The organism is Nonomuraea sp. NPDC005730, assembly GCF_040630865.1.
In the GTDB taxonomy this organism is placed as follows: Bacteria; Actinomycetota; Actinomycetes; order Streptosporangiales; family Streptosporangiaceae; genus Nonomuraea.
On record NZ_JBEXYK010000073.1, the window covers coordinates 1 to 48,575 of the forward strand.

The 48,575-nt window shown below is 70.1% G+C and carries 37 protein-coding genes and 2 pseudogenes; 23 read left to right on the forward strand and 16 right to left on the reverse strand.

Features of this window, described 5'->3' with window-relative positions; genetic code table 11:
• Positions 1 to 103: 103 nt before the first annotated feature.
• Together ABZ444_RS44765 and ABZ444_RS44770 are read left to right on the forward strand one after the other, a co-directional pair.
• A pseudogene (locus ABZ444_RS44765) lies at positions 104 to 376 on the forward strand (hypothetical protein); the annotation flags it as partial.
• 153 nt (positions 377 to 529) lie between these two features.
• Positions 530 to 1,822 carry a prolyl oligopeptidase family serine peptidase gene (locus ABZ444_RS44770; protein ID WP_358010357.1) on the forward strand — a complete coding sequence of 431 codons (1,293 nt, stop codon included), beginning with the start codon at positions 530 to 532 and terminating at the stop codon, positions 1,820 to 1,822.
• Positions 1,823 to 2,616: 794 nt separating this feature from the next.
• On the opposite strand, the gene ABZ444_RS44775 is transcribed toward ABZ444_RS44770, so the two are convergent.
• Complete coding sequence (locus tag ABZ444_RS44775) at positions 2,617 to 5,667, reverse strand: S8 family serine peptidase (RefSeq protein ID WP_358010314.1); 3,051 nt, start codon at positions 5,665 to 5,667, stop codon at positions 2,617 to 2,619.
• A gap of 224 nt (positions 5,668 to 5,891) precedes the next feature.
• Here ABZ444_RS44775 and ABZ444_RS44780 point away from each other — a divergent pair, with 224 nt between their 5' ends.
• Together ABZ444_RS44780 and ABZ444_RS44785 are read left to right on the forward strand one after the other, a co-directional pair.
• Complete coding sequence (locus tag ABZ444_RS44780; protein WP_358010315.1) at positions 5,892 to 6,431, forward strand: sigma-70 family RNA polymerase sigma factor; 540 nt, start codon at positions 5,892 to 5,894, stop codon at positions 6,429 to 6,431.
• Complete coding sequence (locus ABZ444_RS44785) at positions 6,428 to 7,303, forward strand: hypothetical protein (RefSeq protein ID WP_358010317.1); 876 nt, start codon at positions 6,428 to 6,430, stop codon at positions 7,301 to 7,303. The genes ABZ444_RS44780 and ABZ444_RS44785 overlap by 4 nt, the downstream gene beginning before the upstream one ends.
• 221 nt (positions 7,304 to 7,524) lie before the next feature.
• Here ABZ444_RS44785 and ABZ444_RS44790 read toward each other — a convergent pair whose 3' ends face one another.
• The gene (locus ABZ444_RS44790) at positions 7,525 to 8,757 is read right to left on the reverse strand and encodes a hypothetical protein (RefSeq protein WP_358010318.1); all 1,233 of its coding nucleotides are present in this window, start codon (positions 8,755 to 8,757) and stop codon (positions 7,525 to 7,527) included.
• Positions 8,758 to 9,103: 346 nt separating this feature from the next.
• Here ABZ444_RS44790 and ABZ444_RS44795 point away from each other — a divergent pair, with 346 nt between their 5' ends.
• Positions 9,104 to 10,510 carry a VCBS repeat-containing protein gene (locus ABZ444_RS44795; RefSeq protein WP_358010320.1) on the forward strand — a complete coding sequence of 469 codons (1,407 nt, stop codon included), beginning with the start codon at positions 9,104 to 9,106 and terminating at the stop codon, positions 10,508 to 10,510.
• A 347-nt stretch (positions 10,511 to 10,857) separates the two neighbouring features.
• Here ABZ444_RS44795 and ABZ444_RS44800 read toward each other — a convergent pair whose 3' ends face one another.
• A complete protein-coding gene (locus ABZ444_RS44800) occupies positions 10,858 to 11,181 on the reverse strand; it encodes a hypothetical protein (RefSeq protein ID WP_358010321.1) in 324 nt (107 codons plus the stop codon).
• A gap of 601 nt (positions 11,182 to 11,782) precedes the next feature.
• Between ABZ444_RS44800 and ABZ444_RS44805 the strand changes: the two genes are divergently transcribed.
• Complete coding sequence (locus ABZ444_RS44805) at positions 11,783 to 16,360, forward strand: CHAT domain-containing protein (protein ID WP_358010322.1); 4,578 nt, start codon at positions 11,783 to 11,785, stop codon at positions 16,358 to 16,360.
• Positions 16,361 to 16,395: 35 nt separating this feature from the next.
• Positions 16,396 to 17,055, forward strand: a complete 660-nt coding sequence (locus ABZ444_RS44810) for a hypothetical protein (protein ID WP_358010323.1) — start codon at positions 16,396 to 16,398, stop codon at positions 17,053 to 17,055.
• Between the two features lie 164 nt (positions 17,056 to 17,219).
• On the opposite strand, the gene ABZ444_RS44815 is transcribed toward ABZ444_RS44810, so the two are convergent.
• Positions 17,220 to 18,335: an ROK family transcriptional regulator gene (locus tag ABZ444_RS44815; RefSeq protein WP_358010324.1), complete on the reverse strand. Its 1,116-nt coding sequence runs from the start codon at positions 18,333 to 18,335 to the stop codon at positions 17,220 to 17,222.
• 97 nt (positions 18,336 to 18,432) lie between these two features.
• On the opposite strand from ABZ444_RS44815, the gene ABZ444_RS44820 reads away from it, so the two are divergent.
• From ABZ444_RS44820 to ABZ444_RS44840, 5 genes are all read left to right on the forward strand, one after another.
• Entirely contained in the window at positions 18,433 to 19,686 is a 1,254-nt protein-coding gene (locus tag ABZ444_RS44820) for a sugar ABC transporter substrate-binding protein (RefSeq protein ID WP_358010325.1), read from the forward strand.
• Positions 19,683 to 20,519 (forward strand): sugar ABC transporter permease, encoded by an 837-nt coding sequence (locus tag ABZ444_RS44825; RefSeq protein WP_358010326.1) that lies wholly within the window; start codon positions 19,683 to 19,685, stop codon positions 20,517 to 20,519. Before ABZ444_RS44820 ends, ABZ444_RS44825 begins: the two co-directional genes overlap by 4 nt.
• Positions 20,509 to 21,330, forward strand: a complete 822-nt coding sequence (locus ABZ444_RS44830) for a carbohydrate ABC transporter permease (RefSeq protein WP_358010327.1) — start codon at positions 20,509 to 20,511, stop codon at positions 21,328 to 21,330. Before ABZ444_RS44825 ends, ABZ444_RS44830 begins: the two co-directional genes overlap by 11 nt.
• A gap of 10 nt (positions 21,331 to 21,340) precedes the next feature.
• Complete coding sequence (locus ABZ444_RS44835; RefSeq protein WP_358010328.1) at positions 21,341 to 22,684, forward strand: alpha-L-fucosidase; 1,344 nt, start codon at positions 21,341 to 21,343, stop codon at positions 22,682 to 22,684.
• A 519-nt stretch (positions 22,685 to 23,203) separates the two neighbouring features.
• Positions 23,204 to 23,341 carry a hypothetical protein gene (locus ABZ444_RS44840; protein ID WP_358010330.1) on the forward strand — a complete coding sequence of 46 codons (138 nt, stop codon included), beginning with the start codon at positions 23,204 to 23,206 and terminating at the stop codon, positions 23,339 to 23,341.
• Positions 23,342 to 23,787: 446 nt separating this feature from the next.
• Here the strand turns inward: ABZ444_RS44840 and ABZ444_RS44845 are convergent, their stop codons facing one another.
• Positions 23,788 to 24,237, reverse strand: a complete 450-nt coding sequence (locus tag ABZ444_RS44845) for an RICIN domain-containing protein (RefSeq protein WP_358010331.1) — start codon at positions 24,235 to 24,237, stop codon at positions 23,788 to 23,790.
• A 144-nt stretch (positions 24,238 to 24,381) separates the two neighbouring features.
• On the reverse strand, positions 24,382 to 25,371 hold the full coding sequence (locus ABZ444_RS44850; RefSeq protein ID WP_358010333.1) for a hypothetical protein: 990 nt from the start codon (positions 25,369 to 25,371) through the stop codon (positions 24,382 to 24,384).
• 433 nt (positions 25,372 to 25,804) lie between these two features.
• Between ABZ444_RS44850 and ABZ444_RS44855 the strand changes: the two genes are divergently transcribed.
• On the forward strand, positions 25,805 to 27,022 hold the full coding sequence (locus tag ABZ444_RS44855) for an exonuclease domain-containing protein (protein WP_358010334.1): 1,218 nt from the start codon (positions 25,805 to 25,807) through the stop codon (positions 27,020 to 27,022).
• 265 nt (positions 27,023 to 27,287) lie between these two features.
• Positions 27,288 to 27,665 (forward strand): hypothetical protein, encoded by a 378-nt coding sequence (locus ABZ444_RS44860; RefSeq protein WP_358010335.1) that lies wholly within the window; start codon positions 27,288 to 27,290, stop codon positions 27,663 to 27,665.
• Positions 27,666 to 27,699: 34 nt separating this feature from the next.
• Here ABZ444_RS44860 and ABZ444_RS44865 read toward each other — a convergent pair whose 3' ends face one another.
• Positions 27,700 to 28,029 (reverse strand): hypothetical protein, encoded by a 330-nt coding sequence (locus ABZ444_RS44865; protein WP_358010336.1) that lies wholly within the window; start codon positions 28,027 to 28,029, stop codon positions 27,700 to 27,702.
• A gap of 359 nt (positions 28,030 to 28,388) precedes the next feature.
• Between ABZ444_RS44865 and ABZ444_RS44870 the strand changes: the two genes are divergently transcribed.
• The gene (locus ABZ444_RS44870) at positions 28,389 to 28,826 is read left to right on the forward strand and encodes a hypothetical protein (RefSeq protein WP_358010337.1); all 438 of its coding nucleotides are present in this window, start codon (positions 28,389 to 28,391) and stop codon (positions 28,824 to 28,826) included.
• A 414-nt stretch (positions 28,827 to 29,240) separates the two neighbouring features.
• Complete coding sequence (locus ABZ444_RS44875) at positions 29,241 to 31,088, forward strand: ABC transporter ATP-binding protein (RefSeq protein ID WP_358010338.1); 1,848 nt, start codon at positions 29,241 to 29,243, stop codon at positions 31,086 to 31,088.
• 470 nt (positions 31,089 to 31,558) lie between these two features.
• On the opposite strand, the gene ABZ444_RS44880 is transcribed toward ABZ444_RS44875, so the two are convergent.
• From ABZ444_RS44880 to ABZ444_RS44900, 5 genes are all read right to left on the reverse strand, one after another.
• Complete coding sequence (locus tag ABZ444_RS44880) at positions 31,559 to 33,340, reverse strand: DUF4132 domain-containing protein (protein WP_358010339.1); 1,782 nt, start codon at positions 33,338 to 33,340, stop codon at positions 31,559 to 31,561.
• A 316-nt stretch (positions 33,341 to 33,656) separates the two neighbouring features.
• On the reverse strand, positions 33,657 to 34,604 hold the full coding sequence (locus ABZ444_RS44885) for a VOC family protein (protein ID WP_358010340.1): 948 nt from the start codon (positions 34,602 to 34,604) through the stop codon (positions 33,657 to 33,659).
• Between the two features lie 191 nt (positions 34,605 to 34,795).
• Positions 34,796 to 35,380 carry a hypothetical protein gene (locus ABZ444_RS44890; protein WP_358010342.1) on the reverse strand — a complete coding sequence of 195 codons (585 nt, stop codon included), beginning with the start codon at positions 35,378 to 35,380 and terminating at the stop codon, positions 34,796 to 34,798.
• A gap of 222 nt (positions 35,381 to 35,602) precedes the next feature.
• On the reverse strand, positions 35,603 to 36,241 hold the full coding sequence (locus tag ABZ444_RS44895) for a dihydrofolate reductase family protein (protein WP_358010343.1): 639 nt from the start codon (positions 36,239 to 36,241) through the stop codon (positions 35,603 to 35,605).
• Positions 36,242 to 36,313: 72 nt separating this feature from the next.
• Positions 36,314 to 39,025, reverse strand: coding sequence for a LuxR C-terminal-related transcriptional regulator (locus ABZ444_RS44900; RefSeq protein WP_358010345.1), 2,712 nt, complete (start codon positions 39,023 to 39,025; stop codon positions 36,314 to 36,316).
• A gap of 87 nt (positions 39,026 to 39,112) precedes the next feature.
• On the opposite strand from ABZ444_RS44900, the gene ABZ444_RS44905 reads away from it, so the two are divergent.
• Complete coding sequence (locus ABZ444_RS44905) at positions 39,113 to 39,592, forward strand: hypothetical protein (RefSeq protein WP_358010346.1); 480 nt, start codon at positions 39,113 to 39,115, stop codon at positions 39,590 to 39,592.
• A 165-nt stretch (positions 39,593 to 39,757) separates the two neighbouring features.
• Here the strand turns inward: ABZ444_RS44905 and ABZ444_RS44910 are convergent.
• The 3 genes and pseudogenes from ABZ444_RS44910 to ABZ444_RS44920 all read right to left on the reverse strand — a co-directional run.
• Positions 39,758 to 40,127: pseudogene (locus ABZ444_RS44910) on the reverse strand (transposase); the annotation flags it as partial.
• Complete coding sequence (locus ABZ444_RS44915; protein ID WP_358010347.1) at positions 40,126 to 40,755, reverse strand: NAD(P)H-binding protein; 630 nt, start codon at positions 40,753 to 40,755, stop codon at positions 40,126 to 40,128. The gene ABZ444_RS44915 and the pseudogene ABZ444_RS44910, both read right to left, overlap by 2 nt.
• Complete coding sequence (locus ABZ444_RS44920) at positions 40,752 to 41,213, reverse strand: DUF6640 family protein (protein ID WP_358010348.1); 462 nt, start codon at positions 41,211 to 41,213, stop codon at positions 40,752 to 40,754. Before ABZ444_RS44920 ends, ABZ444_RS44915 begins: the two co-directional genes overlap by 4 nt.
• 123 nt (positions 41,214 to 41,336) lie before the next feature.
• Between ABZ444_RS44920 and ABZ444_RS44925 the strand changes: the two genes are divergently transcribed.
• The 5 genes from ABZ444_RS44925 (at position 41,337) to ABZ444_RS44945 (ending at position 45,378) form a co-directional block, all read left to right on the forward strand.
• Positions 41,337 to 42,026 carry a helix-turn-helix domain-containing protein gene (locus tag ABZ444_RS44925; RefSeq protein ID WP_358010349.1) on the forward strand — a complete coding sequence of 230 codons (690 nt, stop codon included), beginning with the start codon at positions 41,337 to 41,339 and terminating at the stop codon, positions 42,024 to 42,026.
• A complete protein-coding gene (locus tag ABZ444_RS44930; protein WP_358010351.1) occupies positions 42,026 to 42,187 on the forward strand; it encodes a hypothetical protein in 162 nt (53 codons plus the stop codon). Before ABZ444_RS44925 ends, ABZ444_RS44930 begins: the two co-directional genes overlap by 1 nt.
• 496 nt (positions 42,188 to 42,683) lie before the next feature.
• Positions 42,684 to 43,016: a winged helix-turn-helix domain-containing protein gene (locus ABZ444_RS44935; RefSeq protein ID WP_358010352.1), complete on the forward strand. Its 333-nt coding sequence runs from the start codon at positions 42,684 to 42,686 to the stop codon at positions 43,014 to 43,016.
• Positions 43,013 to 43,261 carry a hypothetical protein gene (locus ABZ444_RS44940; protein WP_352326865.1) on the forward strand — a complete coding sequence of 83 codons (249 nt, stop codon included), beginning with the start codon at positions 43,013 to 43,015 and terminating at the stop codon, positions 43,259 to 43,261. The genes ABZ444_RS44935 and ABZ444_RS44940 overlap by 4 nt, the downstream gene beginning before the upstream one ends.
• 122 nt (positions 43,262 to 43,383) lie before the next feature.
• On the forward strand, positions 43,384 to 45,378 hold the full coding sequence (locus ABZ444_RS44945) for a serine hydrolase domain-containing protein (RefSeq protein WP_358010353.1): 1,995 nt from the start codon (positions 43,384 to 43,386) through the stop codon (positions 45,376 to 45,378).
• Between the two features lie 328 nt (positions 45,379 to 45,706).
• Here the strand turns inward: ABZ444_RS44945 and ABZ444_RS44950 are convergent, their stop codons facing one another.
• The gene (locus tag ABZ444_RS44950) at positions 45,707 to 46,165 is read right to left on the reverse strand and encodes a GNAT family N-acetyltransferase (RefSeq protein WP_358010354.1); all 459 of its coding nucleotides are present in this window, start codon (positions 46,163 to 46,165) and stop codon (positions 45,707 to 45,709) included.
• A gap of 498 nt (positions 46,166 to 46,663) precedes the next feature.
• Between ABZ444_RS44950 and ABZ444_RS44955 the strand changes: the two genes are divergently transcribed.
• Positions 46,664 to 48,223, forward strand: coding sequence for a PHP domain-containing protein (locus ABZ444_RS44955; RefSeq protein ID WP_358010356.1), 1,560 nt, complete (start codon positions 46,664 to 46,666; stop codon positions 48,221 to 48,223).
• The last annotated feature ends 352 nt before the right edge of the window (positions 48,224 to 48,575 follow it).

Genomic DNA, 48,575 nt, shown 5'->3' on the forward strand with positions numbered 1-48,575 from the left:
GCGAACGCGCCGAGCATGCCGATGATCAGGCCGCGCACGAGCCGGTTGCCGCCCACGAATCGCCAGCCCTCGACGACCTGCTTGAGCACCGAGCGACGGGCACCACGCCATCGACTGGTACGTGCCCTCCCCCGACGGCCGCCACGTCGCCTGCGCCGTCTCCGACTCCGGGTCGGAGGACAGCTCCATCCACGTGATCGACGCCGACTCCGGTGCCATCCTGGACACGATCCCGCCCACGACGCGTTTCGCCTTCCTGAGCTGGCTGGAGGACGGCCGGTCGTTCGTCTATCACCGCTACGCGGAGCAGCACCGCTTGGACAGCCGCTCCTTCCTGCATCGGCTGGGCGCCGACCCGGCGCAGGACACGGTGGTGCTGGCCCGCGGCCTCAACCCCCACGTCGAGCTGACCCCGCGGGACCGGCCTCTCCTGGTGGTGCCGCCGCACGGCGAGTGGATGCTGGCGATCATCTCCCACGACGCGCTCAGCCCCTGGCCCTGGACCAGCGAGCAGCTGAGCGACTGCACGATGTACGTGGCGCCGCGGACCGGGCTGGCCGACCCGGCCACCTGCCCGTGGCGGAAGGTCGCGGGCGTAGCCGACGGCGTGACCACCTTCGCCACCAGCCACGACACCCTCTACCTGGTCTCCCACCGGGACGCGCCGCGCTCCCGCGTGCTGGCCGTTCCGCTTGCCGCACCCGATCTGTCCCGAGCCCGGGTGGTCGTGCCCGCGGGTGAGCGTGCGGTGGAGTCGGTGCGGGTGGTGGGCGACCGGCTGCTGGTGCGCGATCTCGACGGTGGCGTCAGCCGGGTACGGCACGTGCCCCTGTCCGGCGGCGAGCCCGCCGACCTCCCGATGCCGGTGGAGGGCGCCATCGTGGAGTGGACCACCCACCCCGAACGGCCCGAAGCCCTGCTCCTGATGGCCAGTTGGACCGACGCGCCACGGCTCTACCGCTACGACGGCCAGTCCCTCCAGGACACCGGGCTGGCGCCCCGCTCACTGGTGGACTTCGGCGACGTGCACGTCCGTACTCTGCACGTGCCCGCGAGGGACGAGACGCCGATCCCGCTCACGGTCATCCACCACAAGGACCTGGAGCTGGACGGCAACAATCCGGCCGTGCTCACCGGCTACGGCTCCCACGGGTTCATCGACCTGCCGGAGTTCCGTCCCGAGATGCTCGCCTGGTACGAGCGTGGCGGCGTCTACGCCGTCGCGCACCTGCGTGGCGGCGGCGCCTACGGCCGCGAGTGGCACGAGGCCGGGCGCGGCGAGCGCAAGGAGGCCACCATCACGGACTTCATCGACTGCGCCGAACATCTCATCGCCCTCGGCTACACCCGCCCGGGACGGCTGGCCGCCGAGGGCGCCAGCAGCGGCGGCATCCCCACCGGCGGCGCGCTGGTGCGCCGCCCCGATCTGTGGGCGGCCATGGCGATCCAGGTGCCGACGGTGAACGCCACGCGCAACGAGTTCACCGAGAGCGGGCCGATCAACGTGCCGGAGTTCGGCAGCGTCACCACCGAGGAGGGCCTGCGTGCCCTGCTGATCATCGACGCCTACCTGCGGGTTCACGACGGCGTGCCGTACCCGGCGGTGCTGCTGACCACCGGACTACGCGACGCGCGGGTGCCGCCGTGGCAGCCGGCGAAGCTGGCCGCCCGCCTTCAGGCGGGCACGACCTCCGGACGGCCGGTACTGCTGCGCGTCGAGGAGCACGGCGGCCACGGCGCCGGCTCGACCCGAGAGCAGGAACATGCCTTGCTCGCTGATGTGCTGGCCTTCCTGTTGCACGCTTTCGAGGCGTCACGCTGAGTACGACTGAGCAGTGGGCCCTTCGTCATGTCGCGTCGCTGTCGTCCGGCGGGCCACTCGATCCGGGCCTGCGGGTGACGCCCCCGAAGTGACCGTATGGTGCCGCCGTGCCGTCGCTGAGTACCGGGTGCCCGCCCCTGACCCGGTCGCGGATCGATGTTCGGTGGCCTGCTTGAACAGGTACTCAGCACGCTCATCGGACAGGCGGGCGGGCCCGGTGAGCGGGCACAAGTGGACGGCCGCGGAGTGCGGGCCGGGCCTGGGCGCCGGTCGGTGAGGAGGACCGGCCCGCGGCTGCGGCCGGAGAGCAGGCGGGGCAGCGACCGAGCGGTGCCGGCCTGCCACAAGATCCAGTCGGTGGCGCCGCCCTTGCGCCGCACGCGGCCGCGTTCGGCCTCGGGCACGATGTCTCCGACGTCCAGACCGGGACCCGTCTCCAACAGGATGATTCTCCTCCTGCCGAAACGCCGAGCGACGTCCACGATGAGCGGGAAGATCTGCGTCCCCCCTCCCCTGGTAGTCGTCGGACGGAGTGGGCCCGAAGCGGCAGTCCGTCGCCGCCAGGTGGATGCGCGAGCTGCGCGGGCCTGGATGTCGCGGGTGGCCTGCTCCGGGGAAGCGCGCACCTCGGCCAGCCGTCTGCCACCGAGCAAGTCATGAACGCCTGCCGGAGAACTGGGCCACCCATTTCGCCGACTACCCTTCCACGGGTCCGGCACTGGCCGGAAGCACACCGCGGGCTGACAACTGACCGCGCGGGAGACCTGCGCCCGCGCGGCCGGAATGCGGATCCGTCACTCGATGGCGTACGCCCGGGTGATGGTCTGTGTCACGCGGTCACCCGCCGCGTCCGTGACCTTGGCGCGCAGTGAGACGAACCCGGGGGCGTCCGGGTTCGCGATCCGGGCCGTCCATCCGGAGCCGGTGCGGGTCAGCCGGACCGGCCGCCAGTTCGCCCCGTCGTCGAAGGACTCCTCAAGCGTGATGGAGGTGGCACGCGGCGCGGAGGCGCCGGGGTTGCGGTGGAGGCTCACCGGGACGACGGTCGTGGACCCGCGCCTGGCGCGGTTGTGGTCGTCCAGGCCCTCGGGGGCGTAGCGGACGGCGGTCAGGGGCAGCGGCCGGGGCTCGGCCGTCCGCTGCGACCGGAACGTCCAGGCCGACTCGACCTTCGTGGACAGCGCCGACGGCCGCTGCGCCGACGCGGTCAGCGTGTAGGCCGCCGGCTCGGCGGGCAGGCGGACGTCCAGCCGGCAACTGTCCGCGTCCTCGGGCTCACAGGTCGTCAGATCGGTCTCGGCCAGTTTCTCCTCGCCGCGGGCCAGGGTGATGCTGCCGGTGATGTCGTAGTCGCCGCCCCTCAGCCCGGCCCGCCCGTCGGCGAGGATGCCGTCGACGTTGAAGTTCAGCCAGTCGCCTTCGCGGCTGCCCGCGGGCCTGCCGAAGGCGGGACCGGTCACGGCGGCGTTCCACAGCTCGGTGACCCCTTCCCAGGACACGCCGGGGATTCGCGGCCCCACCGTCACGTCGGCCGCGCCGGGTCCCCCGGGCGCCCGGTACGTCGCGGTCAACTTCACCAGGTCACGCGTGCGCGCCGCGTACGACAGGTCGTCCGGAATTCCGCCGGTGCGGTAGTCGATCAGGTCGTAGCGGTACGGGCTCGGCGCGGCGTCCTTCTTGTGCCAGGTACTGCCGGCCATGTACCTCAGGCCGGGCTGGCGCACCGGCAGGGCGTAGACGTCGTCGCCGAAGCTGAACCAGCCTTGGCTGAACCAGCCGTTGGCCAGGGTGATCTCCTCGCTACCGTCCTGGACGGCGGTCGGCTCGTCCACCGTGAACCTGATCTTCTTGCCCTGGCGCGCGTCCACCGTCACCTCCTGGTCGGCGCCTGCGATGGTCACGGGCCGATGCGCGGTCGTGGATTGGTCTGAGTTGTACACGTTGACGTAGAGGTTCCACTCGCCCTTGGGCACCCGCACTCTTGCGACGCCCTGGTCGTCGAACGAGAGTGTCCGCTGGGTACCGGTCCCGAGCTGGTAGAGATATCCCATGGCGGCGCTGGGTGTCTGGCCGTCCCTCTCGATGGTCCTGACGGTCAGGATGTGGGTCTCGGCCTCCACGAACGCGCCCGCGAGCGTGCGAACGACGGTGTCGCCCGACCTGGCGGTGACGACGCCGGGATAGTCCCCGGGCGCCTTGCCCTCCGCGCGGATCGTCAGCTCGACCGACGCCTCGCCCTTGGCGGGCACCTCCAGCCGCTTGGACCCCAGCTCCAGCACCTCGCCGTCCGCGGCAAGGTCCAGGGTGAGCGGGGTGTCACCGGAGTTGGCGTACGTGAGCGTCCTGGCCGTCACGCGTTCGCCCGTACCGTTCCAGGGGAAGGAGGCCCAGACGTTGCCGGTCGTCGCGGCCACCTGCTGGGAGACCGCGCGGGCCACGTCCACGCGTCCGGCGCCCTCCTCGTAGAGTCCGGCGCTCCCGTTGGGGGCGGCGCTGCCGATGAGGGCCGCCTTGAGACGCTGTCCGCTCCAGTCGGGATGGCGTTGGGCGAGGATCGCGGCGGCCCCCGCCACGTGGGGCGAGGCCATGGAGGTGCCGGTCATGACGACGTACGGGGCGCCGGCGCCACCATCGGCGTTGGCGGCCCTGATGGCGACGCCGGGGGCGGTGAGGTCCGGCTTGATGGCGTGGTCGTCGAGCCGGGGGCCCTTGCTGGAGAAGTCGGCCACCTTGTCGTCCCGGCCGACGGCGCCGACCGTGAGGGCGGCATCGGCGCTGCCGGGGCTCAGGACCGTGCCGGGCTGGGCATCGTTGCCCGCAGCCACGACGAAGAGCGCCCCGGTTCGCTCCGACAGCGTGTTGACCGCCTGCTCGACCGGGTCGACGTCGAACGTGTCCGGACCGCCGATGCTCACGTTGATGACCTTGGCCTTGACCTCGGCCGCGGCCCACTCCATGCCGGCGACGATGTCGGACTCCTGTATCACCAGGTCGCCGACCTTGCCGATGGCGAGTTTCGCGCCGGGCGCCACACCGCGCTGCTTCTCCCCCGCTCCCGCGATGATCGACGCGACGTGCGTGCCGTGCCCGCTCCTGTCGCGGATGTCATCGTGACCGGTGAAGTCGCGTGCCTGCGTGACGACGTCCTTCAGGTCGGGATGCGTGGAGTCGTAGCCGCTGTCGAGCACGGCGACCGTGACGCCCTCGCCGGTGAAGCCCTGCTTCCACGCCTCGGTGGCGCCGATCTGCTTGACGCTCTGGTCCAGGGTGAAGAAGCGGTGGCCGTCCAGCCAGATCTTCGTCCGGCCGGCGGTCAGGGTCTGGACGCCGTCCGTTATGCCCTTCCAGGTCTCGGTGGCGTTCTTCTTGGGCACCGTCACGGCGGACATGTCGAGGGAGGACAGCCGCCGGTCCTGGCGGGCGCTCCGGAGCGCGGGCACGTCCCCCTTGGCCGACTGCGTGATCAGCGGGATGTCGCTCCGCTTCGCGTCGCCGTACCCCCAGGCCAGGAGCTGCGTGACGTCGAACAGCCGCTCGTCCAGAAGGCCCTCGGCCACCAGCGGATGGGCGTCGGACGGATGGACGTACAGATGGCCGTCGCGGTACTGGCTGCTGTAGTGCACCCGCCTGCCCGCTCCCGGCACCACCCGATGCCCGGCGGCGGTGACGACGACGCGGTCGCCGGTGATCAGCGTCACTGTGCCGGTCGGCCGGTCCGTCGCGCCTTCTCGCCTCGCGGGTCCTGGCGTCGCGGCGGCAGGCGCCGCGACGGCGGGTGCCGGGGCGGTCGTGACGCCGGCCGTAACGGCCAGGATGGCAGCCACCAGGCCCTTGCCTAACCTCATGCGTTTTCCTTCCATCGGCTGCATGACCGATCGCCGCCGACGACGCTCGGGTACGTTCAGCGGCAACGCATGGGCAAATGTCCGGACAAGGCGAGGTGTTACTGGGATTCCCGCGAAAGCTGGGCCCTCCGTGAAAATACGTCTTGTCATGAAACAGAGCTGCTAAGCCGGACATCTGCTGAGGTGTGTTCAAACAACGGAGAGAAGGCGACATCGGGCCTCCGGTGCCGGAGCAGCGCTTCGAGCAGCTCTACCTGGCGCACTATCCCGCCATCGCCGCCTATGTCTCGCGACGTACCGACTCCACGGACGACATGGCCGACGTGATCGCCGAGACGTTCACGACCGCCTGGCGCCGGCTGGACGACATTCCCGCCGGGAACGAGGCCCGGCTGTGGCTGTACGCCGTCGCCCGGCGCGTCCTCGCCAACCACTTCCGCGCCGAGGAGCGCCGATCGGCGCTGGCCGCGCGGCTGCGCGAGGAGCTGTCCACCTGGTCCAGGCCGGTGGCCGACCGGTACGGCGAGGCCACCCGCCAGGCGTTCGGGCGCCTGTCGCCCGACGACCGGGAGCTGCTCTCCCTGGTCGGCTGGGAAGGGCTGGGCAGCGCCGAGATCGCCAAGGTGCTCGGCTGCTCACGCGGAGCGGCGCGCCTGCGCCTGCACCGCGCCCGCAAGCGGCTGGCCAAGGAACTGGCGGCCGCCGACCTCGACCTGACCACCTACGGCCTGCGCGCCGTCGCACTCGCGGAGGGAAAATCATGAAGAACGGCGTGGACCGCGTGGTCGCCCACCTGTCCCCCGGCGCCGGGCCCGGCATGACCGAGGCGGCCCACGAGCTCATGCACGACATCATGGCCGCCGAGCCCGCCGCAGCCGCGGCGGTCGCACCGGCAGGGCGGCGCGCGCGCCGGCCGCTGTTCCTGCGCGCCGCGGTGCCGGGCGTGGCCCTGCTGGCCGCCGCGTTGCTCGCTCTGAGCTGGCTCTTGCCCACCGGACTCGGCCTCGGACCCGGGACGGCCGCGGCCCTGGACATCAAGAAGGAGGACGGGTACTACGTCATCGAGATCAAGGACCTGTACGCCGACGCCGACACGTATCAGGCGCAGCTCCGCGACGCCGGGCTGAACGTGACCCTCAGGGTCATCCCCTCGACGCCCTCGTGGGTGGGCTCCATCTTCCCCACCTCGCCCACCGAGAACCGGTACCTCGACGAGATCAAGACCATCGACCAGCCGGGGGCCTGCGACAAGATGGGCGGCTGCCCCATCGGGGTGAAGATCCCCGAGAACTTCCAGGGGCCCGCCGACATCACGCTCGGCCGCGAGGCCCAGCCCGGCGAGCCGTTCGAGGACGGCACCACGATCGACGGCCTGGGCGAGCCGCTGCACTGCCTGCCCTACATCGGACGGACCGTGGCCGAGGTGCGCGGCATGCTGCAGGAGCGTGGCGTGACCATCCAGAGCTTCGAGGACCTGGACCCTGAGTCTGGTGGAACCAAGCAGTCGGTGCCGGACTCGTGGCTGGTGGAGAGCGGCTCCATGACGGAGCCGGGCAAGGCGATCCTGATCGTGTACGAGGGGTCCGAGCCGCAGGAGCCGGGGGGCCGCCGCGGCGAGAACTGCCCCACCTCCTAGGCACACGAGCCGCCACCCGGGCATGGGAGGGCTGCTGCCCGCACGGGCGCCGGGCAACAGCCCTCTCCCTGATTACCCGAGCAAGCCGACTGACCTGCGCAAGAGCTTCCGACCGGAACGCCGGGCGCTGGTGACGGCCGCGACCGTCACCTGGCCCGACTCCAACCAGCCCAGAAGGGGAGCTCTGCAGAGCGTCGAGCCGGCATCGGTGATGCTGTGGATCACGCGGGATCGGGGCCGAGATCGAGGGCCGGTTCGAGGCCGGGGAAGTCCCGCACGGCGGTGGCGAACTCCTGGAACAACAACCACTGGTCCTTGGTGATGATCCAGTCCTTGGTGATGGTGCCCGTGACCGTGCCCATCGCGCGGACCTGGGCGTCGCCGCCGGTCAGTTCGAAGACCGGACCTCCGCTGTCGCCGTGTCGGGAGCTGTCGATCCGCTGCTTGGCCGAGACCAGGTTGCTGTAGCACTCCTGGTTGCCGTAGATGTCCTTGCCGCAGATCTCGCTGTACTTGTAGTCCACGGTACGGCCGCACGAGGCTCCGGTGGTGGCGCCGGACATGCACAGCGACTGGTTCTTGTAGGTGAATCCCCATCCGGCCACCGGCTTGGTGAAGTCGCTGACGCCGGGGGTGCCGTCCCACATCCTGCCGTTGCCCTTGCCCGTGCTGACGAGGCCGGTGACGCGGATGAGCAGCAGGTCGTGGGCGACGTTCTCCTGCTCGGCGACGCCGATGACCTGGCCGGCGCCGTCGGTGAACACGTCGCCGGGAGCGCCGCAGTGCCCGGCCGTCAGCAGGTAGCGGGTCGAGCCGATGTACACGGGGAAGCCGCCGGTGCAGTTGTAGCCCAGGGCGGGGCTCCCGCCGCAGCCCGCAGCGCCGCCGAAGGTGGCGTTGGCGATCGCCACGCCACCGTACCAGGGCAGGTCGTCGTCACAGCGGGACGTGAGCTGCAGCGGCTCCTGCGCGACCACCTGGACCGGGACCCCCACGTCCGGCAGCGCCTGCCGGACGAGGGCCTTGTCCTTCTCCTCGACGGCGGCGGTGAGGCCGCTGCCGTCGAAGGGCATCTGGACGGCGTGGACGCGGCCGCCCTTCTCGGCGCCCGAAGCGGCCCAGAGCCGGTCGGAGGCCGCGCTCAGTTCACTCTGCGAGTACGCGGCCGGGCGTACCTCCACCGGGGCGATCTTCTCGGCCCGCTGGATCGCGGCCCGGATCGGGCCGGGGACCTTGCCCTTCCACCACAGGATCACCCGGTCCTCGCCGAGTTCGACGCCCGCGTACCCGCCGCCGTCCACCACCTTCCTGATCTGGTCGGCGGCCGCCGTCAGAGTGCTCCGCGGGGTGCCCTGCGGTGGGTTCTGGGTGGTCGCCGCGCGGACGGGAGTGGCGGCGGAGGTCATCGCCAGTGCCGCCATGAGGATGCCCGCGATCTTCGTCTTTAACTGCACGCTGCTCGGTCTCCTTCGGGGTTGCCTTCGGCAGACGAAGCTAGAAGTGTGATCTTGTGACCGGGTTGGATCGGTCTTGCGAAACCTGACAGGTTCGATGAACGGGGCCGCGAGTCCCATCCATGCAGGTCAGGCCCGTATCCGTGGCGTTTCCGGCGGCGACCGTCCCGTGCGGCGGACGGCGTGGCCGACGCCGTGCCGGGACGGGAACAGGTGGTCCTCCCCTTGCGCCGGTCCCGTGTGCCTGCGTGCGACCAGATCCGGGCAGGTCGGCGTCCGATACGCTCGGCGGTCGTCGCCAGTCAGCCCCAACCCGGCCACAAGTCGCAAGCGGAATCCTCGCCCCATGCGCGTGAACAAGATCGCCTGGTCGGCCGCGGTGCTCGCGGCGGCCGTCGGGCTCACCACCACCCCCGCCGCACCTGCCGCGGCGGCGCCTGCCATCACCGTCAAGAGCGACTTCAACGCCGACGGGTACAACGACGTCGCCGTCGGCATGCCCACGTACCCGGGCTATGTCGGCACGAAGAACAGCGGCATGATCGCCGTCCTGTACGGCGGCCCGAACGGACTCAGCGGCGCCAAGCAGCTCCTCCGGCCCACGTCCGGCTGCTCGGGTGAATCGGCCGACGTCTGCCAGGGCTGGGGCAAGGGACTGGCCGCGGGCGACGTCGACGGCGACGGCAGGACCGAGCTGGTCACCGTGGGGGTCAGCGAGCGGCAGGTCTTCTCCTGGACACCGGGCGGCATCACCCGGCAGGGCAGCTCCAACTCGGCGTACTTCCGGGGGCTGACCGTCGGCAACGCCGACAATGACCCGCGAACCGACGTCGTGGGACTGTTCGCCTCCGGCTGGTTCGCCTCCTTCGGTGGCTGGTACAACGGCGGCGCCTTCGAAAAGACGCCGCTCAACGCCCCGAGCGGCCCCTTGCTGCAGTCGACGGCGATCGGCACCGTCAACGGCGACGACATCATGGAAGCGATGGTGGTGCTCGCCCCCACCTACGGGTCGACCAGCCACGAGCTGTGGTACATCGACAGCCTGCGCAACCCGGCCCACACCCCCATGCTCATGGGCAACACGGCGGCCTGCGACAACCCCGACGCGACCAAGCCCGCCTGCACCAAGAAGGACTCCCAGCTCGGCCTCGGCGACGTGAACGGCGACGGCTACCGCGACCTCGTCATGGTGACGCCCAGCACCGGTACGGTGCACGTCTGGTACGGCTCCTACTACGGCGCCGGCATGCTTCAGCCCGGCTTCACGGCCCGCAACCTGTCCTGGCTGACCACGCTCGGGTCCACCGACATCACCGTCACCATCGGCGACACCAACGGCGACGGCCCCGGCGAGATCGCCATCGGCCTGCCCAAGGCGACCATCGGCGGCAAGGCGGCCGCAGGGGCCGTGGCGCTGATCCCCGGGACCACCTCGGGCCCAGACGTCTCCGCTGCCCGAATCCTCACCCAGGACGGCATCGCCGCACCCGACACAGCGCCTTCGGCGGATCCGATCGCCGAGGAGTCCGTGGCCGAGGACCGCATGGGCGAGGCCGTCTCGATCATCGACGTCACCGCCGACGGCAAGGGCGAGCTGGTCATCGGCGTGCCCGGCAAGAACGGCGGCAGAGGCATGCTCGCAGTGCTCGCCGGCACCGCCACCGGGCTCCCGTCCTCTGCGCAGTCCATGCACGCGATCCCCACCGGGGTGAGCGCCGCGGATGCCCGCTTCGGCGCCATCATGCTGAGGTAGCGCCACTGCGGGCGACGCCGATCCGGAGGCGATGAACAGCGGGACAAGCAGCAGTGGTCCGCGCCGTTCAGCATGTCGTGGGCGATGCAGGAGGACAGTGCCGAACCGGCCTCCCAGCCCGAACATGGCGGCGTTGCGCGGCGCGAGAGCACGCACTGCGGCTTCGCGCCACCTGCGGAAGGACATGGACGTCCGCGGCCCTGCTGAAGGGGAGGGCCGCGGGCTCTCGCGCCTGTCTCACCCAGAGCTCGTAGCTGCCGTCTCCGTCGCAGTGGTAGTCGGCCGGCAGAAGCATGCCGGCCGCGCCCATCAGCACCATGATCTTCTTGATGAGTACCGTGGCCCTCCTAGTGGATCTCGGCGTAGTAGCTGGTGATGGGTGACCAGCCGCAGCCCAGGGCGAGCTCTGCTTGGCCGTTGTTGGTGATGTTGGTCTGGGCGTCCCGCCACCGGCTCCACGCGCACTGCACATGCAGTTCGGCGATGCCGGGTCCGGTGCAGAAGACGTGCACCCTGTTGTCGGAGCCGATGTAGGGGGCTGCGCAGGACCCCGAGAGGGAACCGGCTGTGCTCGCCGTGGAGACGGTGGAGGCGGAAGCTGCGGCGGATCCTCCGTACAGGGAGAGTCCGACGCTGCCCACCACGGCGAGCGTGGCGAGAGGTCTGTTCATGATCTGAGCCCTTTTTTCTGCGTGGGGACGGGATGTCCCATCCGCGGTGGGTGGTCCGCCCCTGATGCTGATCCGGCCGTGGTCCGAAGTCTGTCGTGCAAGCCGTCGGCCAATTGCTCGACACTCAACGCATGACGATGCACCGGAGGTGCTTCAGGGGGCGGCGAGTGGAGGATCGGCGGCGGTCATCTCGGGGAGACGTACATCCGACAGAGCTGGGGCGGCGCGCTCTATCGGTCGCCATGGCCCTTCATCCGGGCGCGAACGTTGAACTCCAGGCGAGGTATCCGTTCTTCGGTCAGAACGGCTACCACCACAGGTTCGATGCCCGGTCCATCTCGACCTCTCCGCGATCCACCACCACCGGCCCGCGGCTTGTCGGGCCCGGCACCCCCGGAGAGGGCGTCCACCTCGCCAGGGTGCCGGTCGCGACCGACCTTTCAGACGCGAGCAGCGAGGACCACCGACTCCGATCCGCTTAGCATGGCCTCATAACCGCGGAGCTGATGCCATGTTCTGGAACGGTCGAAAACTCGCTCGTCAAGGACACGAGCTGCGTCGGCGGATCGATGCCTGTCTCGACGGTGCCGATCCTGGCGGGGTGGTCGGCTCACAGGCCGAGCTCGCTGCGGCGGAGTTCCGCGCTGCGGCGCTCAAGGCGCGAGGGCGCGGGCTGCTGGAGGCCGTGCGTACGCTCGCCTGGTTCCACTGGAGCCGCTTCCGGGCGTTGCCGTCAGCCGAGGGAGAGAGCGACCTGTTCGCCGCGATCGCCCTGTTCGACGTGCTGGCCGACCTCGCGCTCGTGATCGCGCCCGAGGAGTTGCATCCCGTGCTCCACGCCGCGAATCCCGTACGCCCCCCTCTCGGGCCCGAGTCCCGCGACACGTACAGCGCCAGGTTACGCGAGGCGCTCGGCGAGCTGGATCGGCCGGAGGCCCGCGACCGGGTCGCCGCACTGCTGCGGCGGGTGGAGTCCGCCCAGCTCGTTCCCGGCGATCCGGAATCCGTGGCGCGGGCCCGGCTGCGGATGGACCAGGCGCTGATCGACTGGGACGACCGGCGTGAGGACCCGGCCGCTCTGGACGCCGTCATCGAGGCCGCCAGAACCGCCGAACGCCTGTCTGCCGGTGAGGATCGGCTGCACGCGCTGGAGGTGCTCAGCGAAACGCTGAACATGCGCTTCGGACACACCGAAGACGTCGCGCACCTTCACGAGACCATCAGCGCGCAGCGCCGGCTCCTCGGCCTGACCGGTGCCGGCGACCCGCGGCACGGCGAACGCACCGCCCGGCTCGCGGAGCGGCTCATCCAGCGGCACAAGGCGACCGGCCAGGCCGACGACCTGGCCGAAGCCATCGAACTGTGCCGCGCCCTTCTGGAGAGGGCCCCCGCTGACGACCCGGGTCGGCTCAGCGCGGCCTTCTCCCTCACCGTCGCACTGCGCCTGAGCCACGTGCGTACGGGGGTGCCCGCCGAGCTCGACGAGGCGATCGAGTCCGGCCGGCTGGCCGCCCGCCTGGCGGGAGAGAGCTCCGGCGCGCTCCCGGGCATCCTCGCGTCGCTGGGTGTGGCGCTCCGGCACCGTTTCCAGGCGACGGGCAGGGCCGAGGACCTGGAGGAGGCGATCGAGGCCGGGCGCCGTTCCGTACGGCTGGGGCAGGGGCCTCCCGCCGACGAGGCGGTGTTCCGCAACAACCTGGGCCTGGCGCTGCAGACCAGGTTCAGCCACGGCGGGGACCTCGCCGACCTCGACGAGGCGATCGAGATGGGCCGCCGGGCGGCCGAGGCGGTGCGCGGCCGTCCCGGCGGCGGCATCTTCTTCGGCAACCTCAGCACCAGCCTCAGGCTGCGCTTCCAGGCCACCTCCCGGGGGGAGGACCTGACCGATGCGATGGAGGCGGCCCATACCGCCGTCGAGCTGACCCCGCCCGGCCACGCCGACCTGCCGGTGGTCATGGCGGGCCTCGAATCCGTCCGGTGGGCGCTACTGGAGAACGACCGGGACGTTCCGGCGACGGGCTCCTACCGGGCGGCCCGCCCGGCCTTCCCCGGCCCCTTCTGGGCGTTGTCCGAGGACGTCCGTCGAGGGGACCTGGATCTGTGGCAGGCGGAGGCGGCCGCACCCGCCCTGCTGACCGTCGCCACGGGGAACGGCGCTGGGGACGGCGCGAAGCTGGAGGAGCTGGCGGTCTCCGCCGGCGAGCGGGCGAGAACCGGCGAATTCAACGCCCCCCTGATCCTGCTGCGGCTGGTGCTGGCGGCGATCGAGGGCGCCCCCGCCGCAGCCGCCGAACGCCTCGCAAAGTCGCGGGCCGTCGTCAGCCACCGGTTCGTCGGCGTCGCGGCGCTGGTGCTCACCTTGGGGGCCGACCCCGAGCTGTACCACCGGGCGCTCGCGGCGGGCGAGTGGGCTCTGTCCTGGGCGCGTGCAGCGGACGACGAGTCGTTCGTCCGCGACCTGCTCCTCGCCTTGGCTCTGCTCCACCAGCTCCCGTACACCAACGGGCGGGGACGCGAGACGTACGGGATCGACCATGAGCGCTGGCTGCGGCGCAGAGCGGACAAGGCGGCCCGACCGGGCGATGTACTCCCGACGATTAACCTGCTCGACGGCGAGGCGTCCACCGTCAAGGAGCCGGAGATGACGATGCCCGCGCCGGGCGACGCGCTGCGCGCGGCCGAGGCGTACGCGCGCGAGGCGCTGGCGTCGGCGACGAGCTCCACGGCGAGCACGGCGGAGGCGGACCGCCGGCGGGCGTCCGACAGCCTGGCCGAGGCCCTGCGCTGGCTGGCCGCGCTCGGCGAAGAGGTCGACGCCGCCGAACTGTCCGGCCTCGCCGCGCCCGGCGAAGACGCGGACACCGCCGGACCGTCCGGGCCCGCCACCCCGGCGCACGTGGACGGCCCCACGGACGCGCGGTTGGCCCGCGTCGTGGATGAGATCGTCCGGCTCGCCGGGCGGGCGGACGTCGCCGGATTCGTCGGCCAGCTCAGTCCCGAGCTGGCGATCCTGGCCCTGCACATGGCGATCCGGCGGGGAACCATCGACGACCCCGACGCGGTGCTGCGGCTGAAGTGGCTGCACGAGGAGCTGACCGACGAGCACGGCGACGAGCGGGACCGGGAGGACCACGCCGATCTCGACCTGCACCTGCTGAGGGACCTCTACCTGCGGCACGCCGCAGAGCTGCCCGCGTTGCGCGAGGGTTACGCCCTGGACGAGATCCCCGGCCTGATCAGGCGCCTCGGCGCCGGCCGGTCGGCGACCCGCAGGGCAAGAGCCGCGCTGCTGGTCCTCCTCGCGAACCGGCTCGCGGACGTGCCGGCCGCCGCGCGCCATGGCCTGGACGCCGTGGAGAAGGCGTCGCAGCTCGACCCCGGCCTCCAGGACGACCACGGATGGGGCCTCTGGCTCGTCGAGGCGCGGCTGCACTTCACCCTCGGAGCCGGCGCGCTCTACGGCGAGGAGCACATCGGCGAAGGAGTGAGGGAGATCGCCGAAGCCCTGGTCCGGTTCGCGGTGCTGCGCCTGCCCAGCCGGGTGGGCGACTGCCTGAGCCTGCTCAAGGGCCACATCGGCGAGCTGGACATGCAGCCGGCGTACGACGTGCTCGCCGCCCTGAGCACGCTCAGCGTAGCGTTCCCGCGGCTGGAACGGGAGATGGGGCGGATGGTCCAGCTCATCTTCGGCAAGATGGTGCACACGTTGCTGAGCGAGAAGGGCGTCACCCCGGAGTTCCTGAACCTGCTGCTGCAACTGGCCAAGGGCTGGCGTACGCACATGGCCCTGTCAGCCACGCCGCCCCTCGTCGCGGCCCTGGACGAGAGCGCCGTCGGCATGCTCGCCGGGATCACGCCGGCCGAGGAGGCCGCGCTCACCCCGCCGGGTTCGACGTTCGGCGCTGCCTTCATCGACGCCGAGACCGTGCTGGTCAGCTGGTCGGACGCGATGGAGCGGCGACCGAGCTCGGGCCCGGCCGACCGGCTGCGCAACCGGCAACGGCGCTTCGACCGCCGCCTTGTCACGCTGATGACCGCGCAGATGCCGGAGCCCGAGGTGGATCCGCTGTCGCTGGAGGAGGTGCAGCGGCGGCTCGGCAGCCGCACGGTGCTGCTCACGTACTACTGCGGCTTCTGGAACGATGAGGACAGCGGGGTCGTGTACCTCCTGGTCACGGACGACGACCACGGCATCGAGATCCGCGTCGACGAGGCGCCACCAGGCGACCTGTGGCTTCAGGTGGGCGAGCTGAGCGTCATGAGCTCGCCCCGTGGGGTGCTCATCAGCGAGTTGCGCCGGCGGATCCAGGACGACCCGCTGACCGACCTCGTCGATCCCATGGCCGCGGAGCTCCTGGAAGGCCAGGTGGAAGCCCTGCTCGGCCGCCTGCGGCCACGTCTGGACGAACTCCGCGCGGGTGGCCGGGACCGCCTGGTGATCGTGCCGCACGGGCCGCTCCACTACTTCCCGTTCCACCTGCTCGGACCGGCCGGCCGGCCGCTGGCCGACGACTGGACGGTCACCTACCTGCCCAACCTCGGCCTGCTGCGCGAGCGGCCGGGCGGCCCGCCCCCGGCCAGGACGTCCACGATCGCGAGCTTCGGCCTGACCTACCATGGCGACGCCTCCCGCCCGCCGCTCCCCCGGGCCGCCGGCGAGGCGGCCGCCGTGGCGTCGCGGTTCGGCGCCACCGCGACACCCGAACACGCCGCCACCAAGACAGCCGTCCTGCGCGCGTTACGCGAGAGCCGGTACGTGCACATCTCGGCGCATGGCAGCCACAACGTCGACGCCCCCGCCTTCCAGAGCATCCTGCTGGCCGGGATCGGCGACGAAGGCGTCCTGCACGCCCACGAACTGCTCAGGCACGACCTGCGAGGCCTCGACCTGATCACCCTGAGCGCGTGCGAGACCGCTTTGGGCCGTTTCGACCGCCAGGACGACCTCCAAGGACTGCCCGCGGCATTCCTGCTGGCCGGCGCGCGCACGGTTGTCGGCACGCTGTGGGAGGTCTCCGACCAGGCGGCGGAGCTGTTCTTTCCCGCGCTCTACGACGCACTCGCCGCAGGCGCTGACGTGTTCGACGCCTTCCGTGATGCCCAGCAGGCGACTCGTACAGCCTTGCCCCAGTATTGGGACTGGGGCGCGTTCTATCTGATCGGAGGGGTGGCCAGGTGATCCAAATCGACCTCGGCGCTGGTCCGGAGCAGCCGTTGCCGCTCGACCTGCGGGTCGTGCGCGGCGGGGACGACGTACCGGCGAGCCTGCAGCGGCTGGCCGTACTCGGCCATCCCCAGTCAGCCCGGCTCACTTCGGAACGCGTCAGGGACGATCCTGACCTGCTGCACTTCATCGACGACGAGTCTGAACGCTGGCACTACCACCTCGTGGCCTTCTCCTGCACGTTCGCACCCGAGCCTGAGCAGCGGATCTTCGCGTCGTACGTCCAGGTCACCCTGACGAACGTCGACGCGGCAGACGCGCCGGAACCCATCGCCGTCTCCATGGAACCGCTCAAGCAGGAGCAGCTCCGGCCCCTCTCGCTGAGCGCCAAGATAACCCTGCCCGTTGTGCTGTCCACCGAGGTGAGCGTGACCGACTCGAAGGAACGGCAGCGGGTCGCGCTCGAAGCGCGCTACGAAGGCACCTCACGGCCGGCATGGCACTTTTTCGAGACCGACGCGAAGGGCGTCACCGGGATGCATCGACTGCGCTTCATCGTCCGGGTGCCCAGGGGCGTCACCGCGGCCGGCACGCTCAGCGCGGGCGCCAGCGTGGGATTCCGGGGCACCGGGGTGAGAAGGTTCAGTTACCGCAGCAGCCTGCGTACCGAGACGGCCGGCCCCACCTTCACCCTGTCCGCCCGGTTGTGAGCCCGACTTGCCCCGGAAGCGCGATGGCCGGCGCGCGACACCGCGAAGACGGCAGCGGTCCTGGCCGCCGGGCTCGATCTGGTAGAAGTTACCTGCTGGTAGCGCCGGTCCATTGCTCCCCGGGGCCGTTCTGCCGGGACACGCCGGACGCGGAGGAGCGCCGGTCAGCGGGCGGCGACCGTGGCCGACAGGGCCAGGGTGGCGGCGCCTCGGGCATGGCCGCTGTCGTCCCAGGGGCGGACCATGATCTCCACTCCTGACAGCACGCCGCTCTCCACCGCCGGACGGAACCCGGGCTCCAGATACGGCCACAGCACGTGGCTCTCGCCGATCACCGCCAGCGCCCGTACGGCCAGGACGTTCACCACGCCCGCGGCCGCCCTCCCGAGCGCCGCCCCCGCCTCGGCCATCAGGTCGCGCACGCCCGGCACGTCCTCGGCGGCCAGCCGGGGCAGCTCGGCCACCGGCACCGGCACCGGCGTCAGCCCACGCTCGTACGCGCGGGCGGCCAGGGCGTAGTCGGCCGCGTAGGACTCCAGGCAGCCGCGCCGCCCGCACACGCAGGGCGGCCCCTGCGGGTCGATCGGCACGTGCCCGAACTCGCCCGCGACGCCGTCGGGCCCGCGATGGATGCGCCGCCCAAGCACGATGCCCATGCCGATGCCGCCGCCGACGGCCAGCACCAGGAAGTCGTCGTGGTCGCACCCGGCGCCGAACAGCAGCTCGGCACTGGTGCTGGCGCGGGTGTCGTTGTCGATGAGGACGGGGACCGGCAGGCGTTCGGCCAGCAGGGGCCGCAGCGGCAGGTCCGACCAGCCCAGGTGCGGCGAGATGCGCACGATCCCCCTGGCCTGGTCGATCACGCCGGGGACGGCCAGGCCGATGCCGCGCACCCGGCCGCCGGCGGCGGGGTCGGCCAGCTCCCGGGCGCACACGGCGGCGAGCTGCCCGACGGGGTCGGCACGGGGGTCGAAGGGCACCGTGAAGCGGCGCGCCTCGCTGCCGTTGAGCCGCATGAGCACGCCGACCACGTGCGTGTGGTGCACCCGCAGACCGAGCGTGTACGCGGCGTCCGGCACCAGCTCAAGGGGCACTTTCGGGCGTCCACGCCCGGTCGCCTGCGGCGCCAGCTCGCGTACGTAGCCGAGCTCGATGAGACGCCGGGTGTGCTCGGTCACGGTCGCCGCGCCGAGCCCCAGCCTGAGGGCGAGCTGCGTGCGGTTGAGCGGCCCGGCCCCGAGCGTCGTCAGGATCTCCGTCCTGGCCAGGTCCTCGCGCATCGGCGGTCCTCCCTCTTGACGTCTGTTCCGGAGCAAGCCTAGGGTTCCGCATTAATAAATTCGACCCCGAAAAATATATCCTGACGGAGGTCCCCCCATGAAGGCACTCCTGGCCGCGGGGCTCGTACTCCTCGCCGGCGTCACCGCGTGCGGCGGCGGCGGGGCGGGCACGGCGGGCGGCGCCAAGCAGGACGACGGTACGGTCACCCTCGACTGGGAGATGTGGGCGGGCAGCGAGGAGGAGAAGGCCCAGCTCGACCACCTGGCCAAGCTGGTCACCCAGCAGGACCCGAAGATCAGGATCAACCTGCGGACCGCGCCCTTCAACGCCTACTTCACCAAGCTGCAGACCGAGTTCGCCGCGGGCGAGCAGCCGTGCCTGGTCTCCATGCAGAGCCTGCGCCTGGGCGCCTACGCCGATCTCCTCGAACCCCTCACCGCTCCCGAAGGCTTCGCCCCCGCGGCGCTGGACGCGCTGAAGATGAACGGCCGGCAACTGGCCCTCCCCTACGACCTGGGCCCGATGCTCCTCTACTACAACAAGGACGCCTTCGCCAAGGCCGGCCTGGCCGAGCCCAAGCCCGGCTGGACCACCGCCGACTTCGAGCAGGCCGCCAGGAAGCTGACCACCGGCGGCAAGTACGGGTTCGGCATGTCCTTCTCCGACCTGCACCTGCTGTCGATGCTGCTGTCCTACAACGGCGCCAAGCCGGTCACCGACGACGTGAAGCTGCAGCTCGACAGCGCGCCCATGGTCGCGGCCACCACCTGGTACGCGGGCCTGGCCGGGAACAAGGCGGCCAGCGTGCCGGCCGGGTCGGCGGAGCTGGGCTGGGGCGAGACGCAGTTCGTCAACGGCAACGCCATGATGGCGGTCGACGGCTCCTGGAACATCGGATCCACGATCAAGGACGCCAAGTTCCGGGTGGGCATCGCGCAGCTTCCCGCCGGGTCCGGGGGCGCGAAGACGTACGTGGCCAACTCCGGGTTCGGGGTGGCCAAGGGCTGCCCGTACAAGGAGCAGGCGGTCAAGGCGGTCTCCGTGCTCAGCGGCAAGCAGGCGCAGGCGTACCTGGCGGGCGAGGGGCGCGGCTTCCCCGCGATGACCTCCGAGCAGTCGGCGTACGAGAACTTCCTGGTCGGCAAGAACCAGGACAAGGCCGACGACGTGCGGGCGGCGGTGTCGGCGGTCAAGGAGGCGGTGGCCGGCGGCGTGCCGCTGTTCACCACCAAGAACTGGGACGACGTCACCAAGCTCATGGCCCAGCACCTGCTCCAGGTCTACACCGGCGCGAGCGGCGCCAAGGAGGCGCTCGCCACCATCCAGCAGCAGGGGGCGCGCGGGCAGTGAGGTCACGAGAGCAGTGGAGCGCGCTGGGGTTCGCCACGCCCAGTGTGCTCGGGCTCGGGTTGTTCACCCTGTTCCCGGTCGGCATGGCCGTGGTGATGAGCTTCTTCGACTGGCCGATGCTGGGCGGGAGCAGCTTCATCGGCCTGGAGAACTTCCGCTACCTGTTCGGCGAGGACCCGGCCTTCCTGTCCGCGCTGCGCAACACGTTCGTCTTCACCGGCCTGTACGTGCCGCTCAACATCGTCCTGGCGCTGGCGCTGGCGTTCTGGATCAGCAGGTCGCGGTGGCAGAACCTGTGGCGGGTGCTGTTCTTCATCCCGGCGATCACGCCGATGGTGGCCAACGCGGTCATCTGGAAGCTGCTGTTCCAGATGGTCGGCACCGAGCCGAACCTGCTGGCCGACGGGCGCACCGCGCTGGTGTCGGTGGTGGCCATGAGCGTCTGGCAGGGGTTCGGGTACAACATGATCGTCTTCTCCGCGGCGATCAACGAGATGTCGCCGTCGGTCCTGGAGGCGGCCTCCCTCGACGGGGCCACGGGGCTGCGCAAGCTGGTCAGCGTGCAGCTCCCGCTGATCTCGCCGGCGCTGTTCTTCGCCACGACGATGACGGTGATCAACTCGTTGCAGGTGTTCACGCAGCCGTACATCCTCACGGCCGGCGGGCCGGGCAACGCCACGGAGACGCTCGTCATGACCGTCTACCAGGCCGGGTTCCAGTCGCGCGAGCTTGGGCTGGCGGCGGCGGGCGCGTGGGTGCTGTTCGCGATCATCCTGCTCGTGACCGCCGCGCAGTTCCTCGGGCAGAGGCGGTGGGTGCACTATGAGAGTTAGATCCGTCGTCTCCCACGTGCTGCTGGCGGCGGTGACGCTGGCCTTCCTCTATCCGCTGATCTTCGCGGTGGCCACCGCGCTGAAGCCGGCGGGCGAGACGTTCAGCGATCCCGGGTCGCTGGTCGGCTCGCGGATCCGGTGGCAGAACTTCGGCGACGTGTTCGCGTACGTGCCGTTCCAGCGCTACATCCTCAACGGCGTGCTGGTGGCGGGCGTGGGCACGCTGGTCGTGCTGGCCGCCTCCGCCCTGTCCGCCTACGCCTTCGCCTCGCTGCGCTGGCGCGGCCGGGACGGCGTCTTCCTGCTGTTCCTGGCCACGCTGATGGTGCCGCAGGAGGTGCTGGTCGTGCCCATGTTCATCCTCATGCAGAAGTTCGGCTGGGTGGACAGCTACCAGTCGCTGATCTTCCCGTGGGCCTTCACCGCGTTCGGGACGTTCCTGCTGCGGCAGTTCTTCCGCTCGGTGCCGCGCGAGATGCAGGAGGCGGCGCGCATCGACAGCGCGAGCGAGGCGCGGATCTTCCTGTCCATCATGCTGCCGCTGGCCAGGCCCGCGCTCGGGGTGCTGGCCGTGTTCACCTTCATCAACTACTGGAACAGCTTCCTGTGGCCGCTCATCATGGTCAACGACGTGACCGAGCGCGGCACCGTGCCGCTCGGCCTGCAGTTGTTCTTCGGCCAGAACGGCAACCAGTGGCATCTGGTGATGGCCGCCTCCATCGTGTCCATCCTGCCGACGCTGCTGCTCCTCCTCGCCCTTCAGAAGCATCTGGTCAAGGGCATCGCCACCGCCGGTCTCGCCGGCCGCTGAAAGGACCATAGTGCTGTTTTTCGACCGCCGTGTAGGCCCCGACCTGGGCGCCGACTACCCGGCGAGGGACGTGCCCGACTGGTACCGGGACGCCAAGTTCGGCGTCTTCGTCCACTGGGGGCTGTACTCGGTGCCCGCGTGGGCGACCGCCCGGCTGCCCGGCGAGCACGTGCCCGTGGAGCTGGAGTTCAGCTACCACCCGTACGCCGAATGGCACGCCAACACCGTCCGCATCCCCGGCTCGCCCGCCCGCGCCTTCCACGAGCGGGAGTACGGGGTCGGCACCCCGTACGAGGACCTGGCCGACTCCTGGCAGGCGGAGGCGTTCGACCCGGCGGCCTGGATGCGGCTGATCGCGGGGTCCGGCGCGCGCTATGTCGTGCCCACGGCCAAGCACCACGACGGGTTCTGCCTGTGGGACACCGCCACCACGGCCTTCAGCAGCGCGCGCCGCGGCCCCCGCCGCGACCTGATCGCCGAGCTGGACAGCGCCGCGCGGGCGGCGGGCCTGCGGTTCGGCCTGTACTACTCCGGGGCGCTGGACTGGCACGTGTCCGACTTCCCGCCGATCCAGTCGATGACGGACCTGTTCACGCTGCGCCGCAACGACGAGGCGTTCGCGCGCTACTGCTTCGAGCAGGCCATGGAGCTGATCGACCGGCACTCCCCCGACGTGCTGTGGAACGACATCGACTGGCCCGACTCGGGCAAGGCGGCCGGGCCGCACAGCCTGCAGGCGCTGTTCGAGCACTACTACGAGCGGGTGCCCGAGGGCATCGTGAACGATCGCTGGGGCGTTCCGCACCTGGGCTCGCGCACCCGCGAGTACGTCTCCGAGCAGCAGACCTCCCCGTGGGTGTGGGAGGCCACGCGCGGGCTCGGCCAGTCGTTCGGCTTCAACCGGGCCGAGGACGAGCGCCACCTCGTCCGGCCGGACGAGCTCGTCCACCTGCTGGTCGACACCGTCGCCAAGAACGGCAACCTGCTGCTCAACATCGGGCCGCGGGCCGACGGCTCGCTGCCGGAGCCCCAGGTCGAACGGCTGCGCCACCTGGGCGCCTGGCTGGCGGCCCACGGCGAGGCGATCTACGGCACCCGGCCGTGGGTCCGGCACGCCGAGCCCGTCGGCGACCCGGTCCGCTACACCGCCGCCCCCGACGGCGCCCTCCACGTGATCGCCCTGGACCCGGCCGCGGGACGGCTGACGCTCACCGGCGACCTGGTCGAACGGGCGCGGGCCGGAGCCACCTGGGGTGACGGCCCGGCGGCGGTGGACCGTTCCGGCGGGGTCGTCGTCCCCGAGGCGTTGCGCGGGCTGCCGGCCGCCGTCCTCAGGCTGGCGCCCGGCGCCTGAACGGGGGACGCGAACTCGTGGGCCGCGACCGCGCCATCGACGCGGAAGGCTGACGGGACTGGAGAAAGGGGCGGCCGGCGCGACAGTCCCGGCGCTGTGCGACGCCGAGCCCGCCGGATCGCCCGAGCACGACACGGTCCGCTCTGAGTGGCGAACGAGCTCGCGGGGGGCCGACCCCTGCGCCAGGCGGGCCACCCTCGTCTGTTTACGGCCCGTTCTGGGTGAGCGCGACGATGACCTGGAGCGGGCCGTAGGCGGCCGTCATGGTCTCGGCGTCGAACACGCCGGTGCGCCTGAATGTCAACCGACGGCTGGGCGAGAGCCTCGCCCTGGCCCGTGAACGGCTCGGCAAGCACCTCGCCCCGGAGTGTGCGTCATGCGCATTGCTGAGCGGGCTCGCCCAGACCCAGGCCGACCTCGGCGACCCTGCGGCCGTGACGACGCTGCGGCAACTGGCCAGGCTCACCGAACGTGTGCCCGCCGCGGTTGCCGACGATCGGGGGTCATTGTTCGGCCAGCGTGCTCGACGACACGGACGCCACCGTGCGTTTCGAAAGCGTGAACGTCACCGCCAGAGCAGTACTCGCCGCCGTCCCACCCCGCGCCCGCAAGCTGGCCGCGGTCATCGCCCTCCACGACAGATTGAGGACCGGGTGACCACACTGGACATCTCCCCCGGCGGGGCAGGTCTTTCCGGCACGCAGCGCCTTCCTGCCTTTGGGGATTCACTCCCAGGGCTCTGCGTGCAGAGGTGACGTCAGCCGTTGGCTTCCTCCCCACAGAAGCCGAGGTCCTACGTCGGCCTCCACAGGCTTCACATCCCGCCGGCACGGCGGTAGACCAGGCAGCTTGGTTCCCGTCGCCAGGCGAACGCGACGCCACCCGTTCGCGCATTGTGCGACGCCGTTTCCCGGGGCGGCGTTTCGCCTGGGCGGCCAACCGCCAGACCTTGTGCCGCTACGCGGCGGGCTCGCCTTCCTCCCCAGGGCCGAAGCCGGAATACGCATCGTCAGGAGGCGGCAGTGCGGAGATGGTGAACCGCGATGTCAGGTACGCCCGGCCGCCCGGCGCACGGACGGCACGGACGTGCTGAACCTTGTGAGCTACCAGTTGGCGTCGCTGATGGGCTCCAGCCGGAACTTCTCGTTGTCCTGGGTACCGGTGTCGTACTGGTTCACGCTGGCGCCCTGGTTGAGGCTGGCGTTCTCGACGGCCAGCACCTTGCCCGACTGCTTGACCACGATGCGGACGTAGCCGTCGCCGGCGTCGCGCAGTTCGAACTTCTCGTTGTCCTGGGTGCCGGTGTCGTACTGGTTCACGCTGGCACCCTGATTGAGGCTGGCGTTCTCGACGGCCAGCACCTTGCCCGACTGCTTGACCACGATGCGGACGTAGCCGTCGCCGGCGTCGCGCAGTTCGAACTTCTCGTTGTCCTGGGTGCCGGTGTCGTACTGGTTCAGGCTGGCGCCGTCCTTGAGGCTGGCGTTCTCGATGGCCAGCACCTTGCCCGAATGCTTGACGATCAGCCGGGCTCGCGACGGGAAAGGAGCCATGGGTACCTCCTTGGTAGGGGGGAATTCGGGGGCAGGGCCCTGCCACACACACCGGACGGTGCGACCCTGCCAGTGGTCACCACATTGAGCCGGTCGACACTCAAGGGTCTATAAAGACACAGTGGCCATATCGCGGCATTTTCCTCAGCCTCGAATTCCGGCAGATGCGCCCGTCAAGAAAACCCGTGATGAGCTGCCAAACCACGGCTGCGCCTGGAGATCACGGAGTTGTCGATGATGGCCCGGATTGGCGACAGCAGGAATGGCCATATGATCCCTCCAGTCGATGATCGAGGCGGTGACGCGCTGTTTGTCTCCATGAAACTTGATCGCGGGCGGAAAATCACCCTCCAGCCATGGCCACATCCGGACAGCGTTTTCAAGCCTCCGCCACTTGGTCCCACCAGCGGCGTCAGGCAAGAACACCACGACGTGCCCGCCCACCCCACCTCGAGAGGGTCGCGGCCCGGCCGCATAGAGAATCGGCGCTTGGCCACTATTGGCCAGTAGACGAGAAATCGTTGACACGGGCTCAGAATAGGCCGATAGTTCAGCTCTTCGGGAAGTTTTGATTTGGCCTTCTCGGCTTTGGGTGACGTATTTCCAGGCCAACCGCTCTGGTTGGCCCGGCGGGACACAAGATAGCTCTGCGTAGTCGAGGGCGGGTTGCTCAGGCGGCCTCTGCGGCGGGGGACAAAGTCGGGGGGTTTCCGCCATAAACGTGGACACCGATTTCAAGTGCCGCCGAACCGGGTTGTAGCGGGTGATCCCGCCGAACCCGGCCAGGCGGGCGGTGCGGGCGTCGGGCCAGCCGGGCGCGCCCTTCAGCGTCTCGCGCTTCAGACTCGCGTGGAAAGAGTCGGCCACCGCGTTGTCGGCCCGTACATGGGATAGGTCCAGCGTCGCTTCACCTGGTCGGCGTCCATCGACGGCGCCATCGTCGCCGCCTCCATATCCTCGCTCCTCACCAGTCGCAGCGGATCCCGAGGCGGGCCGCTGTTGTGGAGCATGCTTCTCGCCAGCAGCACCGCCAGTCCGGCGGCCAACATCGCCGTCGCCGAACCCCACACTCGCCGCTCGTATCATCGCTGGGTGGCCGAGCTTCGCACTGATCGGTGCGTACGAGATGCTCATGAGCCAAGTCAGAGCGGGCGCACGATCATCGGCCGACACGCAGCAGAGGCCGGGCGGCGAGGACCGGAATCACGACTTGACTCTCCAGCAGAAAGCTTGGCGATGGCCCAGGCACAGGCGGATCCTGAGCGGCGCATCCCATCGGGAGCAGCCATCGCGCGGGTTCCAGCGCTCAGCACGTAGTGGACGGTTCGCGAAGAGGTCGGGTGCGGCGGGCGAGCCCAGCGAATGAGAACCCTGACGTATGGCTCCTTGTCAGGAAGGCGCTGTACTGCTGGAGCGACTCGCCATCGACTTAATCAAATGCGGCATCCGGAGCATAGAAGGCGTTTCACCTCTCGAACATCACGCTTCAATCACGTTCCGCAGACAGGGCAGGCGATTCCTTCTTGGCAGGCGACTTCTCTAAGTGACGATGCGCGAGGAGGAAACCATGAGCGCCAGCCAGATCGGCTATGCGGCGATCGATGTGGAGACGACAGGGCTACGTCCGTCCTGGCATGACCGGATCATCGAGATAGGCATCGTCCACACCGATACCACCGGGCGGGTGACGGGCGAGTGGAACACGCTGGTCAACCCGGAACGTGACCTCGGCCCGCAGCACATCCATGGCATCAGCGCCTCCGACATCCGCCACGCGCCGACCTTCAAGGAAATCGCAGGCACTGTGCTCTCGCTACTGCGGCATCGAGTGCCGGTAGCCCATAATCTCCGGTTCGACGCCGGATTCCTGCAATACGAATTTGCCCGTATCGGCACCCCGATTCCATCCTTGCTGGACTTCGGCGTGTGCACCATGACCGAGGCACGCCGCTTCCTGCCCCACGCACCGCGGAACCTGGCAGGCTGCTGCGCGGTGGCGGACATTACCCTCGAAGGCCACCATGACGCTTTGATCGACGCTCGCGCTGCTTCCGGGCTGCTTCATCACTATCTGGCCCTGTCCCGCCCCGCCTACCCCTGGCCGACGGTGCTTCACAGCACCGACACGACCGTCCCATGGCCGGTGCTCGACGAGACTCGGACAGACTGTGTGCGCAGAGGCATCTCGGCCGAACGCCAGAGCCACTTCCTCGCCCGCATCCTCGACCGCGTCCCCCAGACGGCGCAGCCCGTGGCGGCCGAGCCGTACCTTGCTCTCCTGGACCGGGTGCTTCTCGACCACCACATCTCCGCCGCGGAAGCCGACGCCCTGGTGGAGCTGGCGACCTCACTCGGTCTCAGCCGCGCAGAACTAGAAGCCCTGCACCGCGGCTACCTCGCTGAGATCGCACGGGCGGCCCTGGCTGACGGGATCGTCACCCACGCGGAACGAGGCGAACTAGAGCTCGTCGCCTCTCTGCTCGGATTGCCCGGCACCGCCGTCGAACAGGCATTGAAGGTGGCCACCGTCCCCGTCGCCACCGTAAGGCGGTTCGAGTTGCATCCGGGTGACCAGGTCGTGTTCACCGGCGAGATGGACGACGCCCGGGAAGTGTGGGAGGGCCGAGCCCGCCAGGCGGGCTACCTCCCGCACCCCAACGTGACCAAGAAGGTCAGACTCGTCATCGCGGCCGACCCCGATTCCCTGTCCGGCAAGGCTCGCAAGGCACGCGCGTACGGCATTCCCATCGTCACTCCCCATGCTTTCGCCCGCATGCTCGGCTGACCTGGATCCCCGACCTGCTGAACGTGAGAGGAGCGTCTCCCGGTGGTTGCGTGGTAACCGCGAATGGCCGAGGTCAGCGACGTCGGATTCGCCGGCACATGCCAGAGCCTTCGCCGGATGCGCGGCATGGATATTCCGTCGCTGGTTCGATGGGTGTGGGAAGGGCTGGAGATCCCAGGCGCCGTGTCGGATTACCATTTTCTGCTGCAGAACGCCGGCTGGAGGATCTTGAAGCCAAGGTCGCCGCCCTCGACGAGGAGGCCCGGTGCACGAGACGCGCCTGACCGACGCCCTGACCGGTGAGTCCTTCTTGGAAATCGCGTTTCTCAAGTGGGTCCTGAGTGCTGCCGCCATGCCGGGCATCGCCACATATGTGCACGCACAGCATCCGGTGTCGGCCGACGACCGTTCCTGTCATCTCGACTACTTGATTTCCGCCATGCGATCGCAGGTAGTAGTCGAGCTCGACGGCTACGAGTTCCACGGCTCCAGGTCAGCCTTCGTGCACGATCGGATTCGGCAGAACGACCTAGTGTGCGGCCAGGGGCCACGGTTGGGACAGGACGTGCGCTCGTTGCAAGTGCCGCCGGCGCGCCGCATCGTCACCGGCGGCGCGAGCCGCGCGATTCTCTCCGCGTCGTAGGCGGCGCGTACCTGGGCGGGCATCGGGCGGCCGATCATCGTGACTCCCCGGCGTCGGCCGAACAGCAGCCGTCGGCACAGGCCGAGGTCCCCGTGGTGAGGGGGATCGGCCGTGGTGTCGTGCCTTGCCGGACGTGGGGCACGCTGGTCAGCTCCAGTACGGGCCGGGGCGCGCCTGCTAGCGGGCGGGCGATGGGGGCTGGGGCCGTGGAGGGCAGGGCCTGATGGTAGGGCAGGTAGACGCGGCGTCCGGCGGGGATGCCGATGGCGATGACCATGACCTCACCTCCGGGCTCAGGCCCCGCGCCGAAGCGACGGCCTGGCTCGCCGCAGAACAGGCCAACCTCGTCGCCTTCGTCCTTCATGCCGCCGACGCCACCGGCCCCTCCTCCGCGCCGCGCCGCATCCCGATCGGGGGCCCGAGGCGGCACGCCTGGCTGATCCCGACGCCCGGGGCGGTCACTTCGTCCACCACACCGCACCTGTGCGCGGGCACGGCCGTGGTGTGCCGGGCCCGCTACGCCCCCGCCCGAGCCGCCTGCGAGCCGGCCGTTCAGCACAGCGAGCGCGCAGGCTGGCCCGCCGGCGCGACCGCCGTGCATATGCCGTTCCTCTGTCCAGCCAGGTCAGTGCCGCGCTCGCGTGAATAGTGTGCCCACGAGGTTCCGTCACCATCGTCTTCCGGGTGGGACGCGTGCGTGTTGAGGTGATCGCATGACCCCCCATGAGCGCCATCAACCGGACAGCCGCCGCGGGAATGATCGTGCTGACGCTGGCACTGGCCTGGACCAGCATCGAGCTACAACGCGTCGCGGCAGACGGGGCCGCACCGTGGACTCGCGAGTGGATCACAGGCTGGCTGATCGGACCTGCGGTGTCGCTGCTCGTCCTCGCCGTGTTCGCTACCCGCGTCCACCTGTTCACGCGTGGTCAGCCGATCCACCGGCCGAAGCTGGTGTGGATCGAGCGGGGATTCCTCGCGGCCATGGTCGTGGTGTGCGGCCCGCCCTACGTCCCTGCGGTCGCCGACTTCTTCAGCCTTGGTGAGCTGGCCGCGCATCTGCTGGCGCCGGTCGTCGCCGTCGTCGCCGTCACCGTTTCGCCGACGCTGCTCACCAAGCAGCGGGCGGGCGGTGGACTCAGCGGAAGCGGCGCTGCCTGACGTCCGGAGTTGCGCTCGTGGGGACGTTCCGGGTCCGCCCTCATGCGCCGGATCGCGCCCGCTCAGCTGGGCGGCAGACGCTGGGTGACATCGAGCACGGGACCGCTCGTCTTCGGATCTGGGCCGTCTCCGACTTCGAGCCTGCGAACGCCTCGCCCGGCGTGGGCCTCCAGCAGATGGGGCCAGGACAAAGGGGTGCCCGTGTCGACCTCACGATCACGTGCACGGCATCGCCATCCGGGCCAGAAAGGACGCCGACGGCAAGCGGAAGAACCACTCCCCCGACAGAACGGAGCGCTGTCCGTGACGGTAAGGTCCGAACCTGATCCTCCCCCTGCCGACCACACCCGGCAGCAGGCCACCGTGCAAGAGCCCGCCACGGATCCGATCTTCGGAGGCGGCTTCCAATACAGCATGGGATGGGCGCGGCACGAGGCCGACATGGCGGTCGGCTTCGGCGTGATCATGCGCAAGCTGCCCTCGCTGATCGGCATCTGCCTGCGGCTGTCCTGGCGAGCCGACCCCGCCGCACTCGTGATCGTCGTGGTCTGCCAGCTCATCGTCGGCGCCGCGACCGCGTTCGGCCTGCTGGCCACCAACCGGGTCCTGCAGCAGATCCTCGCGGCGGGTCCAACCCCCGACCGCGTCAGGGCCGCCGTACCGGCGCTGGTCCTGGTCGCGGCCGCCGGCATCAGCGTCGCGGTGTTGACCGCCTGGTCCGGTGCCGCTTCCGGCCGGCTCCAGCCGAAGGTCGAGCACCTGGCCTACGACGAGCTGCTCAGCCGCGCCGCGAACGTCGAGCTGCTGCACTTCCAGGGCGCCCAGTTTCATGATCTTCTGGAGGCCGCGCAGTACGGGGCCGGATGGATCGACATCGTCATCGATCAGGTCATCCGCATGCTGAAGGCGCTGATGGGCATGACTGCCGCCGCCGGCGTGCTGGGCGTCCTGCACCCCCTGCTGCTTCCGCTGCTGCCGCTCATCATCCTGCCGCGCGCCTGGGCGCTGGTGCGCTCGACTCTGCGCCGCAAGGCCTCCCGCCTGCGGTGGCTGACTCCCGTACGGCAGCAACGCAGCCTTGCCCAACTCCTGGTCGGAGCCGATCCCGCCGAGGAGATCCGCGCGCACGCCGCCGGGGACTTCCTGCTTCGCCACCACGACCGGATGGCCCTGCGCTCGGCGCGGGAGCAAGCCCGCCTCGCCCGCGCCGACGCCGGAGGTGAGCTGCTGGCCGGGGCGCTGAGTGGCCTGACGACGGGCGCCACCTACGTTGTGCTCGGCTGGCTCCTGATCAGCGGACGCATGCAGCTGGCCGCCGCCGGCACCGCCGTCCTGGCCATCCAGACCGGTACCAGCCAGCTGGGCAACCTGATCTATTCGATCAACAACGTGTTCGAACACGGCCTCTACACCGAGGACTGGGCCGCCGCGTGCCGCCAGGCCGAACGGTTGGCCATTCCCCGCGACGGCACCGACCTGCGGCGGGCCGATGGTCCTGACCTGATCGAGGCACGCGGGCTGCGCTTCAGCTACCCCAACGCCGACGAGCCCGCCCTCGACGGCGTCGACCTGGCCATCTGCCGCGGCCAGATCGTGGCCCTGGTCGGGCACAACGGCTCCGGGAAGACCACCCTGGCGAAACTTCTCACCGGCCTCTACCTCCCCGAATCCGGATCGGTCACCTGGGACGACACACCCACCACCGACCTCGACCGAGCCCAGCTCTTCGACCAGGTGGCCCTGCTGTCCCAGGGCTACGAGCGATGGCCCTTCACGGTGGCCGCCAACGTCGCCATCGGCCGCCACACCACCGGCCCCACCCCTGAAGCGCTCGCTTGTGCTGCCGCGGCCTCCGGCGCCACCAACCTCATCGCCTCCCTGCGGGACGGCTGGGACACACTGCTCGCCCCCGAATACCAAGGTGGGGTCGACCTGTCGGGCGGGCAGTGGCAGCGCATCGCGGTCACCCGCGCGTACTTCCGGGACGCACCCGTGCTGGTCCTGGACGAGCCGACCGCGGCCCTCGATCCCCGCGCCGAGGCCGAGACGTTCGCCGGGGTACGCGCCCTGGCCGGTGGACGCACGGTCATCCTCATCACCCATCGCCTGCACTCCGTTCAGCACGCCGACCGCATCTTCGTCCTGCAGGACGGCCGGATCACCGAGAGCGGCAGCCACCAGGAGCTGCTGGATCTCGGCGGAGAGTACGCGGAGCTGTGGTCGTTGCAGGCGGCTCAGTACGGCATGGACACCACCCCGTGAACACGGCCAGACATCCTCCGGCCAGGCCCGATGAAGAAGGATGATCACTCGCGTGGTCCTGCAGAACGCGAAGCACGGCGACCGGTAGCCGTTTGCTCGTCGCCCCCGCCACAAGGTCCCCAGCCGTTCGCCATCGCGCGGCGAACGGCTCGGCGTGCACGGCACGCCCAGCCCGAGCAGTGACCGCCCGGCGCACCATGCCCTCTGCTGACGCCCACCGCCGCTTCCCCACCCCCATACCCGACACTCAGCCAGATTCCTGGACATCGATGCAGCAAACGCCCGCTCTCACGGCGCCGCGCGATGACCAGACCGGCCAGGGGTGTGTACTGGGCTGGCCTGTACTTTGTAGATTCACCGCCGCCGGCCACCACAGCCGCTGCGGCCACCTCCGGGAGAAGGACGCCGTCGAGGAGTTCCGGCGACGAGGCCGTCATCCTGGGCATCGTCGCGTCGGTACTGCGTGTCTTCTAGTGCCAATATCCGTCGTAGTAGTCGACCAGGTCCTGGGCATCCGGGCCGGCCGAGGCGGCGGCGACTGTGAGGTCGGCCTCTCGGAGGATCTCCGACCGCACCAGCGGCGGCACCGACGCCGCCGGCACCTCCTGGCCGTCGCGGTGGAAGGTCATCGGGTTGGTCGCGCACAGCGCGTCCAGGTCCCAGCCCTCGTCGGACATGCCCTCGACGACGCGCAGGAGCCAGCGGGCCTGCCAGTCCGCAAGGTCGCGCACCACCTCGCCCTGCCCTTCGTGACAGTCGTGCTCCCAGTAGCCGATCGACACGCCGGTCCAGCCGTGCCGGATCAGCTCCGTCCGGGCCAGGTCGTAGCGCACGACGTGACCGGCGACGCGGTCCGGCTCTTCCGCGTACACCTCGCGGAGGACTTGTTCGAACGGCTGCGCCAGACCCCTCTCGCGCCACGCGCCCGCCTCCTCGGCGCTTGCGTCGGCCGGGTGCCACAAGGCGACAGGGCCCTCGGGGCGGCGCCCGGCCAGTTCCCATCCGTCGACGGTTCTGACTGGCAGGCCTGAGGGACCGCCGGGGATCCGCCACACCAGGATGCGCGCGTCGGGGCCGGTGACGGGGTGGTCGAGGAGGTGCTCGACCTCACGCCAGCTCCATTCGCGCTGGTGGATGAGCGCCTGTTCCAGGCGGTGGCGCGCGGCCGTGCGCGCCTGCTCGACCTCTCTGGGCGTGGCGTCGGCGGCGGGCAGAGTGCGGTCGAGGAACTGGTCGCGGGTCAGCGCGGCCGCGTCGGCGAGCGCGTCGAGCGCGCGAGTGACATTCTCCTGTACGGACGCCGCCCGCACCTGCGTCTGCATGAGCGCCAGTGGGGTGACTGTCTCGGGTCCGCCCCGGCGGGCCAGCACGCCGACAGCCCCGTTGGCGACGGTCTCGCTGCGGCAGCTGGAGCCGGGGCCATCGTGGCCGGTGCCGCAGGTGACGGCGGCGTCGGCGAGCAGCGACGGGACCCAAGGTTCGTCAATGACCTCGCAGGTCCAGATCAGGCCGCGCGCCACCGATACGGTCCGGCCCTTCAGGAAGCGGTCCTCGCTCCAGCTGATGTCGGCGTGGTGGCAGACGAACGGGCCGCCCCGGTAGGCGGCCAGGCGGGTGACCAGCTCGTGGACCAGGGCGATGGCCTCAGGGGTGAGCAGGTCGCAGACGACCGGCAACCAGCCGTCGCCTGGGGCCGGTGTGTCGGCGATGGCCCAGTGACGTAGCAGCGGCAGCATTCCGTCCAGGCGGAGGCCGTACTCCTCGGCCAGCATCGTGGCGAAGGGGTCGGCCTCCCCGATCACGTTCCGGACCGCACCGGCTGGGCCCTCCTCGGTGAGCAGGCTCTCCAGGAGCAGCTGGAGCTCTCCGAGGTCCGTCAGGTGGCCGAACAGGTCGCGGCGCTGTTGCGGATGGAGCAGGTGGGCGGCCGACAGCGGGATCCGATAGAGCTCCTCGTGGCGGGTGTGGCCCTGGCGGGCCCAGTAGCCGGCGCGTTCGGCCAGGTTGCAGGCGTCGTCGGGCGTCCAGTCGACGGCGCGCCCGGCCACGGCGCGGACGAGGCGCAGGACGCGCTCGTCGTAGTCGTGGCCGCCCTGCGGGCCGAGCCAGAGCTTGGTGTGGGCGTAGGTGCCGTAGAGGCGCCAGTCGGCGCAAGGGCCGGGGTCGAGGCCCTGCTCGGTGAGGGCGTCGAAGCGCCGGTAGGCCTCCTTGGTCGCCGGTTCCAGATGATCCCAATTGCCAGCGAACGTCACCCGGTGATCCTAGTCGCACGATGTCCGAATGAAGATCGTTGTTCTGGACGACCACCAGCGGGTCGCTCGAGACCTGGGTGTCCGGCGTCCTTCTCCCAGAGGTGGCCCCAGCCGCCAACTAGCGACATGGCCCTGTTCGCAGAGGTGCCGAGCGGGGCCGGTCCCGGGTCGAGCCGAGATGACGGGAATTCCGGCCATGCGTTGATCTTGAGCGCTCTGACCTGCTGCGACGTCGAGGGGGTTCGAGCTCCGCCGTACGACTCGGGCCCCCGAATGACTGCCGGCCTCCGCTCAACGCTTCCGCCAGTGCTTCCGCTCAGCTCTTCCGCTCACCCAGGACGCAGAACTCGTTGCCCTCCGGGTCGAGGAGGGTCACCCAGTGCTGCTCGTCCTGCACGGTGTCGACGCGCCGGGCACCGAGGGAGAGCAGCCGGGCGACCTCGGCCTCCTGGTCGTCGGGGCGGAAGTCGGGGTGGAGCCGGTTCTTCGACGTCTTGCCCTCGGCGACGGGTACGAAGAGCAGCCCCGGCATCCGGTCCGGCTCAGGCCGGATCTCGATGATCTCCTCAGATTCGTCGACCACAACCCAGCCGAGAGCCTCGGCCCACCAGCGCCCGAGAGCGACAGGGTCGGCGGAGTCGACGATGATCTGTTCCCATTCCAGTGCCATGGGCTTGAGCATAGACAGGACCGGCGGCCCGGCCCCGGAGGGGTCGAGCCGAGACACGAGCAGAAGCGGCCAACGGTCGATCAAGTTCGTAGTCTCGGAGGAGCTGGTAGGCGCAAAGTATCGCAGCACGTGAGGCGTCAGCCGCCCCGACCACGTCGGCAGGTGCCGGTTGACGGCGTCGATCAAGGCGCGGCGAAACACGTCGGCAGTGGCGCGGGTGCAGGTGCCCCCGGCGTTCTTCCGCTCGGAGGGGAACAACGGGGTGCGATGGCTGGACAGGTCGAGCTCGAACAGCCCCAGGACGTCCTCGATGAACCAGCGCAGGCTGCGGTCGGCGCCGTTGATCAGGGGCACCAGTCGCGGCTTGGGTCCTTTGCGGCGAGATCCCTTTCCGTGGCGCCACAGCGGCCGGCCGAACCAGTCCCGGATCAGCCCAAGGTGATTGGCGTCGTTGCGGATGGTGCTGTCGGTCAGCCCGGCCGACGCGCGAGCCGGCACGAACCCCGCCAGGAAGTCAGTCTCGAAGGGGGCAAGATCTTCTTCGCTGCCAGGGGCTCGCTGCTCGCGTAGATCTCGTACGACTCCCAGTGCCAACCCATGCCTCCCGACTTCACCGACGTTGCCGTCTCATCGCTCCTGTGATGCATGCTTCACGCAGTTCGCAGGCCGCGAGCGTGCAAGGTCAGGAGGATCCAGCACCCTCAACTCAAGAACTGTTGCCTGCACCGACGAGCGCACCGCTCGGCCGCCGGGTTCCCACGCTTCCCAAGGGCGGATCGGTCCGATCAGCCGGGCCCGGCTTCGCCCAAGGCCTTACGCCGTCCCGCGAACCGGGCGTGTCTCCCCGCCGAACACGAGCTGCGGAACGCAGCATCGAGCAGCGCGGGCGTAGAACGTCGAGGATGCACGGCCTGCCGTACGCGGGCGGCTCTTCGCGATCGACGGTTGTCGGCCATCGCCCGGTGTGCCGGAGGATCGCGGCGGAGATCCGAGGAATGATTTGCGGCGGGAACCCGTGCCATTCCCCCGACGGGCAGGAACTCGCTGCCGGGAATCGCCGCCGCCAGGGCCTCGCCATGAGCGAAGGGCGCCATGGGATCGTCCGACCCGTGAATCACCAGAGTCGGAGCGGTGATCGAGCCGACAAGCCCGGAACGGTCGCGGGAGGCGAAGGCCGCGAGGATGTGGTTCTTCGAGGCGTGGCCCGCATCGGTGGCGTTCTCGATCTCCCGCTCGATGATCGCGCGCGTGGCCGCCTCGTCGAACGCCGTCAACCGTCCGGCGAGAATGCGAGCCAGCTTGAGCTGCGACTCGACGTGCTCCTCCCGGGTGCTGGGCGGATTGGCGATCTGTTCGGCGTCCCAGGCCAAGGATCTCATCACGTCGCATGTCGGACTCTCCTGAAGTCAGGTGGCGATCGGGTCGTCGGGCTAGGCGTTCTCAGCGCACAGCCGCAAGGGCACCTCGGTGAGCCAGACGAGATGAGCGCCGCGCCACAGCCCCCATGCCGGGGATTGGCCTCCACACGGGCACTGGTGCGCGACACACCGATCCGCAGCGGTGCGTGCGAGGCCGCCGCCCTGTCGGGGTCCCTATTTCTTGACCCGGTAACGCAGGTGGGTGACGCCGGTGCCTTCGACGACCGCGATGGGCCCGTCGAACTGCACCGGTGCGGTGCCGAGCTCGCCGAACAGCGTCTTCCCGCCGCCCAGCACGACCGGTACCAGCTCGACGCCGACCTCGTCGAGCAGACCGGCCTCCAGGCACTGCCGGGCCATTTGCCCACCGTTGACGGCGACGTTCTTGTCCCCGGCCAAATCCTTGGCCTTGGCCACCGCCGCCTCGATGCCGTCGGTGACGAAGACGAAGTTGTCATCGTCGTCCGGACGGTCGTCGGGGCGCTGGTGGGTGAGCACCACTGTGGTCACGTCCATCGGGTGGCGCCCGCCCCAGGCGTTGGTCATGTCGAAGAGGTGCCGGCCGACGATCAGCGCGCCGGTGTCGTCCCATTCGGGCTTGACCAGTGCGGCGCTGGCCGCGGAGATGCGGAGCCGCGGCGGAATCTCGACCTCGCCGTTGCCGTACCACTGGAACAGCAGGTCGAACCCGCTTTCCCCGGGTCCGGCGATGTAACCGTCGAGCGACATCGTGGCGCCTGTGGTGACCTTGCCCATCGCGTTGTCTCCTTCGCTGCCGAAAACCCGACCAGGCATTGTGGCCTGGTCGGCCATGCAGCACAGCGTCGCAGTCGTGGGGCGACCGCCACATGCGTGGTGACCACGTGCCCGGCACGCGACCACCACCTACGGCAGCTTCGGCAGCTTCGGACCGGCGAGCAGCTCTACCGTGACCTGATGCTCGAACCGGGCCCCCATCCGTTGCCACAGTTCGGCCGACCTGACGAGTGCGTCGGCGTCGCCACGGAGCCGGCCGGCGGCTCGCAGCAGGGTGGCGGTGGCCCAGTCGTTGCCGGCGCTGTCGGCCTGCGCCGCGGCGAGATCGGCCTCGGCCGACGGCGCGCCGGCGACCACCGCGAGCTCGACGGTGGCGGCGCGGGCGAGCACCCGGTACCAGGAGCTGGCCGGCAGTCGCCGGGCGCGCTGGGCCAACTCGGTGGCCTGGTCGAGGTCACCGAGCCGCAGCGCGAGCCGGGCGTCCACCAAGGTGATCAGCGGGTCCAGCACCGGCCAGCCCATACTCACCGGGTCACTCATCGCCGCGGCCCGGGCCCGCCACTGCGCGACGCGCTCCCGGTCACCGCGCAGGCCATGCGCCAGCACGGCGAACGGCATCGTGAGCCAGACAAAGAACGCCCGGGGTCGGCCGGCGCGTTGCCAGCCCGCCCACATGTCCTCGGCGAGCTGCACCGCGTCGTCGAGGTCGCCGGACAGGACGAGCACCGGAACGGTCTTGCCGGCCGCCAGGTACACGCTGTCGCCGGACAGCTCGGCGTCAGAGATCAGCCGCGCGGTCGACCTGGCAGCCGGCAGGTCGGCGGCGGCCACCGCGGTCAGCGAGGACAGCCCGCGCGCGTCGCTGATCTCGACCGCATGTTCCGGGTGGTGCGGGTCGAGCGGGGCGAGCAGCTCGAGCCGCTCGGCGGCGACCCGGTGCCACTCCGCGACGCGACCGTCGTTGATCGCGGCCACGCGCACCGCGTCCAGGCTTGCGCTGATCAGCACCGGGTCACCGGTCGCGTGAGCGGCCGCGACGGCAGCCGCGGTCAGCCCGGCCTCGGGCCGCAGGGTGTCCGGGTGGGCGGTCCACACAGCGGCACAGGCTAGCCGGGCGGCGACGACCGGATCGTCCGGATCCCCGGCCGCGGTCGCCTCGGCGAGCAGCGCGCGGCGCCGCTCGAACGGGATCTCGTCGCGGAATACCACCTGGAACCGGCCAGTCAGCTCGACGGCCTGCGCCAGCGCGATGGCCCGCGCGTTGCCCGCGCCCGCGTCCCGCGCCCGGTCGGCGGCGGCCAGCCGCAGCTCGAACGCTCGATCGGCGTCGTTGCCGGCCTGCGCGCAGTCCGCCGCGCTGGCCAGATCCCGAGCCGCCTCGCTCGCATCGGGCGCGCACCGGGCGGCGTGGGCGTACCAATCGGGCGCCTGCCACAGGTAACCGCGCGCGAACGTGAGCCGGCCGAGGGTGCGAGCGAGCCGGTGGGCCTCGGCGTCGGGCTGCTCGTGGCCGGTCAGCGCGGCCTGAAGATCGCCCGCCACCGCGTCGAACTCGCCATGCCAGGCCGCACCGGCCCGCCCCGCGAGACCGACGGCCAGGTCAGTGGCCAGGTCGGCTGCCCAGCGCAGGTACCGCCGCCGCACCTCGGTGTGCTCGGGTTCGTCCGCGAGTCGCTCGGCGGCGAACGCCCGGATCGTGTCCAGCAGTCGCCAGCTGCCGTCCCGGTGCTGGACCAGGCTCTTGTCGACCAGCCGCCCCAGCACGTCGGCGGCCTCGGCCGCGCCCACCCCGATGACCGCGGCCACCGCCGGCAGGTCGAAGTCGCCGACGAACACCGACAGCCGACGAAACACCGCCCGTTCGTCCTCGGTGAGCAGGTCATGGCTCCACCCGATCACCCCGCGCAGCGACCGGTGCCGCACCACCGAACCGCGCCCACCAGCCAAGAGCCGCAGATGGTCACCCAACCCGGTCAACAGCCCGGTAGCGCCGAGCGACGCGCTGCGCGCCGCGGCCAACTCGATCGCGAGCGGCAGGCCGTCCAGCCGCGCACACAGGTCGGCAACGGTCGCGGCGTCGCACGTGCCGGCCTGGTACGCCAGCTCCACGCGGTCGCGGAACAACTCCTCAGCGTCCGAGCCCAACGGCAGCGGCTCGACCCGATGAACCGACTCACCGGACAACCCGAGCCGCTCCCGGCTGGTCGCGAGGATCGTCGCCGGGCTCGCGGCCAGGATTCGCTCGACGAACTCGGCGACCGCGTCGGGCAGGTGCTCACAGTTGTCCAGCACCAGCACTGACGGGCCACGACGCAACCGGGCCAGGACCGCCTCCTGCCCGTCCGCGTGCTCGGCCACCTCCAACACCGCCGCCACCGCATGCCCGAGCCGGCCGTCGCGCACCGGCACCAGATCCACGAACGCCGCGCCATACCGGTACTCGGCCGCCACAGCGGTCGTGACCACCTCCGCGAGCCGGGTCTTGCCGACCCCACCCGGACCGACCAGCGTCACCAACCGACCCCGCGCCAGCGCCGCCCGAACCGCCTCGACCTCGGCCCGACGCCCGACGAAGCTGGTCCGCGAGCGCGGCAGCCCGGGTATGTCGCCGGGCAAGGTCACCGCACCCACACCGCCGGCCCGCGCGGCGAGCGCTTGCCGGTCGGCGACCCCGTACTTACGCAGCAACGACGACACATGGCCCTCGACCGTGCGCACCGAGATCTGCATGCGGCGGGCGATCTGAGCATTGGACAACCCCGCACCAAGCGCCGCGAGCACCTCACTCTCACGCGCTGACACCGGCACAGACTCCTTCACCGCCACATCCTCACCGATCATGCCACCACCCCGGTAGGTACCTACCGCGTGACGAGCACGTGGTCGCCACGGACACCAGCCGGACAACCGCGGGTCCACGCTGAGACCATGCACGCCCGCGATGAGTTCACCCCACCGCGACCAGACCCAGCGCTGGGCCGACTCGACTTCCTGGTCGGCGCCTGGTCGCTCACCGGCCAGTTCGACTCATCCGGCGAGACCGGCGGCGCGCTGCGCGGCACCGCGACCTTCCGCCGGCTCCCCGGTGGGTTCTTCCTCGTGCACCACTGGTCACGCACCTTCCACCTCGACGGCCACCTCGTGCAAGACACCGGCTACGAGTTCTACGACTACATCCCCGAGACCGACGCCTACCGCGCACACTTCTTCACCAACCTCGGCGGCTACGACGAGACCGGCAACAAGTACCTCGGCCACTTCGACGGCCCCGAGCCGGTCCTCATCGGACCGGTCCGCACCACAAGTCGTCCTCACCCCGACGGCACCATCACCCAACGCACCGACCTACCAGCCGGCCCCGGCCAATGGATTCCCTGGCTGCACACACAACTACACCGCACCGGTTGACGACCACCGGTACACCGACCACAGCGGATCTGCGTGGCGCGATCAACGTGGAGAAGCAGGTGGCCGCCCAACCGGCTCGCCAGAAGGCGGCCCCATGGCCAGGCCTCACCGCCGGTTCAGGCCGTCGCAGACCACCATCAGGCGCATCGCCGACACCGCGATCACCATCTCGGTCAGCACGTGCAGCCAGAACTTGGCGCCCTCGCCGCCGTCGCCGGCCCACAGCCCGAGGATGTCGCGCTCGCCATCGACGGTGACCGCCGGCGCCACGTGGATGGGCCGATCGGCGACCTGACCCTCGCGCAGCTTCACGTGGATGGCGTCGATGAAATCACTGGGTAGACGGCATCGAGCGGCCGGTTCCGCCACTCGCTCATCCCCTCCAGTACCTTGTCGGTGATGGTGGAGATGGTCTGCTCGGACACCTGCGCGCCGTAGACCTCGGCCAGGTGCGCGGAGATCTCGCCGTGGTCAGTCCCTTGGCGGCCGGCGAGATGACCATCTCATCCACCCCGGACAACCGCCGCTGCCGCTCAACGGGATATCTCGATGACGGACCGCCAGCTCGCCTGATCATCGAGATGGTTGAGCATGTAGTGCGCGAGATTGGCACGCGACAGGGTACGCGGGCGCGGCAGGTGCTGGTCGGCGGCCGTCCGGTACTCGCGGGTGAGCTCGCCGTCGGTCAGCTTCGGCGGTCGGACGATGGTCCAGTCCAGGTCGCTGGTGGTGACGATGCCCTCCATCCTGGTCATGTCGGTGTAGACGTGGCGGTACAGCGGCCGGACCACACCGCCGATCAGCAGTCGCCGGCTCAGCGGTGCGGTCGGAGGCAGGCTGAGACTGGCCGAGGTGACGCAGGTCAGCCGGCGCACTCCGCTGTCCCGCATGGCCGCGATTATGCCGGTCATACCCTGCGAGTAGACGGTCGTGGGACGTCGATCGGCGCTTCCGAGGCACGACAGCACCGCGTCGTGGCCGGCGAGCACCCGGCGCCAGCCATGAGGTTCCAGCACATTGCCGGGCAGGATCGTCAGGCGGGCATGGCCGGGGATCGATTCGGGAGTGCGTGCTACGGCGGTGACGCGGTGGCCGGAGCCCAGGGCCTGGCCGAGCAACTGCGCGCCCAGGCCACCGCTCGCGCCGAAGACGAACAGCCTCACGACGTGACCCGACGGCGGCGCGTCACGGCGAGCGTCACCGCGATGGCGAGGATCGCGCAAGTGACGGCGGCCATGAACAGCTGGCCGTGCAGGCCGAGAACGAACTGGGTTTCGTCCTTGAACTCCGGGTCGTACGTGGCTGTGCCGGGGAACAGCAGCGCGGGGAACATGCCGGCCCAGGGTACGGCCACGATGCCTGCCGACCACAGCAGGCGGGAGTGCGTGTCCCCATGGCGGCGGACCAGCAGGAGCAGGGCGAGCAGGCCGAGAGCCAGCGACGTGACGATGTACTGCGCGTCGTGGAACTTGGCGTGTGGGGGCCAGGCCGGGTTGTCCATGTGCTCGTGGGCCGTGTCATGGAGGACCAGGTCGAACAGGAGCGCTCCCAGGGCGGTCTCGACCGCCACCAGGGCGATGAGAACGCGCGGCAGGGCCCAGTGTCGCTTCGAAGTCGTCACGCTTACCCCTCACGATGATTGGAGACGTTCCATGAGTGTAGTGACTACATTGCCAGTGTCGATACATCAATAGAGTCACACTATTAATGTATCGGCCGCCGCGAGGGCTCGTACGCTTGGCCCATGAGCGAGATGACGAGTCGGCGAGACCGCAAGAAGCACCAGACGCGGCAGGCCATCGGCGAGACAGCGATGCGGCTCTTCCTCGCGCGGGGATTCGACGCCGTCACCATCGCCGATGTGGCCAGGGAGGCTGACATGGCGGTCCAGACGGTCTTCAACCACTTCCCGACGAAGGAGGACCTCTTCTTCCAGGAGCGCGACAGCTTTGTGGCAGCACCGAGCGCGGCCATCAGGAGCCGTCGAGACGACGAATCGATCGCACAGGCCTTGGCCCGCGGCTACCTGCGGCTGCTCGGCGACTATCACGTCGCCGGCCTGCTCGTGCAGAGCGTCGAGTACCAGCGGACCATGGACGCCAGCCCTGCACTGCGTGGCAGGGAACTGGAGCTGCGCCGAGAGCGAGAGGATCTTCTCGCCGCCACCTTGGCCGAGGACATGCCGCCGCAGGAGGATCCGCTACGCCCGAGGCTGGTGGCCGCACTCGCCTCGGCCGTCGACCGGGTGCTGGACGGGGAGTTCCGGCGCCGACTGCTCGCGGGAGAGGGGGCCAGTGAGGTACGGGCCGCGCTGGCGCCGATGGTCGAAGAACTGTTCGGCACCATCGAGGCCGCCTGCCGGCACCTGGATGGGCCCGGAGCCGAGAATCCCCGCATCACGCTCCACGAGCCTGCGCGCCGATCACCTGCCTGATGCCGGTCAAGGACGAGGATGTGGCGCGGCTGTCCCTGCTGGGCGACGCCCACCTCAACTGCCTGGGCCGCAGCGCGATCGCCTCCTCGGCCTCGGTACAGGACCTGCGGTCGCTCGGACTGCCGCGTTCCTCAAAGGACACAGGCGAATCGGCGGCGTAAGCGTCGAGGAGATGTGGCCGCCGTCCTGAAGGGTGTCAATACTCCGTTCACGGTCGTGAGCTGCAGGTTCGTCTTAGCTTCCGGGCCGGCGCAGTGGCCCGGATCAGGAATGCTCGAACACGTGGCGCTGACCGACGGGGCACCGTCAGGAAGGGGCGGGTCAGCGTATCTCTGGGCCGGTTCCAGGCCGGCACTGGGCCGTCCATGTGGGCAGCTGACCAACTACAACGGACACCGGCCGCACCGGCAGCGGCAACAACGCCCTCCGGACATCGCGACGCAGCCCTCCCGCGACGTGGCCGACCTCAGCGACCGGCGGACCATCCGCCGAGAACCGGTCGTTGCAGGCATGATCCGCGAATACCACCACGCCGCTTAACCGCAGCTCAGGCCGCGTAACTAGATATTCAAGCGGTACACCCTGGTTTGACGCGTACACTTGCACCTGTAAGATTGAACTAACAGGTGCAAGCAAGACAGACCATTCAAGGACGACATGCCGACCAGCGAAGAGTTGCTCCGCCTCCTCGGCGCGGTCGGGCATCCACTCAGGTTGCAGATCCTCGCCGAGCTCGCCGGCGGCCGGGTCCACGTCAGCGAGCTGGCCCGCCGGATCAAGGTGTCCCGTGCGCTGCTCTACATGCATCTGGAGCGGCTGGAGAAGGCGGGGCTGGTCGAAGGGCGGCTGGAGCTGTCGGCCGACGGCAAGGCGATGAAGTACATCGAGCTGCTGCCCTTCGAGCTCACCCTGACGATCGACACCGTCCTCGCGGCTCTGCGCGCGGACGACGAGGAAGGACCCCATCAGGTGCAGGAGACCCCGCAGTGATCGACATCGGTTCCATCGTGATCCCCATCGTGGTCGTGCTGATTCTGTTCGGCGCGATCACGGCCTGCATGGCGTTCTACTTCCGGTTCGAACGGCACCGCACCGACGTGCTGACGGCCGAGATGGCGAGATATCGCGAACTGGCCGAGCAGGCCGTGCAGCGACAGGGTGAGGTGCAGGCCAGGCTGGGCGAGCTGACGGAGAAGGTCGCGGCGATGGAGAGGATCCTGCTCAGCGTCGACTGACGAGCCTGTGACACAGGTCCGGGGGCGAGCGGCAACTCACCCCCGGACGGCGGAACCGCACGACCACGCCGTGACGGCGTGCCTTTGACGCGTACGTGCTCCCACAGAAAGGAGAGCAGCTCATGCTGCTCGAACGCAAATCGTCCCGCTGGCGTGCCCTCATGTGCTCGCTGACGGTCGCCGTGCCGCTGCTGGCAGTGAGCGCCCCCGCCGCCGCGACGGCGGCCGATCCGGCACGGTCGGTACGGCAGTTCGCCGACGCCTACGTGCCCCGCCAGCTCAAGGAGCACCACATCCCGGGGGCGGCGATCGCCGTCGTGGCGGGCGGCCGTCAGGTCTTCGCCCAGGGATACGGCGTCGCCGAGGTGGAGACCGGCCGTCCCGTGGACGCCGAGCGGACCGTCTTCGCCCCCGCGTCGGTGGCCAAGCTGATCACCGCCACCGCCGTCATGCAGCTCGTCGAACAGGGCCGGATCGACCTGAACGCCGACGTCAACCAGTACCTCACCACGTTCAAGATCGACGACGCCTACCCGGGCCGGCCGGTCACCATGGCGAACCTGCTGACCCACACCGCCGGGTTCGCCGGCGGTGACTTCGGCACCGGCGCGGCCACCGCCCGTGATGTGCACCCGCTCGGCGCCCACCTCGCCGACCACCAGCCGCCCCGGATCCGGCCGCCCGGCACCAGGGCCGTCTACTCCAACTACGGGATGGGCCTGGCCGGCTACCTGGTCGAGGTGCGCTCGGGCCTGCCCTTCCACCAGTACGTGCAGGAGAACATCTTCCGCCCGCTCGGCATGACGCACTCCAGCATGGCCCAGCCCGAGCCCGGCCCCGTCGCCCAGGCGCTGGCCCCCGGCTACCGTCTCCAGGACGGCCACCAGGTCCGGGCCGAAGGGGCCAAATACGGGCACATGCCGCCGCACGGAGCCGGCTTCCGCTCCACCGCCACCGACATGGCCGCGTTCATGCTGGCCCAGCTGACCGGCGGCGGGGGGATACTCAGGCCGGACAGCGTGCGGCTCATGCAGAGCCACCACTTCGGCAACGCCGAGGGCACCGCCGGCATGGGGTACGGCTTCCAGGAGTACACCAGGAACGGCCGGCGCCTGCTGGTGCACCGGGGCAACATCCCCGGCTACTTCACGATCATGGCGCTGATCCCCGACCGGGGCATCGGCGTCTACGCCTCCTACAACGGCATCGGCAAGGGCGGGCCCGACTCCGCCTGGTCCCTGGTCAACGCCTTCGCCGACCGCTTCGCCCCGGCCCCCGCCCCGGCGGACGGCACGCCGGGCCCGCTGCCCGACGTCGCCCAGTACACCGGCACCTACCGTACGGCCCTGGCCGCCGACATGACCGACCTGGGCAAGCTCAGCTCGCTCACCAGCACCGTGACGGTCAGCGCGGGCGGCGATGGCCTCCTGACCACCACCGGCGCGGTGGCGCTCGGCCCCACCGAGAGCCGCCAGTGGACGCAGATCGCCCCCGCCCTGTTCCGCGAGAAGAACGGCTACCGCACCATCCGGTTCCGCCCTGACGGCCTGCTGGCCACGGAGAACCCGGCGGGGCCGCTGGAGCGCCTGGCCTGGTACCAGTCGCCCACGTTGCATCTCGGCGTGCTCGGCGTGAGCCTGACCGTGCTGCTGCTGTCGGCTGTGGGCGGACCCCTCGCACATGCCGTACGCCTCGCGCGGCGCCGCCGCAGGCCCGGCGGGTCCAGTGACGGATCCGCACCCGCAGGTGCTCTCGGGGCTGCCGCCGGAGCCGGGCGGACGGCGCGCCGGCGGCCGGTTCGCGGGCCACGCCTGGCCGGGCTGCCCGCGTGGATCACGGCGGTGCTCGTCACGGCCTCCGCCGGATCCCTCGTGGCGATGTTCGCAGACTTCGACGCCAACCAGGCCGAGTTCTTCCTGGGCGGCAGCCCGTTGTTCACGACCATCACCACCCTGCCCGTCCTGGCCGCGGCCGGGGCCGGCGTGACGCTGGTCACCTCCGGGCTGGCCTGGGTCAAGGGCTGGTGGACCCTGGCCGGGCGGGTTCACTGCACCGTCGTGGTCCTCGCCGCGCTCGCCTATCTGAGTGTGGCCGCCGCCTACAACCTGATCGGCTGAGAGCCTCCGGAGACTCCCGCCGGGCATGCCGGCGGCGCGCGACGACCGTGCCTGCCGACAAGCACCTCAGCACGAGATTTGTACGACCCCCTTGTCCCTCGGTCAAGGGGGGGTTAGGCACCACGATCTGTCCATGTCTGTCCCCATCTGATCCCCAGGAGTACACGGAAAGGCCGTTCTCGATTTCTCGAGAACGGCCATTCCGCTCGGGCCCGTCCTAGGTTCCACGGGGAAGCATGCTCTTGCTGACGTCTACCTGGCTGTCCTCGTGCGGCAGGCCCGTGGGGGACGTCAGCCTGGTCTGCACCGCTTCGCCACACGCCTGAAGTTACTCGTGCCCCGTTCGCAGACGGAGCTCCAGGACGTCCTCCCTGCCGAAGACCTGCCCGGTGGGAACGAAGCCGGCAGAGGTGTAGAGCGCCCTGGCCGCGATGTTGTCGCCACGCACTCCCAACCGCAGCACCGGTACGTCGAACGCGTCCCGCACGTGGGCGATGACCTGTTGGAGGGCCGCTCGGCCCAGCCCCTTCCCCTGGTGATCCTTGTCGATCATCAAGCGATAGAGCCAGATCTGGCCGTCATCGGGATCGGGACCGTACATCGCGAAGCCCACGGCGCGCTCATCGTGCATCACCGCACGGGTCACGAAGCCCGGCAAGAACCGGCTCTCCGCAATCGAGTACAGGTTCGACGCGATGAGATCAGCCTGGTCGTCAGCCACCCTCAGCTCGGCCACCGCTTCCCAGGTCTCCTGGCACAGGTCGTCAAGGCGCACACGAATCGACATGGGTCCTCTTTATCCGATCATTGCGCAGACCGTCACGCGAATATCACTGCGATCAGGCACGGGTCACCATTGCGCGAATCGCCGCACGTCACGCACGGATGTCGGACAGACTGACCGCCCCATTGCCGTACCAGAGGCCGGCAGTCACATGCAAGATTGCGGCTGGGACCTTGCCGGGAACTACCTGACCTGTTGGAGACGCTGGGGAGGCCTGGCAGCGCAGAGGCGCCCCGAACAGCGCCACAGATGGCTCACCGGAGCCTTCCGCCGTTCGGCAAGAAGTCGCCCAGCATTCGCTTCCTCCCCATGCAAGCCGTCACGCTCCTCTGCGAGCGTGACGAAGGGCCGCAGGTTCACCTGCTCCGCCCCACTTCGTGCGCAAGCTCATGGGCCACCCGAGAACGACGCGCCAGGTATTCCAGATGAAAGGTATGTCCCATGTGCCGCACCCATGCACACTCCCACAGCGCACCGGAAGGAACGGCTGCGTTCGCCGACTTGTCCGTCTCAGAGACCGAACTGTCGCCCGCCGACCTCGGTCGGCGCCGCTTTCTGCTGAACAGTGGGCTGCTCGGCATCAGCGGTCTCGGCGTCACCGCTCTGGGAGGGCTGACCACGCGTCCCGCCGCCGCAACCAGCAGAGGCTCCCGCGCGCTCCACTGGCTGGCCGGCGACCACCACGTTCATACGCAGTACAGCTACGACGGCATGTACACCATTGAGCAGCAGGCTGCGGGCGCTCTCAAGCACGGCCTGGACTGGCTGGTCATCACCGACCACGGGCACGCCGCGCACGAGAAGTTCGCGGTCGAGTCCACTTATGCCGACATCGTCACCTCCCGGGCCAAGCACCCTGAGCTGCTGTTGTGGCAGGGGCTCGAATGGAACGTTCCCGGCGGCGAGCACGCCACGGTGTTCTTCGACGGTGCTCGCGATGAGATCCAACTGCTGCGCGCGTTCGAGCGGCTCTTCGACTCCAGGATCAACGGCACCGGCGCCGGCAGCCCGGCGAACGAGGCCAAGGCGCTGGAGGCGCTCGCCTGGCTCGAGACCGCGCTGCGCACGGGTTCGGCGAGTTCCGCGCTGTTCCTGATCAACCACGTGATGCGGCGCGGCAGGTACTCCCCGCGTGACCTGCGCACCTATCGCGACAAGGCGCCGAACATCGCAGTCGGCATGGAGGGCGCGCCTGGCGCCCAGAACGAGCCCAGGGCCCGCGGCGACTTCAACAACACCGCCGACGCCGACTCCTGGGCCGGCTGGCGGCCGGAACACTACCCGACGTACGGCGGCTTCGACTCCATGACCGGAATCCTGGGCGGCATGTGGGACTCGATGCTCGCCGAGGGCAAGGGCTGGTGGATCACTGCCAACTCCGACGGCCACTTCTACAACGGTGACACGACCGTCGAGCCCTCCCGGCCTGCTGACTGGTACGACCAGCACGGTAGATACCCCGATCCCATCGACGGCGGCGTCCCGCTGCGGCACGCCGACTTCTGGCCCGGTCAGTTCAGCCGCACGGTGGTAGGGGCGACCTCACGCAGCTATGGCGCGGTCATGGAGGCGATCAAGGCCGGGCGATCCTGGGTGTCGATGGGCGGCCTCATCGGCGGGCTGCACGTCGACGCGCACGCCCCCGGCAACGCCCCGGCCACATTCGGCGGACGGCTGTCGGTGCGGCGCGGCGACGACGTCACCATCACCATTTCCGTCGATCTCGCCGGCCGTCCTAACGCCAATGAAGAGATCCCCCGGCTCGCCCGCCTGGATCTGATCCGCGGTGCGATCACCGGGCCGGCCGCCGACCCCGACGTCTTCACCGCCCCGGACGTGAGTGTGGTCGAGTCGTTCATGCCGAGGGGCAAGGGCCGGGTCGCCCAGTTCCACTACAAGTTCCGCGACGTGCGCGAGCCGTTCTACTTCCGGCTGCGCGGCACCGACGGCAGGCGCAGCGCTCCCGGCGGGACGGAGCCGGCGGCCGACACAGGCCGCAACGAGAACCCCTGGCACGACCTCTGGTGCTACACCAATCCCACCTTCGTAGAACTGACATAGAACGATTCGACGACCCCCGTCCCACTCGAAACCTGGTGCGGTCCAGCGGCACACTGGTGCTCGGCGTGCCGACCGTCGAGGAGAACACGACCGCCTGTCCCGCGCGCCCGGCACACGCCTTCACCGGCATCGCACCCGGCGCGCGAGCTGCGTCGCCACCGTGAGCAGGCGGACTCGGCCGGCTACGTCGCCACTCGGCGGCGCCCTCGTCACAGCCGCCGGCATCACCCGGTCCACCCACGACAGCCGCCACTGTCGCGGAAGTAGCCCGACGGGCTGTTGGCCATGCGGTCGGAGATCGACGGGTCGGACTGGATCCGCTGGAACTGCGACGGCGAGATGAGCGCGTTGC

Bases quoted from the DNA above. Each gene is read 5' to 3' on its own strand.
- ABZ444_RS44870 (WP_358010337.1), top strand. From the start codon at position 28,389: ATGAGCGCCATCAACCGGACAGCCGCCGCGGGAATGATCGTGCTGACG.
- ABZ444_RS44855 (WP_358010334.1), top strand. From the start codon at position 25,805: ATGAGCGCCAGCCAGATCGGCTATGCGGCGATCGATGTGGAGACGACA.
- ABZ444_RS44950 (WP_358010354.1), bottom strand. From the start codon at position 46,165: ATGTCGATTCGTGTGCGCCTTGACGACCTGTGCCAGGAGACCTGGGAA.
- ABZ444_RS44775 (WP_358010314.1), bottom strand. From the start codon at position 5,667: ATGAGGTTAGGCAAGGGCCTGGTGGCTGCCATCCTGGCCGTTACGGCC.
- ABZ444_RS44785 (WP_358010317.1), top strand. From the start codon at position 6,428: ATGAAGAACGGCGTGGACCGCGTGGTCGCCCACCTGTCCCCCGGCGCC.
- ABZ444_RS44925 (WP_358010349.1), top strand. From the start codon at position 41,337: ATGAGCGAGATGACGAGTCGGCGAGACCGCAAGAAGCACCAGACGCGG.
- ABZ444_RS44830 (WP_358010327.1), top strand. From the start codon at position 20,509: ATGAGAGTTAGATCCGTCGTCTCCCACGTGCTGCTGGCGGCGGTGACG.
- ABZ444_RS44945 (WP_358010353.1), top strand. From the start codon at position 43,384: ATGCTGCTCGAACGCAAATCGTCCCGCTGGCGTGCCCTCATGTGCTCG.
- ABZ444_RS44930 (WP_358010351.1), top strand. From the start codon at position 42,026: ATGCCGGTCAAGGACGAGGATGTGGCGCGGCTGTCCCTGCTGGGCGAC.
- ABZ444_RS44875 (WP_358010338.1), top strand. From the start codon at position 29,241: ATGGGATGGGCGCGGCACGAGGCCGACATGGCGGTCGGCTTCGGCGTG.
- ABZ444_RS44820 (WP_358010325.1), top strand. From the start codon at position 18,433: ATGAAGGCACTCCTGGCCGCGGGGCTCGTACTCCTCGCCGGCGTCACC.
- ABZ444_RS44800 (WP_358010321.1), bottom strand. From the start codon at position 11,181: ATGAACAGACCTCTCGCCACGCTCGCCGTGGTGGGCAGCGTCGGACTC.
- ABZ444_RS44935 (WP_358010352.1), top strand. From the start codon at position 42,684: ATGCCGACCAGCGAAGAGTTGCTCCGCCTCCTCGGCGCGGTCGGGCAT.
- ABZ444_RS44865 (WP_358010336.1), bottom strand. From the start codon at position 28,029: ATGAAGGACGAAGGCGACGAGGTTGGCCTGTTCTGCGGCGAGCCAGGC.
- ABZ444_RS44905 (WP_358010346.1), top strand. From the start codon at position 39,113: ATGCACGCCCGCGATGAGTTCACCCCACCGCGACCAGACCCAGCGCTG.
- ABZ444_RS44895 (WP_358010343.1), bottom strand. From the start codon at position 36,241: ATGGCCGACCAGGCCACAATGCCTGGTCGGGTTTTCGGCAGCGAAGGA.
- ABZ444_RS44795 (WP_358010320.1), top strand. From the start codon at position 9,104: ATGCGCGTGAACAAGATCGCCTGGTCGGCCGCGGTGCTCGCGGCGGCC.
- ABZ444_RS44770 (WP_358010357.1), top strand. From the start codon at position 530: ATGTACGTGGCGCCGCGGACCGGGCTGGCCGACCCGGCCACCTGCCCG.
- ABZ444_RS44815 (WP_358010324.1), bottom strand. From the start codon at position 18,335: ATGCGCGAGGACCTGGCCAGGACGGAGATCCTGACGACGCTCGGGGCC.
- ABZ444_RS44850 (WP_358010333.1), bottom strand. From the start codon at position 25,371: ATGAGCATCTCGTACGCACCGATCAGTGCGAAGCTCGGCCACCCAGCG.
- ABZ444_RS44845 (WP_358010331.1), bottom strand. From the start codon at position 24,237: ATGGCTCCTTTCCCGTCGCGAGCCCGGCTGATCGTCAAGCATTCGGGC.
- ABZ444_RS44900 (WP_358010345.1), bottom strand. From the start codon at position 39,025: ATGATCGGTGAGGATGTGGCGGTGAAGGAGTCTGTGCCGGTGTCAGCG.